Origin of the sequence: Streptomyces sp. NPDC058371, from assembly GCF_042723265.1 — a bacterium.
Taxonomy (GTDB): domain Bacteria; phylum Actinomycetota; class Actinomycetes; order Streptomycetales; family Streptomycetaceae; genus Streptomyces.
Genome location: NZ_JBHXJC010000006.1, coordinates 296,329 through 352,548, shown reverse-complemented (window position 1 = coordinate 352,548; position 56,220 = coordinate 296,329). Strand labels below are relative to the sequence as shown.

The 56,220-nt window shown below is 71.4% G+C and carries 53 protein-coding genes and 1 riboswitch (1 of these 54 only partly in view); of the genes, 35 read left to right on the top strand and 18 right to left on the bottom strand.

What is annotated here, in order from left to right:
• The 4 genes from ACFWM2_RS21155 to ACFWM2_RS21140 form a co-directional block, all read left to right on the top strand.
• Positions 1-1,144 carry the 3' portion of an acyltransferase family protein gene (locus tag ACFWM2_RS21155; RefSeq protein WP_383281894.1) on the top strand. It extends 101 nt beyond the left edge of the window, so only the last 1,144 of its 1,245 coding nucleotides appear in the window; its start codon lies beyond the left edge, outside the window; it ends in the stop codon at positions 1,142-1,144.
• A gap of 131 nt (positions 1,145-1,275) precedes the next feature.
• Complete coding sequence (locus tag ACFWM2_RS21150) at positions 1,276-2,109, top strand: patatin-like phospholipase family protein (RefSeq protein WP_383281891.1); 834 nt, start codon at positions 1,276-1,278, stop codon at positions 2,107-2,109.
• Between the two features lie 45 nt (positions 2,110-2,154).
• Positions 2,155-3,234, top strand: a complete 1,080-nt coding sequence (locus ACFWM2_RS21145) for an acyltransferase family protein (RefSeq protein WP_383282005.1) — start codon at positions 2,155-2,157, stop codon at positions 3,232-3,234.
• Entirely contained in the window at positions 3,231-4,046 is an 816-nt protein-coding gene (locus ACFWM2_RS21140; RefSeq protein ID WP_383281889.1) for an alpha/beta fold hydrolase, read from the top strand. The genes ACFWM2_RS21145 and ACFWM2_RS21140 overlap by 4 nt, the downstream gene beginning before the upstream one ends.
• A 297-nt stretch (positions 4,047-4,343) precedes the next feature.
• On the opposite strand, the gene ACFWM2_RS21135 is transcribed toward ACFWM2_RS21140, so the two are convergent.
• The 8 genes from ACFWM2_RS21135 to ACFWM2_RS21100 are packed head-to-tail and all read right to left on the bottom strand — an operon-like array spanning position 4,344 to position 12,478.
• Positions 4,344-5,609, bottom strand: a complete 1,266-nt coding sequence (locus tag ACFWM2_RS21135) for an MFS transporter (RefSeq protein WP_383281886.1) — start codon at positions 5,607-5,609, stop codon at positions 4,344-4,346.
• On the bottom strand, positions 5,609-6,667 hold the full coding sequence (locus ACFWM2_RS21130) for a zinc-binding dehydrogenase (protein WP_383281883.1): 1,059 nt from the start codon (positions 6,665-6,667) through the stop codon (positions 5,609-5,611). Before ACFWM2_RS21130 ends, ACFWM2_RS21135 begins: the two co-directional genes overlap by 1 nt.
• Positions 6,664-7,464 carry a sugar phosphate isomerase/epimerase family protein gene (locus tag ACFWM2_RS21125; RefSeq protein WP_383281880.1) on the bottom strand — a complete coding sequence of 267 codons (801 nt, stop codon included), beginning with the start codon at positions 7,462-7,464 and terminating at the stop codon, positions 6,664-6,666. The genes ACFWM2_RS21130 and ACFWM2_RS21125 overlap by 4 nt, the downstream gene beginning before the upstream one ends.
• On the bottom strand, positions 7,461-8,558 hold the full coding sequence (locus ACFWM2_RS21120; protein ID WP_383281877.1) for an alcohol dehydrogenase catalytic domain-containing protein: 1,098 nt from the start codon (positions 8,556-8,558) through the stop codon (positions 7,461-7,463). Before ACFWM2_RS21120 ends, ACFWM2_RS21125 begins: the two co-directional genes overlap by 4 nt.
• Complete coding sequence (locus ACFWM2_RS21115; RefSeq protein ID WP_383281874.1) at positions 8,555-9,736, bottom strand: ROK family protein; 1,182 nt, start codon at positions 9,734-9,736, stop codon at positions 8,555-8,557. Before ACFWM2_RS21115 ends, ACFWM2_RS21120 begins: the two co-directional genes overlap by 4 nt.
• A complete protein-coding gene (locus ACFWM2_RS21110) occupies positions 9,733-10,416 on the bottom strand; it encodes an HAD-IA family hydrolase (RefSeq protein ID WP_383281871.1) in 684 nt (227 codons plus the stop codon). The genes ACFWM2_RS21115 and ACFWM2_RS21110 overlap by 4 nt, the downstream gene beginning before the upstream one ends.
• Before the next feature lie 50 nt (positions 10,417-10,466).
• Positions 10,467-11,234 (bottom strand): SDR family NAD(P)-dependent oxidoreductase, encoded by a 768-nt coding sequence (locus ACFWM2_RS21105; RefSeq protein ID WP_383281868.1) that lies wholly within the window; start codon positions 11,232-11,234, stop codon positions 10,467-10,469.
• Positions 11,231-12,478: a sedoheptulose 7-phosphate cyclase gene (locus ACFWM2_RS21100; RefSeq protein ID WP_383281865.1), complete on the bottom strand. Its 1,248-nt coding sequence runs from the start codon at positions 12,476-12,478 to the stop codon at positions 11,231-11,233. The genes ACFWM2_RS21105 and ACFWM2_RS21100 overlap by 4 nt, the downstream gene beginning before the upstream one ends.
• Before the next feature lie 264 nt (positions 12,479-12,742).
• Between ACFWM2_RS21100 and ACFWM2_RS21095 the strand changes: the two genes are divergently transcribed.
• Positions 12,743-13,201 (top strand): hypothetical protein, encoded by a 459-nt coding sequence (locus ACFWM2_RS21095; protein WP_383281862.1) that lies wholly within the window; start codon positions 12,743-12,745, stop codon positions 13,199-13,201.
• Positions 13,201-14,109, top strand: coding sequence for an NADP-dependent oxidoreductase (locus tag ACFWM2_RS21090; protein WP_383281859.1), 909 nt, complete (start codon positions 13,201-13,203; stop codon positions 14,107-14,109). The genes ACFWM2_RS21095 and ACFWM2_RS21090 overlap by 1 nt, the downstream gene beginning before the upstream one ends.
• 11 nt (positions 14,110-14,120) lie before the next feature.
• Here ACFWM2_RS21090 and ACFWM2_RS21085 read toward each other — a convergent pair whose 3' ends face one another.
• The 6 genes from ACFWM2_RS21085 to gcvT all read right to left on the bottom strand — a co-directional run bounded on the left by ACFWM2_RS21085 (position 14,121) and on the right by gcvT (position 20,570).
• Complete coding sequence (locus tag ACFWM2_RS21085; RefSeq protein ID WP_383281856.1) at positions 14,121-15,329, bottom strand: MAB_1171c family putative transporter; 1,209 nt, start codon at positions 15,327-15,329, stop codon at positions 14,121-14,123.
• Positions 15,326-15,757: a hypothetical protein gene (locus tag ACFWM2_RS21080; protein ID WP_383281853.1), complete on the bottom strand. Its 432-nt coding sequence runs from the start codon at positions 15,755-15,757 to the stop codon at positions 15,326-15,328. The genes ACFWM2_RS21085 and ACFWM2_RS21080 overlap by 4 nt, the downstream gene beginning before the upstream one ends.
• Before the next feature lie 317 nt (positions 15,758-16,074).
• Positions 16,075-17,442 carry an L-serine ammonia-lyase gene (locus ACFWM2_RS21075; RefSeq protein ID WP_383281850.1) on the bottom strand — a complete coding sequence of 456 codons (1,368 nt, stop codon included), beginning with the start codon at positions 17,440-17,442 and terminating at the stop codon, positions 16,075-16,077.
• Between the two features lie 172 nt (positions 17,443-17,614).
• The gene (gene glyA / locus ACFWM2_RS21070; RefSeq protein WP_383281847.1) at positions 17,615-18,892 is read right to left on the bottom strand and encodes a serine hydroxymethyltransferase; all 1,278 of its coding nucleotides are present in this window, start codon (positions 18,890-18,892) and stop codon (positions 17,615-17,617) included.
• Between the two features lie 13 nt (positions 18,893-18,905).
• Complete coding sequence (gene gcvH, locus ACFWM2_RS21065; RefSeq protein WP_383281844.1) at positions 18,906-19,283, bottom strand: glycine cleavage system protein GcvH; 378 nt, start codon at positions 19,281-19,283, stop codon at positions 18,906-18,908.
• 168 nt (positions 19,284-19,451) lie between these two features.
• Positions 19,452-20,570, bottom strand: a complete 1,119-nt coding sequence (gene gcvT / locus ACFWM2_RS21060; RefSeq protein ID WP_383281841.1) for a glycine cleavage system aminomethyltransferase GcvT — start codon at positions 20,568-20,570, stop codon at positions 19,452-19,454.
• Positions 20,571-20,717: 147 nt separating this feature from the next.
• Positions 20,718-20,816, bottom strand: a riboswitch (glycine riboswitch).
• A 204-nt stretch (positions 20,817-21,020) separates the two neighbouring features.
• Between gcvT and ACFWM2_RS21055 the strand changes: the two genes are divergently transcribed.
• The 11 genes from ACFWM2_RS21055 to ACFWM2_RS21005 all read left to right on the top strand — a co-directional run bounded on the left by ACFWM2_RS21055 (position 21,021) and on the right by ACFWM2_RS21005 (position 33,482).
• Positions 21,021-21,689 carry an AAA family ATPase gene (locus tag ACFWM2_RS21055; protein ID WP_383281839.1) on the top strand — a complete coding sequence of 223 codons (669 nt, stop codon included), beginning with the start codon at positions 21,021-21,023 and terminating at the stop codon, positions 21,687-21,689.
• 67 nt (positions 21,690-21,756) lie between these two features.
• Complete coding sequence (locus tag ACFWM2_RS21050; protein WP_383281837.1) at positions 21,757-22,524, top strand: enhanced serine sensitivity protein SseB; 768 nt, start codon at positions 21,757-21,759, stop codon at positions 22,522-22,524.
• Between the two features lie 193 nt (positions 22,525-22,717).
• Positions 22,718-23,515 (top strand): enhanced serine sensitivity protein SseB C-terminal domain-containing protein, encoded by a 798-nt coding sequence (locus ACFWM2_RS21045; protein ID WP_383281833.1) that lies wholly within the window; start codon positions 22,718-22,720, stop codon positions 23,513-23,515.
• A 440-nt stretch (positions 23,516-23,955) separates the two neighbouring features.
• Positions 23,956-24,963 carry an ABC transporter permease gene (locus tag ACFWM2_RS21040; protein WP_383281830.1) on the top strand — a complete coding sequence of 336 codons (1,008 nt, stop codon included), beginning with the start codon at positions 23,956-23,958 and terminating at the stop codon, positions 24,961-24,963.
• Between the two features lie 66 nt (positions 24,964-25,029).
• A complete protein-coding gene (locus ACFWM2_RS21035) occupies positions 25,030-26,808 on the top strand; it encodes an ABC transporter substrate-binding protein (protein ID WP_383281827.1) in 1,779 nt (592 codons plus the stop codon).
• 117 nt (positions 26,809-26,925) lie between these two features.
• Entirely contained in the window at positions 26,926-27,924 is a 999-nt protein-coding gene (locus ACFWM2_RS21030; protein ID WP_383281824.1) for an ABC transporter permease, read from the top strand.
• Positions 27,921-29,018 carry an ABC transporter ATP-binding protein gene (locus ACFWM2_RS21025; RefSeq protein ID WP_383281821.1) on the top strand — a complete coding sequence of 366 codons (1,098 nt, stop codon included), beginning with the start codon at positions 27,921-27,923 and terminating at the stop codon, positions 29,016-29,018. Before ACFWM2_RS21030 ends, ACFWM2_RS21025 begins: the two co-directional genes overlap by 4 nt.
• A 23-nt stretch (positions 29,019-29,041) precedes the next feature.
• Positions 29,042-30,322, top strand: coding sequence for an ABC transporter ATP-binding protein (locus ACFWM2_RS21020; RefSeq protein ID WP_383281818.1), 1,281 nt, complete (start codon positions 29,042-29,044; stop codon positions 30,320-30,322).
• A gap of 95 nt (positions 30,323-30,417) precedes the next feature.
• Positions 30,418-31,809, top strand: coding sequence for a M1 family metallopeptidase (locus ACFWM2_RS21015; RefSeq protein WP_383281815.1), 1,392 nt, complete (start codon positions 30,418-30,420; stop codon positions 31,807-31,809).
• A gap of 65 nt (positions 31,810-31,874) precedes the next feature.
• Positions 31,875-32,540: a trimeric intracellular cation channel family protein gene (locus tag ACFWM2_RS21010; RefSeq protein WP_383281812.1), complete on the top strand. Its 666-nt coding sequence runs from the start codon at positions 31,875-31,877 to the stop codon at positions 32,538-32,540.
• 81 nt (positions 32,541-32,621) lie between these two features.
• Positions 32,622-33,482: a thioesterase family protein gene (locus ACFWM2_RS21005; RefSeq protein ID WP_383281809.1), complete on the top strand. Its 861-nt coding sequence runs from the start codon at positions 32,622-32,624 to the stop codon at positions 33,480-33,482.
• Here the strand turns inward: ACFWM2_RS21005 and ACFWM2_RS21000 are convergent.
• The gene (locus ACFWM2_RS21000) at positions 33,475-34,065 is read right to left on the bottom strand and encodes a TIGR03086 family metal-binding protein (RefSeq protein ID WP_383281806.1); all 591 of its coding nucleotides are present in this window, start codon (positions 34,063-34,065) and stop codon (positions 33,475-33,477) included. The genes ACFWM2_RS21005 and ACFWM2_RS21000 overlap by 8 nt on opposite strands.
• A gap of 114 nt (positions 34,066-34,179) precedes the next feature.
• On the opposite strand from ACFWM2_RS21000, the gene ACFWM2_RS20995 reads away from it, so the two are divergent.
• Positions 34,180-35,157 (top strand): helix-turn-helix transcriptional regulator, encoded by a 978-nt coding sequence (locus tag ACFWM2_RS20995; protein WP_383281803.1) that lies wholly within the window; start codon positions 34,180-34,182, stop codon positions 35,155-35,157.
• Between the two features lie 548 nt (positions 35,158-35,705).
• Here ACFWM2_RS20995 and ACFWM2_RS20990 read toward each other — a convergent pair.
• Complete coding sequence (locus ACFWM2_RS20990) at positions 35,706-36,332, bottom strand: TetR family transcriptional regulator (protein WP_383281800.1); 627 nt, start codon at positions 36,330-36,332, stop codon at positions 35,706-35,708.
• Positions 36,333-36,551: 219 nt separating this feature from the next.
• Here ACFWM2_RS20990 and ACFWM2_RS20985 point away from each other — a divergent pair, with 219 nt between their 5' ends.
• The 3 genes from ACFWM2_RS20985 to ACFWM2_RS20975 are packed head-to-tail and all read left to right on the top strand — an operon-like array spanning position 36,552 to position 38,260.
• Complete coding sequence (locus ACFWM2_RS20985; RefSeq protein WP_383281797.1) at positions 36,552-36,719, top strand: hypothetical protein; 168 nt, start codon at positions 36,552-36,554, stop codon at positions 36,717-36,719.
• A 44-nt stretch (positions 36,720-36,763) separates the two neighbouring features.
• Positions 36,764-37,030: a DUF4190 domain-containing protein gene (locus ACFWM2_RS20980; RefSeq protein ID WP_383281794.1), complete on the top strand. Its 267-nt coding sequence runs from the start codon at positions 36,764-36,766 to the stop codon at positions 37,028-37,030.
• Positions 37,031-37,090: 60 nt separating this feature from the next.
• A complete protein-coding gene (locus ACFWM2_RS20975) occupies positions 37,091-38,260 on the top strand; it encodes a cysteine desulfurase family protein (protein WP_383281791.1) in 1,170 nt (389 codons plus the stop codon).
• 192 nt (positions 38,261-38,452) lie between these two features.
• On the opposite strand, the gene ACFWM2_RS20970 is transcribed toward ACFWM2_RS20975, so the two are convergent.
• A complete protein-coding gene (locus ACFWM2_RS20970; protein WP_383281788.1) occupies positions 38,453-39,127 on the bottom strand; it encodes an N-acetylmuramoyl-L-alanine amidase in 675 nt (224 codons plus the stop codon).
• A 60-nt stretch (positions 39,128-39,187) separates the two neighbouring features.
• Here ACFWM2_RS20970 and mnmA point away from each other — a divergent pair, with 60 nt between their 5' ends.
• Entirely contained in the window at positions 39,188-40,315 is a 1,128-nt protein-coding gene (mnmA, locus tag ACFWM2_RS20965) for a tRNA 2-thiouridine(34) synthase MnmA (RefSeq protein ID WP_383281785.1), read from the top strand.
• Positions 40,316-40,354: 39 nt separating this feature from the next.
• On the opposite strand, the gene ACFWM2_RS20960 is transcribed toward mnmA, so the two are convergent.
• Positions 40,355-40,678, bottom strand: coding sequence for a DUF427 domain-containing protein (locus ACFWM2_RS20960; RefSeq protein ID WP_383281782.1), 324 nt, complete (start codon positions 40,676-40,678; stop codon positions 40,355-40,357).
• Between the two features lie 51 nt (positions 40,679-40,729).
• Here ACFWM2_RS20960 and ACFWM2_RS20955 point away from each other — a divergent pair, with 51 nt between their 5' ends.
• The 13 genes from ACFWM2_RS20955 to ACFWM2_RS20895 all read left to right on the top strand — a co-directional run bounded on the left by ACFWM2_RS20955 (position 40,730) and on the right by ACFWM2_RS20895 (position 56,061).
• Positions 40,730-41,269: a TIGR00730 family Rossman fold protein gene (locus ACFWM2_RS20955; protein ID WP_383281779.1), complete on the top strand. Its 540-nt coding sequence runs from the start codon at positions 40,730-40,732 to the stop codon at positions 41,267-41,269.
• 7 nt (positions 41,270-41,276) lie between these two features.
• Positions 41,277-41,975 carry an SDR family oxidoreductase gene (locus ACFWM2_RS20950; RefSeq protein ID WP_383281776.1) on the top strand — a complete coding sequence of 233 codons (699 nt, stop codon included), beginning with the start codon at positions 41,277-41,279 and terminating at the stop codon, positions 41,973-41,975.
• A 31-nt stretch (positions 41,976-42,006) separates the two neighbouring features.
• Positions 42,007-43,014, top strand: a complete 1,008-nt coding sequence (locus tag ACFWM2_RS20945; RefSeq protein ID WP_383281773.1) for a methionine synthase — start codon at positions 42,007-42,009, stop codon at positions 43,012-43,014.
• A 15-nt stretch (positions 43,015-43,029) separates the two neighbouring features.
• Entirely contained in the window at positions 43,030-45,234 is a 2,205-nt protein-coding gene (ligA, locus tag ACFWM2_RS20940; RefSeq protein WP_383281770.1) for an NAD-dependent DNA ligase LigA, read from the top strand.
• A gap of 259 nt (positions 45,235-45,493) precedes the next feature.
• Entirely contained in the window at positions 45,494-47,725 is a 2,232-nt protein-coding gene (locus ACFWM2_RS20935; protein ID WP_383281767.1) for a putative bifunctional diguanylate cyclase/phosphodiesterase, read from the top strand.
• A 298-nt stretch (positions 47,726-48,023) separates the two neighbouring features.
• The gene (gatC, locus tag ACFWM2_RS20930; RefSeq protein ID WP_015036350.1) at positions 48,024-48,320 is read left to right on the top strand and encodes an Asp-tRNA(Asn)/Glu-tRNA(Gln) amidotransferase subunit GatC; all 297 of its coding nucleotides are present in this window, start codon (positions 48,024-48,026) and stop codon (positions 48,318-48,320) included.
• A gap of 5 nt (positions 48,321-48,325) precedes the next feature.
• Entirely contained in the window at positions 48,326-49,831 is a 1,506-nt protein-coding gene (gatA, locus tag ACFWM2_RS20925; RefSeq protein ID WP_383281764.1) for an Asp-tRNA(Asn)/Glu-tRNA(Gln) amidotransferase subunit GatA, read from the top strand.
• Positions 49,828-50,067, top strand: coding sequence for a hypothetical protein (locus tag ACFWM2_RS20920; protein ID WP_383281761.1), 240 nt, complete (start codon positions 49,828-49,830; stop codon positions 50,065-50,067). The genes gatA and ACFWM2_RS20920 overlap by 4 nt, the downstream gene beginning before the upstream one ends.
• 16 nt (positions 50,068-50,083) lie before the next feature.
• Positions 50,084-51,598: an Asp-tRNA(Asn)/Glu-tRNA(Gln) amidotransferase subunit GatB gene (gene gatB / locus ACFWM2_RS20915; protein ID WP_383281758.1), complete on the top strand. Its 1,515-nt coding sequence runs from the start codon at positions 50,084-50,086 to the stop codon at positions 51,596-51,598.
• 279 nt (positions 51,599-51,877) lie between these two features.
• Positions 51,878-54,160, top strand: a complete 2,283-nt coding sequence (locus ACFWM2_RS20910) for an MMPL family transporter (RefSeq protein ID WP_383281755.1) — start codon at positions 51,878-51,880, stop codon at positions 54,158-54,160.
• Positions 54,138-54,704 (top strand): GNAT family N-acetyltransferase, encoded by a 567-nt coding sequence (locus ACFWM2_RS20905; RefSeq protein WP_383281752.1) that lies wholly within the window; start codon positions 54,138-54,140, stop codon positions 54,702-54,704. Before ACFWM2_RS20910 ends, ACFWM2_RS20905 begins: the two co-directional genes overlap by 23 nt.
• Before the next feature lie 366 nt (positions 54,705-55,070).
• Complete coding sequence (locus ACFWM2_RS20900; protein ID WP_383281749.1) at positions 55,071-55,673, top strand: hypothetical protein; 603 nt, start codon at positions 55,071-55,073, stop codon at positions 55,671-55,673.
• 184 nt (positions 55,674-55,857) lie between these two features.
• Positions 55,858-56,061: a hypothetical protein gene (locus ACFWM2_RS20895; protein WP_383281746.1), complete on the top strand. Its 204-nt coding sequence runs from the start codon at positions 55,858-55,860 to the stop codon at positions 56,059-56,061.
• Positions 56,062-56,220 lie beyond the last annotated feature (159 nt).

Below are 56,220 nucleotides of genomic sequence, written 5' to 3'. Positions count from 1 at the left end.
CGTCGGCGTGGGCCTCTTCGCCGACCAGGCACTCCAGTCCCACGTCTACGGCGCTCTGAGCAAGATCGGCTACACCTCGGTGTCGTTCTTCATCGTGCTCAGCGGCTTCGTGCTGACCTGGACCTCCCGCGGCACCTCGCTGGACTGGCGCCGGTTCATGTCCCGACGCGTGGTCAAGGTGATCCCCGTCCATCTGATCGCCTGGGTGATCTGCTTGGCGCTGTTCGCCGCGACGACCTTCCCGCTCGGCACGATCCTGGCCAACCTGTTCCTCGTGCAGGCCTGGGTCCCGGACCACACCGTGTACTTCGCGGTCAACAACCCGGCCTGGACGCTGTCCGTGGAGATCTGCTTCTACCTGGTCTTCCCACTGCTGTACGGGCTCCTGGTCACGCGCTCCACCAGGACTCTGCGCACCCTCACCGTCCTGCTCACCGCGGCGGTCGTGGCCCTGCCGTTCGTGCTGTCGCTCTTCCCGGACGGCGCCACCTTCCGCAGTCCCGGCATGAACTACCACGGCCGGCCCGAGGCCATCTCGGAGTGGAAGTTCTGGCTGGTCTACATCTGCCCGGCCGCACGGATGGCGGAGTCCGTGCTCGGCATGCTGATCGCCCTGCTGCTCAAGCGGGGCGCCTGGCCCCGAATCCCGCGCTGGGCCGCCCTGGTGGTCCTGGCACCGGAGATCTACGTGGCGACCGAGCACGCCCACTTCGTCTTCGCCACGAGCGCGGTCACCATCACCGGCATCGTGCTGCTGATCGGTGCCGTCGGCGCCGGTGACCTGCGCCGCGCGCCGGAGCGGGCCGCGCCCGCCCTGTCCCGGTTCGGCCGCTTCACCTTCGGCGTCTACATGTACCAGTGGCCGCTGCTGTGGATGTGGTACCTGCACCGCTCGGGCGAGGGCTACAGCGGGGTCGAGGCGCTGATCGTGTACGCCGGGGTCGTGGCGCTGACCGTCGTCGCCACGTATCTGTCGTACCAGCTCGTCGAGAAGCCCCTCGACCAGCGCTGGCGGCGCAAGAACGCGAGCCCGCGCCCGGCCCCCGCTCCCGCCACCTTCACCGGCGGCACCCGCACCCCGGCCGCGGCGACCGCCGCGCGCGCCGGCGCCGCGGTGCCGGCCGAGCCCGTGCACCCGCGCTGACGCGGACCGCACCCCTCAGCTGTCCCGGTCGCCCCCGGCCGGGACGACGCCGGCCACCGGTCCTGACAGAGGAACCGGTGGCCGGCCATCCCACCCCGCAACGAAAACCCGCAACACACAGGAGGACATCTATGTCGCAGGATTCGACCGCCGTGGTCCTGGGCGGCGGCGGGCTCGCCGGCATCGGCTGGACCATCGGGGTCCTGGCCGCGCTGGAGGAGGCCGGGGCGCTCCGGCTGGCCTCCGTCGACCACGTGGTCGGCACGTCCGCCGGTGCCGCCGTGGCCGCCGCCGTGCTCCAGTCCGGGGCCGGTGCCGAGTTCGACCGCACGGTCCGCAAGGGGCGCCGCAACGCCGAGCTCGCCCCGGCCGTCGCCCTCGCCGACGTTCTGCCGGACGTGCTCGCCGTTCACGGCACCGACGAGTCCGTCGCCGCCAAGACCGAGAAGCTCGCCGCGCTGTCCCGGGAGCGCTCCGGGACCGACCCGGCCCGGCGCCGCGAGGTGATCGCCGGCCGGCTCCGGAAGGACGCCTGGCCCGACGCCCGGTTCTCGGTCACCGCTGTGCGCGCCGACGGCGAGGCCACCGTCTTCACCGCGGACTCGGGTGTCGGCATCGTCGACGCGATCACCGCCAGCTGCGCCGTACCCGGCCTGTGGCCGGTGGTCACCATCGACGGCGTGGACTACGTCGACGGCGGCACGTACTCCCTCACCAACGCCGAACTCGCCGCCCACGCCGACCGCGTGCTGGTGCTGCGGCCGCAGCCGGAGCTGCCCGCGTATGTGACGGCCGAACGGCAGCAACTCCTGGACCGGGCCGTGGTGCTGGAGCCGTCGGAGCGGGCCCGGGCCGGCTTCGGCGCCGACCCCTTCGACCCCGACGTACGCGGTGTGGCCGCCGTACTCGGGTACGAGGACGGCCTCGCGGCCGTGCCGGCGGTCACGTCGCTGACCGGGAAATGAGACCGGTGACCAGCGTCGACAGCGCGCCCATAGCGGCGCCCCCGCCTGGACTCCCTGACCGGACTGCGCTTCTTCGCCGCGCTGTCGGTCTTCGTGTGCCACTCCTCCTACCTGGCCCTGCCGACCTTCGCCGACCACCACACCAACGTCGTCTTCCACGAGATCGCCAACCAGTTCGGCGGCCTCGGCGTGGCGTTCTTCTTCGTCCTCAGCGGCTTCGTGCTCACCTGGTCCTCCCGCACGGGCGACCGGCTCTCCGCCTTCTACCGCCGCAGGTTCGTCAAGATCCTGCCGCTGTACTACCTGGGCGGCGCGGCGGCCGTGGCCGTGTTCTGGGGCACCGGGACGAAGGTGTCGGACGTGGTCCGCTACGTCACCCTCACCCAGGTGTGGGTGCCGAACCCGAAGCACAACTTCACCGTCCTGCCCCCGGGTTGGTCGCTCGCGGTGGAGGCGGTGTTCTACCTGGTGTTCCCGTTCGTGATCGCCCGGTTCCGCACCGCCCGCCCACGCACCGCCTGGACCGGGCTGGCCGTGTGCGTGGCCGGCGTCTTCCTGATGCCGATCCTCGCCTACACCCTGCCGGCGGGGAACATCAAGCTGGTCAGCGAACCGAGCGTGACCGGCTTCCAGCTGTGGTTCGCCTACGTCTTCCCGCTCGGGCGGCTCTTCGACTTCTTCGCCGGCATGTTCGCCGCGATGCTGGTGACCTCAGGCCGGTTCCCCCGGGTGAGCCTGCCCTGGGTGCTGGCGTCGTTCGTCCCGGCGTACGTCGTGGCCGGCTACAGCCCGGTGCTGTTCGGCTGGCGGGCGCCGCTGATCGTCTCCTGCGTCCTGCTCATCGTGGCGGCCGCCCAGCGGGACGTCGAGGGCCGACCCGGCGCCCTGTCGTCCAAGCCCCTGGTGGCGTTGGGCAATGCGTCCTTCGCCTTCTATCTGTGCCACTACCTGGTGCTCTACGTCCTGAACATCAAGGTGCTGCACGGCCCGTTCGACTCGGGGGCGATGGTCGCCTGCTATCTGGTGACGGCGCTCGCCCTCTCCCTCGCCCTCGCCGGGCTGTTGTACCGGTACGTGGAGATGCCGCTCGTACGACGCTTCGGCTCCGCGAAGGAGAGGCGATGACCGAGGTCCGGACGCCGGTGTCGAGCGCGCTGCTCGACACCGGCCGCACCGAGTACCTGCGCGCCGGCACGGGCGCCGGGCTGGCCCTCGCGCACGGAGCGGGCGGGGACGTCGAGTTGAACTTCGGGCCGCTGATCCGCAGCCTCGCCGGGCACCGCCAACTGGTCGGCACCCGCTACCCGGGCACCGGCGCCTCGGACCCGGCCGGCGACCTGGACGTGGCCGCGCTGGCGGACTCCCTGGTTGCCGCCTTGGTCCGCGAGGGCCATGAGCGGTTCCCGGTGGCGGGCGCGTCCTTCGGCAGTGCCGTCGCGCTCGCCGCCGCGCTGCGCCACCCCGACCGGGTCACCGGCCTGGTGCTCACGGTCGGCTTCAGCGAACCGGACGCACAGCTGCGCACGGTCGCCTCGGTGTGGGCGGCCCTGGACGCGGCGCAGGACAGGGCGGCGCTGGGCGCCTATCTGATCAGTCACCTGACACACCCTCAACTCCTCGCGGAACTGGGGGAGAACGAGCACCGGGCGCAGGCCGCCTTGCTCGGCCACGGCCTGACCGGGGGCGGGCTGCGGCAGATCACCGCCGCCACCCGGGTGCGGCTCACCGAGCGGTTGGGCGAGATCGCCGTACCCACCCTGGTCGTCGTCGCCGGCGCCGACCGGGTGGTACTGCCGGCCACCAGCCGTCTGCTGGGGGAGCGGATCCCGGGGGCGACGGTCATCGAGTACCCCGACGCCGGACACGCCTTCACCGAGGCCGAGGGCACGGTGTGGGCGCAGGACGTCGAGCGGTTCCTCGACGCGCACGGGGTGTGACAGGCACGGGAGTTCAGGGGCGCGGCCCGGTCGGCGGACGGTGAGTCCGACGACCGGGCCGCTGGTCTTCGCCGGGAGCTGGGGGTCTGGTGCGGTGCCCGGTACTGGGGCCGGGGGGTCAGCGGCGTCCCGCCATTGCTTTGGGACGGGCGCCACCCCGAGCGATACGACTGTCCGCAGCTGCGCCGGCCGTGCGGCCGACGGCGCTGCAGCCCCAAGGGGCGCGGGGCTGTATCGACATGCGGCTCCGCCGCGTAGGCGCGACCAGCCACAACGGTCCCGCGGCGGCGTACGGTCTCACTCGCCGCGGCGGGTGGGCGCCGCCGCGGAGGCACGGGCGGGAGCCCCCGGTATCGGACTGCGGAGCAGCACGGCCAGCAGGACCGCCGTGGCGAGCGCTGTGGAGATCGTCGGCAGCCAGGCAGGCGAGCCGCCGAGCAGCGCCGCGCCCAGGGCCGAGCCGCTCGCGATGCCGATCTGGAAGCCGGTGACGTAGATCGAGGACGCCCGGTCGGCCTCGTCGCCCGCCAGGTGCATGATCCCGGTCTGGAACACTGGCCCGGCGGCGGCGAACGCCCCGCCCCACAGCGCTACGGCCACCGCGGCCGTCGTAGCGCCGACGGCCACCGGAAGCGGCGCGAAACCGGGCAGCAGCAGGGCAACGCCCGCCACGAACACCGCCATCGTCACGGCCGCTGTCCGCCGCGGGGCGGTGTCGTTGTGGCGGCCGACCAGGAAGGTGCCCGCGGCCCCGGCCAGTCCGAAGACCGTCAGCAGTGCGACCACTGCCCCGGAGGAGCCGGTGATGCCGGTGACCAGGACAGCGAAGTAGGTGTAGCTGAGGAAGTGGGCGGTGACGAGTACGAGCGCCACCCCGCACAGCGTCAGCACCGCCCGCCGGTCCATGCCCCCGCCCCCCGCGCCCCCTTCCTCCCGGGGCCCTGCGGCCTCCTGCGGTCCGCCGTCCGGCCGCCGGCGCAGGGCCCACACCAGGGCCGCCGCCACGGCCGCGGTGGCGAGCGCGAGCAGCAGTGCCGTGGCGCGCCAGCCGATCAACTGTCCGATCAGCGTGGTCCCCGGGCTGCCGACGATCGATGCAAGCGAGGCACCGCCGAACACCGCCGCGGTCGCCGTGCCCACCCGCTCACGCGGCACCAGACCGGCCGCCGCCGGAGCGATCAGTGACCACAGCACCCCGTGCGTGAGAGCCGCGGCCACCCGGCTGACCACCATCATCGGGTAGGTGTGCGCGAGCGCGGCCGTGATCTCCGCCGCGATCAGGACCAGCAGGGAGCCGAGCAGGGCCGTGCCACGCGAGACCCGCGCGGCGAGCGCGACGGTCGGCACGGTGACCACGGCCGCGACGACGGCGTACCCGCTGACCAGCAGCCCGATCCGGCTCTCCGGGACGTCGAGGCTGTGCGCCATGTCCGTGAGGAGGCCCACGGGGAAGACCTCGAAGGTGACGTAGACGAAGGTCGCGGCGGCCAGTGCGGCCAGCCGGGCCGCTGTCCGCGCGTCGATTCGGGCCGGCCGGTCCGCCGGGAGAGTCGTGCCGTTCATCAGCGGACCGACACCTCCGCCGCTTCCGGCACCCGGCTCTCCCGCTCCGCGCCGACGCGCACCATCACCTTGGGCCGCCGTCGGTCGCGGGCGGCGAGGTGGGCGAACGCGGCGTCCAGGGAGCCCAGCGGGAAGACCCGGTCGACGAGCGCGTCCAGGTCGACCGCGCCGGACTCCACGAATTCCACGAGCCGGTCCCAGTGACCGACTCCGGACAGCACCCCGTGCAGCGTGACGTCCTTGATCACCAGCGCGGCCGCGTCGAAGCCGTCGACGGTGTGATGGGGCGTGCCGAGCTGGGCGATCCGGCCGCCCGGCGCGACCAGCCCGACGGCCGTCCGTACCGCGGACTCGCTGCCGGAGGCCTCCACGACCGCGTCGTACGCCTCCTGGTCCCGCTCGCCCGGTTCCGCCTGCGCGCGCAGACCGAGGCCCGCAGCCAACTCCCGGGCCGCGGGGTGCGGATCGAGGACCACGGTGTCGGCGCCGAGCGCCCGGGTGACCTGGGCGGCGGCGAGCCCCAGGGTGCCCGCGCCGAGCACGGCGACCCGGTCGCGCGGGCCCACCGCGAGCCGGTCCACCGCGTGCACGGCCGCCGCGGTCGGCTCCAGCAGCGTGGCCGCGGTGTCGGACAGGGCGTCCGGGATCCGGGTCAGGGTGGAGGCGGGCGCGGTCAGCAACTCGGTGCCGGCACCCGGTCGGGGGCCCAGCACCCCGATCTCGCTGCGCTCCGGGCAGTACCGGATCCGGCCGGCCCGGCACGCCGAACACCGGCCGCAGTTCCGGAAGTTGTGCCCCGAGACCCGGCGTCCCACCCAGCCGGGGTCGACCTCGGGCCCGGTCCCGCACACCGTGCCGACCCACTCGTGGCCGAGGACGAAGGGGTAACTCTTCAGGCCGTCCCGCAGATAGTTGCTGGAGCCGTCGTAGAAGCCGAGGTCGGTGCCGCAGAGCCCGAGCAGGCCGACCCGGACGAGAACCTCACCGGGGCCGGGCACGGGCGGGTCGACCTCGGCGAGCGACACCGTGCGCGGCGCGGTCAGCATGATGGCTTTCACAGCATGTCCTCCTGATAAGCGGTCTCTTGACCGGTGCGGGCCGCTGCGCGGCAGTCGGCGATGTCGGCGCGCAGGCGGCCGGGGTCCTGCCGGTAGTCGTTCTCGACGAGCACCGCGCGGGCGCCGGAGTGCCGCAGAAGCTCCGGCAGTTCGGCGCGCACCCCGCCCCACCCAGCCTTGCCGACGGGGTCCTTGACGTGCAGGTCCGGCAGCAGCAGCCCGGCCTGCGCCACGGCGCGGGCGAAGGCCGCCGGCCGCGCACCGGCGTCCAGCAGATTGCCGGTGTCCAGGACCAGCCGCAGGGCCGGATGGCCGACCGCGCGGGCGAGGGCGAGGCTGTCGTCAGGGCCGAGCGGTGACTCGTAGGCGAGGGTCAGCCCCGCCGCCCCGGCACGTTCGCACAGGGTGCGCAGCGCGTCGGCGGTCCCGGCGCGCAGCCCCGGGGTGACGGGCAGGCTGCGCCGGAAGCCCGGGACGTGCAGGACCCGGACGCCGAGGCGGCGGGCGCAGTCCAGGGCCCGGTGCAGCACGACGAGGGCGGCGGGGTTGGCCGTACCGCGGGCGAGGGCCAGGCCGAGGTCGTTGACGTGGTTCACCGCGAGCACCGGGACCGGCACCAGCCGGGCGATCGCCGCGGCGGCGGCCAGCTCGTCCGGGTCGCTGAGGAGCGGGCCCCGGTGGGCCCCGCCGAAGTCCAGGTGGAGCGCGTCCGCCCCGGCCGCGAGCGCGGCCCGGGCGGCGGCGGCCCGATCGGTCCCGATCCGCCACTGCGGCGCGGCTACGACCAGTGTGTTCATCGGCGTTCCCCCGCCGCCGTCCGTATCGCGGCCTTCAGCACCCGGCGTCCGCCGGCGACCCGGCGCCGCGTGGTCAGCACGGTGTTGACGAGCTCGGCCGCCTCCGTCAGGTCCACCTCGTGGGTCAGCAGGTCCGCTCCGACAGCTTCGCCCGGGGCGGTGAGCAGCGCGACGGCCTCGCGAATGTGGTCGCCGGACACGCCCCGGTGCCCGTGCAGGTGCAGTGGGCCGGGGGGCCGGGTGAACGTCTTGGCGCGCGGCGGCCAGGGCGCGCCCCCGCAGTGCTCGGCGCGCACCGCCGCCACGTCGACGGGCCCGGCCGTCAACTCCACCGGGCCGGACGGCAGTCCCGCGTGCACGTCCACGACCAGCGTGCCCGGCACCTGGCGCTCGACGGCCCGCAGCGCGTCCCGGGTGCCGGTGCGCGGGGTGGCGATCAGCGCGGCGACCGGTCCGGGCAGACCCGCCAGCAGGTCCGGCAGCGCGGCGTCGTCCGGACGGACCGCGCCGTCACCGTGACCCACCAACAGGACGCGCAGCCCGGGCAGTTCGCGCGGCCACACCTGGGCGGCGAGCCGTCCGACGATCCCGTCCCCCCACACGACCAGCGAGACCGGGCGCACCAGTTGGAGCGCGGTGCGCAGCCCGTACAGGACGGAGGCGAGCGGTTCGGCCAGTGCGGCCGGCCGGGGGTGTACGGCGGTCTCCGGGACCGGCACGACCAGCCCGGCGCGCACCGCCGAGGCCGGGATCCGGGTGCGTTCCGCCCACAGGCCGGGCAGGTTGTGCCCGAGCAGGAAGGACGGGTCGTCCGGGTGGGTGGGGTTCACCGTGACGGCCGTGTCAGGGGCGATGCCGGTGTCGCCCGGCTCGACGACGTACGCCACCCCCTCGTGCCCGAGCACCGGGGTCGGGTCGTCGCGCAGGCCGCGCAGGATCTGCCAGTCCGTGCCGCAGATGCCGGCCACGACCGGGGCGAGCAGCGCGTCTCCCGGCTCCAGCGCGGGGGTGGGTACCTCGGCGACGTCGACCAGGGTGCGGCCGAGGCGGTCGGGGGCGCGGCGCACCAGCGCGCGGTGCGTGGCCGCGCTCACGGCGCGACCTTCGGCGGCCACTGGTCGAAGCGTTCCGCTCCGCGCAGCGGGTCCACCTCGCCCGGACCGCACAGCACCAGCCGGTCGTCGAGCCGGGCCGTGCTGTAGCCGCGGGCGGCGTACGAGGTGGGGGTGGCCAGCCGTTGGCGCAGCTCGGTGGCGTAGTGCCCGCCGAGCCCCTCGACCACGCCGCCGCCGAGGCCGAGCAGATCGAGGTGCGGATCCAGACACCACAAGGTGCGGATCAGCTCGGCGACCGGCTCGACGCACAGGCCGAGCAGCCGCCGGGCCGCCGGCTCGCCGGCGTCGAGCGCGTCCGGCAGCCACCGCGTCACGTTCGCCGCGTCCGACAGGCCCAGCCGTTCGGCGACCCGGACGAATCCGGGGCCGGCGCCGAGCGAGGCGAGATGGCCGGTGCTCCCGCACTCGCACTCCAGCCCGGCCAGCTCCGGGGGACAGGCCACGGTCAGATGCCCCACTTCGCCCTGGAGCCCCCACTCGTCCACGGGGATCACCGACCGCTCCAGGTCGGCGATCCGCAGCCCGATCCCGCTGCTGACGGTCAGATAGCCGACGCGCCGGGTGCCCGGGCGGGCGTGGCCGGCGGCGAAGTCGGCGAGGGCGGCGGTGACGTCGTTGACCAGGGTCCAGGTGACGTCGGGCCGGCGTGCGCGCAGGGCGGCCATCAGGTCGTACGGCTCGGTCGCCGAGCCCCACAGCGGGGCCGAGCCGTGGACGACGCCGGTGACGTGGTCGATGGCCGCGCCGAAGGAGACCGCGGCGCGGGCGCCGGGCGGGGCGGCGCCGCCCAGCAGCTCGACCATGTCCCGGCGCAGCTCCTCGACCGCCCGCCCCGGCTGCCGCAGCCGGCTCGGCGCCGGCACCCGCTCGAAACCGGCCCCCGCACCCCCGACCCGCAACCGCACCCAGGTGCCCCCGACATCGGCGGCGAGGGTCGCGGTGGCTGCCGGGGAAGGGAAGTCGGGGGGTGTGGGCCGAGCTGCCTGTGCGGTCGCCGGGGGACCGACGGACGGGGCCACGTGATCCCCGGCAGCCGTCGCCCCGCTCGGCTCCTCGGCCGCTCTGTCGCCTGCCCGGGAGTTCGGCGCCGGGCTCGTCGTCGTGCGCCCGGCCGCGTCGGCACCCGGCCCCGCCTCCACGGTGGCCCGAGCGGTCATCGCCGTACCAGCCGGCTGTCGCCCACCGGCTCCGGGACGGTGAGCGTCACGCCGGGGTGGGACGGGCCGGCGGGGGTGACCCGGAAACCGTGGAAGTCGGGGTACCGCTCCGCTTCGTGGTCGTGGGCGGTGCAGGTGCCGATGACCACCGTGCGCGCGCCGGAGGCCAGCCCGGCGCGGATGCCGGCGGGGGAGTCCTCGAAGACGATCGTGTCCCGCGGCGCCCGGCCGAGCAGGCGCGCGGCCCGCAGATAGCCCTCGGGGTCGGGCTTGCCGCGGCTGATGTCGTCCGCGCTGACCAGCATCTCGGGCATCGGCAGTCCGGCCGCGCCGAGCCGTACCTCGGCCAGGGTGCGGCTCGCGGACGTGACCACCGCCCAGGAGCCGGGCGGCAGGGCGGCGAGGAGTCCGGCAGCGCCGGGGATCGCTGTGATGCCCGTGGTCTCCGACTCCTCGTGCGCGACCAGTCGCCGCGTCTCGGACGCCGCCAGCGGCGCGTCGGTGACGAAGTGGTGCACGGTCTCCCGGGTGGGGCGGCCGTGGGCGAAGGCGAGGACCTCGGCGAGGTCCAGCCCGTGCCGCTCGCAGAAGCCCGCCCAGGTGGACTCGACCAGGGCGGTGGAGTCCACCAGCGTTCCGTCCATGTCGAACAGCAGCGTGTGCGCCTGAAGCAGTGGCAAGGGTCCTCCTTGAGTAAGGGGGCTGGGGGAAGGGAGCCGACGGCAGGAGGTCAGGTAGGGGACTCGGCCAGGGGGCGCGACTGGGACACGGGGGCCCCGGCGTGCACGGACGTCCAGCTCCGGTCCTCGTGCACGACCAGCGCCTCGCCGGCGTACGGCACCCCGCGTGTGCGGTCGAGTTCGGCCGCGAGCGGCGCGAAGTGGGCCGGCGTCATGTAGGCGCCGTAGTCGAAGTCCGCCGGGCGACGGGCGCGGATGCCGGGGGTGTCGACCATCCCGGCGGGCAGCGCCTGCACGAACGTCACCTCGGCCGGGTCGGTCTCCTGGGTGACGGAACGGATCAGCGAGTCGGCGGCGGCCTTGGTGGCTGCGTAACCGGACCTGTTCGGGCCGGCGTTGTAGACCACCTCGGAGGAGATGTGCAGGAACAGTCCGGGGCGGGCGGCGCGCAGGGCGGGCAGTGTGGCCTTCAGGGTCCAGGCCAGTCCGTGCACGTTGACCGCGAACTGGTCGAGCCAGTCGCTCTCGTGGACCTCGGTGAATGGCTCGCGTCGGGAGGTGAAGGAGACCGCCGAGTAGCAGACCAGGCCGACCCGGGGCGGGGTGCCCGAGCGCAGGGAGTCCTGGGCCTGTTGGCCGTCGCGCAGGTCGAGGCGGTGCCAGGCGAGCAGGTCGGCGCCGGGCCCGGTGGGCCGGGACCGGCTGAAGACGTGGGTGTCGATGCCCCGGGCGGCCCAGGCGTCGGCGACGCCCCGGCCGATGCCGGTGGACCCGCCGATTACGACGGCGGTGGCGGGCTCGCGCAGCGGGGCACTCACGCGCTCACCCGCACGGACACTGCCGCGGTACGTCCGGCTTCCTGGGCTTTCCGTCGCAACAGGTCGGTGGCGGCGCGGAGTTCGGCCGGGGTGACGTCGTCCACGAAGCGGTGCCGGCCGATCCCGACGGGCAGTGGCAGCCGCTGGTGGCCGTCGCGGTGGCGCACGGTGTCGAGGAGGGCGGCCTCCAGCAGGGCCGGGTCGTCCAGGACGTCGTTCCACAGCGGCAGTCCGAGTGAGGCGGCCGCACGGTAGATCCGGTCGGCCTCCGCGGCGCCGACGTCACCGCGCAGGGTGGCGAGCGCGGTGGTGAGGGCCATGTCGATCATGACGGCCTCGCCGTGCAGCAGTTCGGGCAGCGCGTGCATCTCGACGGTCGGGCTGAAGGTGTGGCCGTAGTCGACGCAGCGCTCCAGGTGGGACTCCCAGAGGTTGGGCTGGAGTTCCTCGAGCATGAGGTGGATGGCCTCGGCGATGATCGCGTCCGCGGCGGCGGCCAGCTCGCCGGTGGAGCCCTGGAGACGGTCCGCGCGGACGGCGGCGCCCCAGGACTCCAGCAGCCCGAACAGCTCCTCGGAGCGGATGAGGGCCATCTTCATGATCTCGGCGAGGCCGTTGCTGATGTGCCGCGGCTCGAGGGTGCGCAGGAAGGTGCGGTCCAGGAAGGTGGCCGTCGCCGGGGCGTAGGTGCCCAGGCGGTTCTTGCCGCGGCCGTAGTTGACGCCGGTCTTGACGCCGACCCCGGCGTCGACCAGGCCGATCAGGGTGGTGGGGATGCGGATGTACGGCGTTCCGCGCCGGTACAGGCTGGCGGCGAAGCCGACGATGTCGGTGAGCACCCCGCCGCCGACGGCGAGGACGGGCTCGCGGCGGCGATCGATGCCGAACTCGTTCATGGCGTCGACCACGCGGAGGACGGAGTCCCACTCCTTCACGGGTTCGTCCGCGCGCAGGGGCACCATCGTGGCCCGGATGCCGTGGTACGCGAAGTAGTCGCGTATCCGTGAGCCGTGGAGGGTGTCGACGTTCTCGTCGACGACGACGAGCCGGCGGTCACCGGAGCGCAGGAGCGCGTCCGGGCAGGCGTCGAGCAGGGCCGTGTTGTCGAGGGCGAACAGGTGGTCCGAGCTGACGACGTGGTAGCGCACTTGGCGGACGGCCTCCACCGTCCACGCCGGCCCGCTCGCCGGGCTGTTGTCGACGTTGTGCCGCAGGCCTTGGGTGAAAGACGTACCGCTGCGCATGTCTCCTCCGAGTTCGGAAGGGGTGTGGGCGGTCCTGTGCCCCAGGACGGAGGGCGGCACGAGCGGCCGCCCCACAGGACGATCATCTCAGAAACAATCGTTGATGCCAATATATTAGCAGCCTTGCACAATGTGATGGCGTTCGTGTTAATCTTGAAGCGTCTCGGCGACTTCATAGGCGAAATCGCTCGCGTATCCCGTGCTGCTGTCACCGGAGTCGTGCCGAGTCACCGACCCGAGTCGCCGGAGCCCAGGGAGTCGGAGATGGCCACGCTGGCGGAACGCCTCAACGCCTGGTTCGCGGACGCCGCCACCACGGATGCCGTGGGCCGTCGCCGTGAGCCCTCCACGGCCGAGGTCGCCCAGGCGATCTCGGAGGACTCGTCGCACGACGTGACCATCTCCAGGAGCTATCTGGCCGCGCTGCGCAACGGCTCGCAGACCAACCCCACGATCAGCGTGCTCGCGGCGATCGTGCAGTACTTCCGCGCCCGCCCGATGACCCTCCCGGTCTCGGTGGGTGCGCTCATCAACGAGGAGACGGCGGACGCGGCCGACGACCCGGCCTGGGCGTCCTCGCTCGCCGACCGGCAGGTGCGCTCGATCGCGATGCGGGCCGGTCAGCTCACCCCGGAGATGCGCGAGCAGCTGCTGTCGATCATGGACGCGCTGGACGCCCCGAGGCCCTCGGCGTCGAGCACAGAAGGACAGGACGTCGATTGATGAAGGCCGTGGGCATCACCCGCACCGGAGGCCCGGAGGTACTCGGCCTCCTGGACCTGCCCGAACCGGACCAGGACGGACTCGTCATCCAGGTGGCGGCCGCGGCCGTCAACCCCGTTGATCTGGCGACCCGTTCGGGCCTCATCCCCACCGCGCTCCCGGCGGTCCTCGGCTGGGACCTGGCCGGCACGGTCGCCCATGCACCCGAGGGCTCCGGCTTCACCGTCGGCGACCGGGTCATGGCCACGACCGCCCAACTGGGCACCGGCGTGGGCAGCATGTCGGAGTACGTCCGCTTCGACCCCGCGTATGTCGTCCGCGTCCCGGACGCCCTCAGCCTCACCGACGCGGCCGCTCTGCCGCTGGCCGGCGTCACCGCTGTACAGGCATTGCGCCGCACGCCCGACCGGACCGGCCGGCGGGTGCTGCTCGTCGGCGCCCAGGGCAGCCTCGGCGGACAGCTCGCGCTCAGGTTGCTGGACGAGCCGGCGACCCGAACCGACCTCCTCGTCCGCCCCGATGACGGCGACACCTGGCGGGAGCTGCGCGCGGGTCGCCCCGGCGAGGGCGCGGTGCTGACCGACCCGGCGGTGGCCGAGGCGAAGGCGTACGACGTCGTCGTGGACGCCGGTGGTGCCCCGGACCTGATCGAGGCGGTGTGCCCGGGCGGCATGTTCCTCACCCTCACCCCGTTCAGCGCCCCCGACCCCGCCCGGCGCCCGGACGTGGAGTTCACGCTCCATGGAGTGCAGTTGAACCGCGACGACCTGGCCGAGGTGGCCGACCGTGCCGCCCGCGACGCCGGTCTGCGCCAGCGGACGACGATCCTCCCTTTTGCGGACGCACATGAGGCGCACCGCCGACTGGAGGCCGGCGGCTTCCGCGGCAAGTTCGTGCTGGTCCCCTAGCCTGCCGCCCGCTACCGGTGCGTCGCTCGACGCGCCGGTTCACCCGGTGCATCCGACTCCGGTCCCGCGTGCAGCGTCCGCAGCTCGCGGGAGATCTCGATGAGGCCGACCAGGTCGCTCTCGTAGTCGTCGGAGGCCTCGCGGGAGCCCGGGATGAACAGTGCGGTCGTCGTCGGCGCCGCACCGCCCAGGGGCTGTTCGCCGTAGAGGTGCAGGGCGCGGTCGATGATCCGGGCCGCCGCGCGCGGCTGCCTGGGCAGCGCGGCCGCACCGTCCGGCAACTCGTCGGCGGCGAGCCGGAGATACGGGCCGAGCCGGGTCAGCCCGTCCCGGCACTCGACGTACCGCCGGTATGTCGCCGAGGCGTAGTCGGCGACCAGCAGTGGCCGCCGCCCGGAGAAGGGCCGCTGATCGAGAATCAGCTCGGGATAGAAGGCCACCAGCCGCCGCCACAGCTCTTCCAGCCCGTGGTACTGCGCCCGGTGGTCCAGCCGGTCCCGCACCAGCTGGAGCACCCCCACGAAGAAGGGCAGACTCAGCCCGGCGCACACCAGGATGGTGTCGGCGATACCGAAGGCGAAGTCGTCCTCGTACGTCACCGGCACCCCGGGCGCGCGCAGTTGGGGCACGTTGACCCACAGCATCCGGTAGACACAGCTCAGGGCCAGCCCGATCAGGCCGACGGAGATGACCGTCAGGGACCATCTGCGCAGCGGATGCCCCGCGCGCGCGAGCCGCCAGGCGAGCAGGGCGCAGGCGGCGTACCCGAAGAAGAGGAAGACGTTGCCGAGGTCGTAGAACACCCGGACGCGCCAGTCGACCAGAAAGAAGCTGGTCAGGGAGTGGTTGCGCAACCGGGACGGGAGCAGGACGGTCATCGTGACCATGCCTGCCAGGCACACGGCGCACAGCAGCACCTCCCACGAGCGCACGGCCGTACGGCGGTTGACCGGCCGCTCCCGCAGGAACGAGACCATGAGGCAGAGCCCGATCAGAACCATCGCGTTGTAGCTGCACTTGGCGACTCCGGCGGTGGTGTGCCCGTCCACGAAGGAGATCAGGGCGGGCTGCGCCAGCAGATTGCCCAGTCCCATCAGCAACAGCGACAGGCACAGGTGCAGCCGCATGGGATCGCGGAAGCGCCGGCGCACCAGCGCGGGCAGTGTCCAGACGGTGCCCGCCAGCAGCGTGACGACGGCGACGCAGTCGAACGCCCTCACGTCAGCGCGTCGGTCAGGCCGAGGCTGTTGTACACCGACGGCCGCCACGGCTCGTCGATGCCGTAGCGCTGGGCCCGGCGGCCGAGCAGGATCGCCTGGCGCATGATCGTGGAGGCGATGACCTCGGCGTCCCGCTCGTCCCGGTCCGAGTAGCAGGTGCGCAGCTTCGTCTCGGCGGGCCGCACGCCCGCGAGGTCGTACGCGACGATGTGCCCGACCTCGTGCAGGATGATGTGCGCCTGGTGGGCCCTGGTGGTGCGGGACTGGTAGACGATGGCGTCCTCGTGCGGGCGCGAGATCAGCATCCCGAACGGCCCGTCGACCGGCAACTCCCAGGCCATCAGCCGGATCGGGGTGCCGCGGAACTCGCCGAGCCGCTCGCACAGTGCCGCCGGGTCGAGCGGCATGGGCAGCTCCAGCCGGCGCATCAGCTGACGGCTGTGAGCCCGCAGCCGGGCGTCCCGGAGCCGTTCCCGGCGCGAGTCCGGGAACCGGCGTAAGGCTTTCCGCACATGCCTGGTGAGCACGTCATTCCCCCCGTTGGTGCCTGTAGGCCGCACTCAATTTACTTCAGCAAGTGGTCTGCTTGAAGATCTTCGTGGTGAACGTCACGGAGCTGTAACGTAACGTGACGCTTGGCGGAAAGGGTTCGCCACAGCGGCCGTGCCGGTCCGCACCGGGCCGGTCCGAAGGCGGGGGAGAGCCGGGCCCGATCGTGCCCGCGCCGTCGTGAACGCCGTTGCCCTCAGCACTCGATGATGTTCACCGCGAGCCCGCCCCGGGCCGTCTCCTTGTACTTGACGGACATGTCCGCGCCCGTCTCCTTCATGGTCTTGATGACCTTGTCGAGGGAGACCTTGTGGGAGCCGTCGCCGCGCATGGCCATCCTGGCGGCCGTCACGGCCTTGACCGCGGCCATGCCGTTGCGCTCGATGCACGGGATCTGGACGAGGCCGCCGACCGGGTCGCAGGTCAGCCCCAGGTTGTGCTCCATGCCGATCTCGGCGGCGTTCTCGACCTGTTCGGGGCTGCCGCCCAGCACCTCGGCCAGCGCGCCGGCCGCCATCGAGCAGGCCGAGCCGACCTCGCCCTGGCAGCCGACCTCGGCGCCGGAGATGGACGCGTTCTCCTTGAAGAGCATGCCGATGGCCCCGGCGGCGAGCAGGAAGCGTACGACTCCCTCCTCGTCGGCGCCCGGCACGAAGTTGATGTAGTAGTGCAGGACGGCGGGGATGATGCCGGCCGCGCCGTTCGTCGGGGCCGTGACGACCCGGCCGCCCGCCGCGTTCTCCTCGTTCACCGCCATCGCGTAGAGGGTGATCCACTCCATGGCGTGGGCCAGCGGGTCGCCCTCGGCGCGCAGCTGGCGGGCCGACATGGCGGCGCGGCGGCGGACCTTGAGTCCGCCCGGCAGGATGCCCTCGCGGGACATGCCGCGTGACACGCAGGCCTGCATGACCCGCCAGATGTCGAGCAGACCCCCGCGGATCTCCTCCTCCGTGCGCCAGGCCCGCTCGTTCTCCAGCATCAGCGCGGAGATCGACAGGCCGGTCTCACGGGTCAGGCGCAGCAGCTCGTCGCCCGTGCGGAAGGGGTACTTGAGGACGGTGTCGTCCAGCTTGATGCGGTCCTCGCCCACCGCGTCCTCGTCGACCACGAAGCCGCCGCCGACGGAGTAGTACGTCTTCGAGAGCAGCTCGGTGCCGTCGGCGTCGTACGCCCACAGGGTCATGCCGTTCGCGTGGTACGGCAGTGCCTTGCGGCGGTGCAGGATCAGGTCGTCGTCGTAGGAGAAGCCGATCTCGTGCTCGTCGAGGAGGCGCAGCCGGCCGCCGGTGCGGATCGCCTCCACCCGGTCGTCCGCCGTCTCCACGTTCACGGTGCGGGGGGAGGTGCCCTCCAGGCCGAGCAGGACGGCCTTGGGGGTGCCGTGGCCGTGTCCGGTCGCGCCCAGGGAGCCGTACAGCTCGGCGCGTATCGAGGCGGTGGGCGCGAGCAGCTCCTCGTTGCGCAGGCGGCGGGCGAACATGCGGGCCGCGCGCATCGGGCCGACCGTATGGGAGCTGGACGGGCCGATGCCGATCGAGAACAGGTCGAAGACCGAGATGGCCACGGGGGAACTCCTCAGGGTTTCGGCGGACGCCGTTGTCTGCCGGGTCGTGCGGGGGCGGTGCCGGGTCGTGCATACGGCGGGGCACCGCGCTCGTTTTCCAGTGTGCGCGGTGCCCCGGATGTTCGTACGCAAGCGACGTACGAAAAGAACGTACTGACTAAAGCGTACGAAACTACTTCAGGCCGGGGTACAGCGGGTGCTTGTCGGCCAGAGCGGACACCCGGGCCTTCAGCGAGTCCGCGTCGGCCCCCTCGAAGGGAGAGGGCGCCTTCAGCGTCTCGGCGATGATGTCCGCGACCTCGGTGAAGTCCTCGGCCTGGAAGCCGCGGGTGGCGAGGGCAGGCGTGCCGATGCGCAGGCCGGAGGTGATCATCGGCGGGCGCGGGTCGTTCGGGATGGCGTTGCGGTTGACCGTGATGCCGACCTCGTGGAGACGGTCCTCGGCCTGCTGCCCGTCCAGCTCGGAGTTGCGCAGGTCGACGAGGACCAGGTGCACGTCCGTGCCGCCGGAGAGGACGTCCACGCCCACGGCCTTGACGTCGTCCTGGACCAGCCGCTCGGCCAGGATCCGCGCGCCGTCCAGCGTGCGCTGCTGGCGCTCCTTGAAGTCGTCGGTGGCGGCGACCTTGAAGGAGACGGCCTTGGCGGCGATCACATGCTCCAGCGGACCGCCCTGCTGACCCGGGAAGACCGCGGAGTTGATCTTCTTCGCCAGCTCGGCCGTGGACAGGATCACGCCACCGCGCGGGCCGCCCAGCGTCTTGTGCGTGGTCGTGGTCACGACGTGGGCGTGCGGCACCGGGTTCGGGTGCAGGCCCGCGGCCACCAGACCGGCGAAGTGCGCCATGTCGACCATGAGGTAGGCGCCGACCTCGTCCGCGATCCGGCGGAACGCGGCGAAGTCCAGCTGCCGCGGGTACGCCGACCAGCCGGCCACGATCAGCTTCGGCTTGGACTCCTTGGCGAGCTTCTCGACCTCGGCCATGTCGACCTGGCCGGTGGCGTCGTCGACGTGGTACGCGACGACGTTGTAGAGCTTGCCGGAGAAGTTGATCTTCATGCCGTGGGTCAGGTGCCCGCCGTGCGCGAGGTTCAGACCCATGATCGTGTCGCCCGGCTTCAGCAGCGCGAACATCGCGGCCGCGTTGGCCTGGGCGCCAGAGTGGGGCTGCACGTTCGCGTGCTCGGCACCGAAGAGCGCCTTCACACGGTCGATGGCGATCTGCTCGACCACGTCGACGTGCTCGCAGCCGCCGTAGTAGCGGCGGCCGGGGTAGCCCTCGGCGTACTTGTTGGTGAGGACCGAGCCCTGGGCCTCCATGACCGCGACGGGAGCGAAGTTCTCCGAGGCGATCATCTCGAGGGTGGACTGCTGACGGTCGAGCTCGGCGTCGACGGCGGCGGCGACATCCGGGTCGAGCTCGTGGAGGGACTGGTTCAGAAGCGACATCGGTCGGGAGTCCTTAGCTGCCGGAGAATTCGGTGTACTCGTCCGCGGAGAGCAGGTCGGCCGGCTCCTCGGTGACGCGCACCTTGAACAGCCAGCCACCCTCGAAGGGGGCGGAGTTCACCAGCGACGGGTCGTCCACGACGTCCTGGTTGGCCTCCACGATCTCGCCGGTGACCGGCGCGTACAGGTCGCTCACGGACTTGGTCGACTCCAGCTCGCCGCAGGTCTCGCCCGCGGTCACCGTGTCACCGACCTCGGGAAGCTGGACGTACACCACGTCGCCGAGCGCGTTGGCCGCGTGCTCCGTGATGCCGACCGTCGAGACGCCGTCCTCGGCGACCGACAGCCACTCGTGCTCCTTGCTGTAGCGCAGCTTCTGGGGGTTGCTCATGGCCTGAATTCTCCTGTACGCGGGGGAGTGCTGGTGAACGAGTGGTCCTGCGATACGAGACCGGGCGCGGCGATGTACGTCACGTCGACGCGCGCGCCGGAATCGCGAAACCGGATTCCGGGGAGTCGGACGAACCGGCGGACGTCCTGCAACGCCCGTACGGAACGACTACTTCTGGCGCTTGTAGAACGGCAGCGCCACGACCTCGTACGGCTCGTGGCTGCCCCGGATGTCCACACCGACCCCGGTGCTGCCCGGCGCGGCGTGCGCGGCGTCGACGTAGGCCATGGCGATCGGCTTGCCCAGCGTCGGGGACGGCGCGCCCGAGGTGACCTCGCCGACGACCTTGCCGTCGGCGACGACCTGGTAGCCGGCGCGGGGCACCCGGCGGCCCTCGGCGACGAGCCCGACGAGCACCCGCGGGGGGTTCTCCCGGGCGCGGTCGGCGGCCTCGGAGAGCGCCTCGCGCCCCACGAAGTCGCCCTCCTTCTCGAACTTCACGACCCGTCCGAGCCCGGCGTCGAAGGGCGTGAGCGCGGTGGTCAGCTCGTGCCCGTACAGCGGCATGCCCGCCTCCAGGCGCAGCGTGTCACGGCAGGACAGACCGCACGGCACGAGGCCCACCGGGGCGCCCGCCTCGGTCAGCGCCTGCCACACCTTCTCGGCGTCGGCCGGGGCGACGAACAGCTCGAAGCCGTCCTCGCCGGTGTAGCCGGTGCGCGCGATGAGTGCCGGGACGCCCGCGACCGTGCCGGGCAGACCCGCGTAGTACTTCAGGCCGTCGAGGTCCGCGTCGGTCAGCGACTTGAGGATGCCGGGGGACTCGGGGCCCTGGACGGCGATGAGGGCGTAGGCGTCGCGGTCGTCGCGGACCTCGGCGTCGAAGCCGGCGGCGCGCTCGGTCAGCGCGTCCAGCACCACCTGGGCGTTGGAGGCGTTCGCCACGACCATGTACGCGTGCTCCTGGAGCCGGTACACGATCAGGTCGTCGAGGATGCCGCCGTCCGCCCGGCAGATCATGGTGTAGCGGGCGCGGCCGACGCCGACCGAGGCGATGTTGCCCACCAGGGCGAAGTTCAGTAGTTCGGCGGCCTGCGCTCCGGTGACCGTGATCTCGCCCATGTGGGAGAGGTCGAAGAGTCCGGCCCTGGTGCGGACGGCGAGGTGCTCGTCGCGCTCGGAGCCGTAGCGCAGGGGCATGTCCCAGCCGGCGAAGTCGGTCATCGTCGCGCCCAGCGAGCGATGCAGGGCATCGAGCGCGGTGTGACGGGGGGTGTTACTGCTCATCGGTGGGGCTCCCAAGGCATGACGGCGAGGTCGTTCCTCCCCATCTGTCATCGGAACCTGAGAGGTTCATCACGACCCCGCGAATCGGTGGTCATGACTTGCACCTTGGGTGGAGCCACTGGTCAGCGGCCCGCTTTTCAGATGTGCCTCGCCCGCGCGGTAACGGGGCCTGAGAGATTCAAGGGAGGGACTTGCTCCTTCGGCGCCCGGGGACTTCTGTCCCCAGGACTCTCCCGCGCGGATTCAAGCGGCCGGTATGCAGTTGGCGGGCACATCATTGCACGCATCCGTCCGGCATGGCAGGGGCACCCGAACAGCTGCCCGGGGAGACCGCGGAGAGCTGTGACCGGCCTGTGGCACGACAAGGACGGAAACGGGAGGCGCACCGCATTACCTTCTCTTTACACTCAACGGGGATGGGACTCCGGACCCAAGGGGAGGACGATCACGGTGAACAGGACCACGGCGTACGCGACGATCTCCGGCATCGCGCTGCCCAAGCAGCCCGCCGCCCCCGCCCGGGAGGCCTGCGGACCGCGGCCGGTGGCCGTCGTCCGTGATCTGCGCGAGCGCGCCGGACGCAGCCCGCACGGCCTCACCTTCGGCGCCGCCGACCTCGTCGTGGTCACCGGCCTGCCCGGCAGCGGCAAGTCGACCCTGATGCGCCGGGCGGTGAGCGGCAGGCGCGTCGACTCCCAGGACACCCGCGACCACTGGGACACCCGCCTCGCCCGCTTCCTGCCGTACGCGCTCTACCGCCCGCTCGTCCGGGCCGCGCACTTCGCGGGGCTGCGCCGCGCCCTGCGCTCGGGAGCCGGCGTCGTCGTGCACGACTGCGGTACGCAGGCCTGGGTGCGCCGCTGGCTCGCCCGCGAGGCCCGGCGCCGGGGCGGCACGCTGCACCTGCTGCTCCTCGACGTCACGGCGGACACCGCCCTGGACGGCCAGCGCGAGCGCGGCCGCGGCGTCTCGCGCTACGCGTTCCTGCGCCACCGCACGGCGGCGGCCCGGCTGCTGCGGTCCGTCGAGAAGGGCGACCTGCCGGAGGGCTGCGGCTCGGCGGTGCTGATCGACCGGGACGCGGCGGACGTGCTGCGCCGGATCGATTTCGGCGGCTGACTCCGTGAGCGCGCGCACCCGTTAGGGTTTCCAGCCGGAACAGCGGTTCACAGCAGGCGGTAGACAGATGGACTTCCCGGCACAGGCGCATCCCCATCCGCACGGCGGATGGCCCGGCAACGAACTGGAGGAGGTGCTCTCCGCCTCTCTCGGAGTCCCCTCGGCCGGCGCCCGCATCGTCGAGGTGCTCGGCCGCAGCTTCCTGTGGATCCCGCTGCCGAACGGCGGCGGCCCGCACAGCGGCCCCCTCGACCTGCCCACGCTGGAGCTCGACGGCCAGGTGTACGTCCCCGTCTTCAGCTCGGAGGAGCAGTTCCGCCAGGTCGTCGGCGGGCACATGGCGTACAGCATCGCGCCCGCCGTCGAGTTCGCGCGCGGACTGCCGCCGCAGGTCGGCCTCGCGGTCAACCCGGACGGTCTGGTCGGCGTCCCGCTGCCGCCGGCCGCCGTGGCCGAGTTGTGCCGCACCGGGCGGACCCCGCTGGACGGGCCCGCGAGCGGCGGCCGGGTGCGGCTCTTCGAGCCGGACTGGCAGGAGGAACCGGTCGACTTCCTGTCCGCGGCCTCGGCCGAGTTCGCGGACACCGGCGTCGTACGGACCGCCCGGCGCTGCCTGGCCAGCATCGAGGGCGACGACCCGGTGATGTTCGTCGGCGTCGAGCTCTCCGACTGGGAGGGCCCCGCCCGTACGCTGCCCCTGGACGCGCTGGGCCGGGCGCTCGGCCGCGTCCCGATGGACCGGCCGGTGAACCTGCTGCTCCTCGATGTCGCCCAGGACCCGGTGGGCGACTGGATGCGCGCCCAGGTGCGGCCCTTCTACCAGCGGGAGTACTGAGCGCGCGGCCCCGGACGGGCGGCGCCACGCGGACCCGGGAAGCCGTGCGTCAAGTCGCTGTCAGGAACGCCGCATAAGCTGGTTTCATGGCTCGGTCGAGGTGTTGACGCGGCTCCGCACGGGATGCCGTACGCAGCGGCTCGGGGGTTATGGGTGAGTTCATGGTGATGTGTTCGCGAAGGGGCGGTTGAAGGTGAGCGCGTCGGGCACGGCCGCGGCCGGGCAGGTCGAGCACATGCTGCGCCAGGTGACGCCCGGGCGTTACGACGCCTACGAGGCGCTCCTGCGCGCGCTCGCGACACCGTCGAACGGCCAGATCTGGATGCTCCTGTGGCACGGCCAGGCCGGCTCCCCGGACGCCCAGTACGGGAACATGGAGGTGGACGGCTTCGGCTACGCCCCCTGTGTCACGTCAGCCCAGGAGCTCTCGGCCAGCGGCTGGAACCGCTCGTACGAGGTCGTCGACGGGCTGGACGTCGCCCGCACCCTCTACCCCGACCAGTTCGGTCTCTGGCTGAACCCGCACGCGCCCGGTGGCGGAGTCGGCATCCCCTGGCTGGATCTGCGCCGGATCGCCGCCGGCCTGGAGCGCCAGCCCGCCGGCCCGCTGCGGCTGTCCGAGCCGGGCATCGAGATCCCGCAGTTCTACGCCCTCCTCACGCAGAACGCGCACCGCACGCCCGCGGTGCGCTCGCTGCGCCGAGCGTGGGTCCAACCCGCGCTCGGGGCGCCGTATCTGGCCATCGGCCTCGACGTCTACGACACCTCGCCGCCCGCGGTCGACTCGGTGCGGGCGATGATGCAGCAGTCGATCGGGGCGGTTCCGGACGGACTGCCGGTGTCGACCGTCGCGATGTCCGACGAGTCCGACCCGGTGGCGATGTGGCTGCGTGCCCAGGCCCGGCCCTTCTACGACCGTGAGGCCCACGCGGCCCCGGCCCAGGCGCCGGTCGCCGGCGGGTACGGCTACCCCCAGCCGCGGGCGTACTGACCGAACTCCCCCGCGCCGCCCTCGCCCTGCCGCGCACGGGGGCGGGGCCGTCCCGGCGCCGGCGAGGGGGCTCGGCGGGGTCGTTCCGTCGCCTCGGCGGGCAGCGCGCACGGCCTGCGGGACCGCGCTGACCAGTGCGCTCGAACGCGTAAGGGTCTGATGCCCGCTTTGGGGCTGACCCGGCCGGATAACGGGCCTCGCGCCCCTTTCTGCCCCAACTGCCCCGTGTCCGACCCCCGTTACCCGCCGTCCGGATAACGGAACCCCCCAGCCCGCATCACGTTTAGGCATCCATTCACCGTCAAGTCTGGCAACAGATCGCCGAGGCGTTGAAGACTCCCGCTCCAGGGGCGTTCGCCCCTTTGTACGACGGACTGATCATGCCGCTACAGCGGCACGTGTGGGCCGGCTACCGCCGGTTGAGAGGGGTCCCTGCCACGATGACGGCACCATTGCACGAGCCGACCGCTGAAGCGGCCCCGAGCGCGGCCGAGGAAGCGGCGCTGGTCAGCGCCGACGCGAAGGCGGTTCAAGGACGCTCGCTGGGCCGGATCGCCTGGGAGCGCCTCAAGCGGGACAAGCTCGCCCTGACGGGTGGCGTCGTCGTGCTCGTGCTGATCCTGATCGCGATTCTCGCGCCGCTGATCACCAACCTGGTCGGCCAGGATCCCGAGTCGCACCACGAGACTCTGATCGATCCGCTGTTCTCCACGCCCACCGGATCCTTGGGCGGCATCAGCGGTGACCACCTCTTCGGTGTCGAACCGGTCAGCGGCCGCGACATCTTCGCCCGAATCGTCTACGGCGCCCGCGTCTCGCTCCTGGTCGGCTTCCTGTCCGCCCTGGTCGCCGTGGTCTTCGGTACCGTGCTGGGCATCCTGGCCGGCTTCTTCGGCGGCTGGGTGGACGCGGCCATCAGCCGCGTCATGGACGGCCTGCTGGCTTTCCCGCAGCTGCTGTTCATCATCGCGCTGGTCTCGGTCATGCCGAACGAGATGCTGGGCCTGACGGGTACGGGCGTCCGCCTGTTCGTCATGATCCTGGTGATCGGCTTCTTCGGCTGGCCCTATGTCGGCCGTGTGGTGCGGGGACAGACGCTCTCGTTGCGTGAGCGCGAGTACGTGGAGGCCGCACGCAGCCTCGGGGCCGGGCGCTTCTACATCCTGTTCAAGGAGCTGCTGCCCAACCTCGTCGCTCCGATCATCGTGTACACGACGATGATGATCCCCACCAACATCCTCACCGAGGCGGCGCTCAGCTTCCTGGGTGTCGGTGTGAAGCCGCCGACGGCTTCGTGGGGACAGATGCTCTCCTCCGCGATCGACTACTACGACTCGGACCCCATGTACATGGTGATCCCGGGTGTAGCGATCTTCATCACCGTGCTCTCCTTCAACCTCTTCGGCGACGGCGTCCGTGACGCTCTCGACCCGAAGGGTTCTCGCTGAACTGCCGTACCCCCTAGGGCCCGCGACCTATCCGCGGGCCGCTACATACACGGAGGATCCGAGATCGTGACTACCCAACGCACCACAAGCCGGCGCAAGCAGGCCGTGGCCGCAGCCGCCGTGGTCGGCGCCCTGCTGACCACGGCTGCGTGCGGCGGCGGCGGCGACACCAAGGACGGCAAGAGCGGCGCGGCCGGCTTCAACGCCGGTAACAACAAGGTCGCGAACGCCTCGTCCAAGAAGGGCGGCGAGCTGAAGTTCGCCGGAGCCCAGGACGCCGACTCGTGGGACACCACGCGTGGCTACTACGGCTTCGCCTGGAACTTCATGCGCTACTACAGCCGTCAGCTCGTCACCAACAAGGCCGAGCCCGGCGCCAAGGGCGCCGAGGTCACCCCGGACCTCGCCACCAGCACGGCGAAGATCTCGGACAACGGCCTGACGTACACGTACACGCTGCGTGACGGGGCGACCTGGGAGGACGGCAAGCCGATCACCTCCAAGGACGTCAAGTACGGCATCGAGCGGGTGTGGGCGCAGGACGTGCTGTCCGGCGGTCCCGTCTACCTGAAGGACGTCCTGGACCCGAAGGGCACCTACAAGGGCCCCTACAAGGACAAGTCCGCGGACAAGCTCGGCCTGAAGGCGATCGAGACGCCCGACGACAAGACCGTCGTCTTCAAGCTGCCGAAGGCCAACTCGGACTTCGAGGAGATGCTCGCGCTGACCTCGGCCTCGCCGGTCCGCGCGGACAAGGACACCAAGTCCAAGTACGGTCTGCACCCGTTCTCCTCCGGCCCGTACAAGTTCCAGTCGTACACGCCGAACAAGAAGCTGGTGCTGGTCCGCAACAACGAGTGGAAGGCGTCCTCGGACCCGATCCGCAAGGCGCTGCCGGACAAGATCTCGGTCACCTTCTTCACCAACGCCAATGACATGGACCAGCGCCTGATCAACGGCGACTACGACCTGGACATCGGCCAGACCGGTCTCTCCCCGCAGGGCCGCACCACCGCCCTGAAGCAGCACAAGGCGAACCTGGACAACCCGGTCTCGGGCTACATCCGGTACGCGACCTTCCCGCAGAGCGTGAAGCCGTTCGACAACGAGCACTGCCGCAAGGCCGTGATCTACGGTGCCGACCACGTCTCGCTGCAGACCGCGCGCGGTGGCCCGATCGCCGGTGGTGACATCGGCACCAACATGCTGCCGCCGTCCATCCCGGGCTCCGAGGGCCAGAAGTACGACCCGTACGAGTCGGCCACGGCCAACAAGAACGGCAACGTCGCCAAGGCCAAGGAAGAGCTCAAGGCCTGCGGCAAGCCGAACGGCTTCAAGACCACCGTCGCGGTGCGCAACAACAAGCCCGTCGAGGTGGCGACCGCCGAGTCCCTGCAGGCGTCGCTGAAGAAGATCGGCATCACGGTCGACATCGAGCAGTTCGACGGTGCGCAGACCACCGGCATCATCGGTAGCCCCTCCAACGTCAAGAAGAAGGGCTACGGCATCATCATCATGGGCTGGGGCCCGGACTTCCCGACCGTCCAGGGCTTCGGTTTGCCCCTGTGGGACAGCAAGTACATCCTCGACAGCGGCAACAACAACTTCGCGCTGATCAAGGACAAGGCGATCGACGGCCTCTTCGACGACTACGTCAAGGAGCTCGACGACGCCAAGAAGACCCAGCTGGCCACGGAGATCAACCACAAGGTCATGGAGGGCGGCTACTACCTGCCCTTCGTCTTCGAGAAGTTCATCAACTGGCGCTCGAACCGGCTGGCCAACGTCTACACGACCGACGGCTACAGCGGTGAGTTCGACTTCGTCAACCTCGGCGTGAAGTAATCCCGACCGGCGCACCCGCCATAAGGCACGAAAGGCAGGTGAAGGCCGGCGCGGCGTGACCCGTGGGCCACCGGAAGACCTCCGGTGGCCCGCGGCCCCGCCGCCGGGCCGAGAGCAGTGCTCGCTTACCTCATCAGGCGGCTCTTCGCCGCCGCAGTGATGCTGGTGGTCATCATTCTGGTGGTCTTCGGCATCTTCTTCCTCGTCCCGCGGTGGGCGGGCGTAGACCCGGCCACGATGTTCGTGGGCAAGCAGGCCGACCCCGCAGCCATCGAGGCGGTTCGGCAGAAGCTGGGCCTGGGCGACCCGATCTTCCTCCAGGTCTGGGAGTTCTTCAAAGGCCTCTTCGCAGGGCGCACTTACGCGGCCGGCGGCGACGTCACCCACTGCGCTGCTCCCTGCTTCGGCTACTCCTTCCGTAACGAGCAGGCCATTTGGCCGGTGATCACCGACCGCTTCCCAGTGACCCTGGCTCTCGCGCTCGGTGCCGCCATCCTGTGGCTGATCTTCGGTGTCGCGGCGGGCGTGCTCTCCGCGCTCAAGCGCGGCTCCCTCTGGGACCGCGGCGCGATGTTCGTCGCGCTCGCGGGTGTCTCGCTTCCCATCTACTTCACCGGTCTGCTGTCGCTGGCGATCTTCAGTTACGGGTTGGGCTGGCTCGACGCCCAGTACGTCCCGATCGAGGAGAGCGTCACCGGCTGGCTGGGCGGCATGCTCCTGCCCTGGATCACGCTCGCCTTCCTCTACGCGGCGATGTACGCCCGGATCACCCGCGCCACCATGCTGGAGGTCATGGGTGAGGACTACATCCGCACCGCACGGGCCAAGGGCCTGCGTGAGCCGGTCGTCATCGGCAAGCACGCCATGCGCTCGACCATGACGCCGATCCTCACCATGCTCGGCATGGACCTCGGCGCCCTGATCGGCGGCGCGATCCTCACCGAGACCACGTTCAGCCTTCCCGGCCTCGGCCAGGCCGTACTCAAGGCGATCAGCGACAAGGACCTGCCCGTCATCCTGGGCGTCACGCTGATCACCTCGCTCGCGGTCATCTTCGCCAACCTCATCGTGGACATCCTGTACGCCGTGATCGACCCCCGAGTGAGGCTGGCATGACCGAACTCAGCAAGAGCGGAGCAGCGGTCGGCGAGCCCGTCACGAACTCGCCGGCGCCGTCCGCCTTCCTCGAAGTACGCGACCTGAAGGTGCACTTCCCGACCGACGACGGCCTGGTCAAGTCCGTCGACGGGCTCAGCTTCACGCTGGAGAAGGGCAAGACCCTCGGCATCGTGGGCGAGTCGGGCTCCGGCAAGTCGGTGACCTCGCTCGGCATCATGGGCCTGCACACCGCGGGGCAGTACGGCAAGCGCAAGGCGCAGATCTCCGGTGAGATCTGGCTGAACGGCACCGAGCTGCTGTCGGCGGACCCGGACTACGTACGCAAGCTGCGCGGCCGCGAGATGGCGATGATCTTCCAGGATCCGCTGTCGGCCCTGCACCCGTACTACACGATCGGTCAGCAGATCGTGGAGGCGTACCGGATCCACCACAACGTCGACAAGAAGACCGCGAAGCGCCGCGCCGTCGAGATGCTGGACCGGGTGGGCATCCCGCAGCCGGACAAGCGGGTCGACAACTACCCGCACGAGTTCTCCGGCGGTATGCGCCAGCGCGCGATGATCGCGATGTCGCTGGTGAACAACCCCGAGCTGCTCATCGCGGACGAGCCGACGACCGCCCTCGACGTCACCGTCCAGGCGCAGATCCTCGACCTCATCCGGGATCTGCAGACGGAGTTCGGATCCGCGGTCATCATCATCACGCACGACCTGGGCGTCGTCGCCGAGCTCTCGGACGACATCCTGGTGATGTACGGCGGCCGTTGCATCGAGCGCGGTCCGGCCGAGAAGGTGTTCTACGAACCCCGGCACCCCTACACCTGGGGTCTGCTCGGCTCGATGCCGCGTCTCGACCGTGACCAGACCGAGCGCCTCATCCCGGTCAAGGGGTCCCCGCCCTCGCTGATCAACATCCCGTCCGGCTGCGCCTTCAACCCGCGCTGCCCGTACGCGGACGTCCCCAAGGACAACGTCACCCGCACGGTCCGCCCCGAGCTGTCCGAGGTCGGCAGCAAGCACTGGGCCGCCTGCCACATGACGCAGGAGCAGCGGGAGCGGATCTGGATCGAAGAGATTGCGCCGAAGCTGTGAGTGAGAACGCAGAGGACAAACCAGTGAGCATCCCTGCACAGAGCGGCGGCGCGACCCTCTCCAAGGACGCGGCGCCCGGCGAGGTCCTGCTCAAGGTCACCGGACTGCAGAAGCACTTCCCCATCCGCAAGGGCCTGCTGCAGCGCCGGGTCGGTGCCGTCCGCGCCGTCGACGGCATCGACTTCGAGGTCCGCTCCGGCGAGACCCTGGGCGTCGTGGGCGAGTCGGGCTGCGGCAAGTCGACGATGGGCCGGCTGATCACCCGGCTGCTCGAACCGACCGCGGGCAAGGTCGAGTTCGAGGGCAAGGACATCACGCACCTCGGTGTCGGCGCCATGCGCCCGATGCGGCGTGACGTCCAGATGATCTTCCAGGACCCGTACTCGTCGCTGAACCCGCGCCACACCATCGGCACGATCGTCGGCGCTCCCTTCAAGCTCCAGGGCGTCTCGCCCCAGGGCGGCATCAAGAAGGAAGTCCAGCGGTTGCTGTCGGTCGTGGGTCTCAACCCCGAGCACTACAACCGCTATCCGCACGAGTTCTCCGGCGGTCAGCGCCAGCGCATCGGCATCGCCCGCGCGCTCGCGCTCAACCCGAAGATGGTCGTGGCGGACGAGCCGGTCTCGGCGCTCGACGTGTCGATCCAGGCGCAGGTCGTCAACCTCCTCGACGACCTCCAGCAGGAACTCGGCCTGACGTACGTGATCATCGCGCACGACCTCTCGGTGGTGCGGCACGTCTCGGACCGGATCGCGGTGATGTACCTCGGCAAGATCGTCGAGCTCGCCGACCGCGAGTCGCTCTACAAGGCGCCGATGCACCCGTACACCAAGGCCCTGATGTCGGCCGTGCCGATCCCGGACCCGGCCCGGCGCAACATCAAGAGCGAGCGCATCCTGCTCAAGGGCGACGTGCCCTCGCCGATCTCGCCGCCGAGCGGCTGCCGCTTCCACACCCGGTGCTGGAAGGCCACGGAGATCTGCAAGACCACCGAGCCGCCGCTCCTGGAGCTGAAGCCCGGTCAGCAGGTCGCCTGCCACCACCCGGAGAACTTCGAGGACCAGGCTCCGCAGGACACGGTGCTGCTGTCGGTCGCGAGGGAGGCGGTGGAGCTGGTGCCCGAGGCGGTGCTGGCGGAGACCACCACGGTGGCCGTCAAGGAGGCGACCGGCGTGACCGGCCCGGCGGCCGGGACCACCGAGGAGCCCGAGGCGCCCGCGGGCGGCAGCACGGCTGCCGCAGGGGAGAAGTCGACGGAAGCGGACGTCGAAGAATCCTCCGGTCAGGAGTCAACCGACAAGTAGGCCATGACGATTCAGTAAAGTCATGAACATGCCCGAACGGGAGAGTGCAGAGTCTCGCGTGTCCGTCTGACCGGATCACGTTCGAAGGGACGCTCATGGCATTCTCCCGTTCAGCACGTCTGGGGGCCCTCGCAACCGCGGCGGCCTCCTTTTTCGTCATTGCCGCGTCCTCCGCCCCCGCCCCGGGGGCCGACGGCATCGGAGACTCCTACTTCCCCCAGCTCGGCAACGGCGGCTTCGACGTCCGCCACTACGACCTGGACGTGGCGTACGCCCCGGACACCGACCGACTCGACGGCCGTACGACCATCACGGCCCGCGCCACCAAGAACCTCTCCTCCTTCGACCTGGACCTCCAGAAGCTGGAGATCACGCGGGTCGAAGTGAACGGCAGACGTGCCGAGTTCACGCGCAACGGCGACGAGGTGCGGGTCACCCCGCGCGCCTCCCTGGCGAAGGGACGGACCTTCAAGGTGACCGTCACCTACGGTGGCGTCCCCGAGCCTCTCGGCGGCCCGATCATCTTCGGCTCCGACTACGGCTGGATGAAGACCGCCGACGGTGTTTTCGTCGCCTGCGAGCCGAACGCCGCCTCCACCTGGTTCCCGTCCAGCGACCACCCCTCCGACAAGGCCACGTACGACATCCGCATCAAGGCACCCAAGGGACTGACCGGCGTCTCCAACGGCCGTCTGATATCGACGTACGACAAGGGCTCCAAGACGGTGACGCACTGGCGTGAGAGCAGGCCGATGGCGTCCTACCTCGCGACCGCGACGATCGGCAGGTTCGATGTGAAGACGGGGCGGACCCCGGCCGGCACGCCCATCTACGTCGCCATCGACCCGGTCCTCGCGAACAGCAACAGCGTTGACGTGTACGGCGTGACGGCCGAGGCCACCGACTACTGGTCGCAGATCTTCGGTCCCTACCCATTCGAGGAGACCGGCGCGATCGTCGACGACATGCCGCAGGCCGGGTTCTCGCTGGAGGTCCAGTCGAAGCCCGCGTACTCCGCCGTGCGCTCCGAGGGGACCATCGTGCACGAGCTGGCCCACCAGTGGTTCGGCGACTCCGTCTCGGTGGACCACTGGAAGGACATCTGGCTCAACGAGGGGTTCGCGACCTACGCCCAGTGGCTGTGGTCCGAGCACAAGGGCGTCCGCTCGGCGCACGACTCGTTCCTGGCCGGGTACACCTCGCGTCCCGCGGGCGCGGCCTTCTGGCAGACGGTGGTCGCCGACCCGCAGCGCGACACCATGTTCGCCTCGGCCGTCTACAACCGTGGAGCGATGACGCTCCAGATGCTGCGCGAGCGCATCGGCGACACCGCGTTCTTCAAGCTGCTGCCCGCCTGGACGAAGGCGCACCGCTACGGCAACGCGAACTCCGCCGACTTCATCGCGCTCGCCGAGAAGATCTCGGGGCAGCAGCTCGACGATCTGTTCCAGACCTGGCTCTACACCACGGGCAAGCCCACCGTGTAGCCCGTACTGCCGTCGCGGGGTCCTGCTCTGCAAGGTTCGCGCCTGTCGACGGGTAAGAATGTCGGGTGCTCCAGAACCTGTTCAGCCCGTCCGTCCAGCACACGCTCGACCTGATCGGCATCTTCGTCTTCGCGATCTCCGGCGCGCTGCTGGCCGTCCGCAAGAACTTCGACGTCTTCGGCATCGCTGTGCTCGCCGAGGTCACCGCGCTGGGCGGCGGGCTGTTCCGGGACCTGATCATCGGTGCCGTACCGCCGGCCGCCTTCACGGACCTGGGGTACTTCATCACTCCGCTGCTGGCCGCGCTGCTCGTCTTCTTCCTCCACCCGCAGGTGGAGCGGATCCAGTTGGGCGTGAACGTCTTCGACGCGGCCGGGCTCGGCCTCTTCTGTGTCGCCGGCACCACGAAGGCGTACAGCTACGGGCTCGGCCTCACCCCGTCGGCGGCCCTCGGCCTCGCGACGGCGGTCGGCGGCGGTGTGCTGCGCGACGTCTTGGCCAACGAGGTGCCCTCGCTGCTGCGCTGGGACCGCGATCTGTACGCGGTGCCCGCCATCGTCGGCGCCACGATGGTCGTCCTGTGCATCCGCTACGACATGCTCACGCCGTTCACCAGCGGCCTTGCCGTGGTCACGGCCTTCGCGCTGCGGCTGCTCGCGATGCGCTTCCACTGGCGGGCACCGCGCGCCTGGAACCGGCGCTCCACGGTGAGCGAGGAGGAGACTGCCTAGGGTGTGTCCGCCCCAGTGGGTGTCGTACGGCCGCACCGGTAAAAGCTACCGCTTAGTAATCAATTGTTGTACCGTTCTGGCATGCCAGAAGCAGCTTCCGTACAGGCCGCGCGGGCCACCATCGGCGACAGCGAGTTCGACCGCGACACGGCGGTCACTCCCCGCGAACCCGGCGTCTACGGCATCGACCTCTCCGCCGGGTGGACGATCAGCAACGCCGTCAACGGCGGCTATCTGCTGGCCGTCCTGGGCCGCGCCCTCGCCGACGCCCTGCCGCACTCCGACCCGTTCACGATCTCCGCGCACTATCTGACCGCGTCCCGGCCGGGACCCGCGGTCGTCCGCACGGACGTCGTACGGACCGGCCGCACCCTGTCGACCGGCCAGGCCTCGCTCTTCCAGTACGACGACGAGGGCCGCGAGGTCGAGCGGATCCGGGTGCTCGCCTCGTACGGGGACCTCGACGCGTTGCCCGACGACGTCCGTACGACGGCGAAGCCGCCCGTGATCCCGCCCATGGACCAGTGCTTCGGTCCTCAGGACGCACCGGCCCCCGACCCCGGCAGCTCCGCCATCGCCGAGCGGCTGATGCTCAAGCTCGACCCGGCGACGCTGGGCTGGGCCCTCGGATCACCGTCCGGCAGGGGCGAGATGCGGTCCTGGTTCGGCCTCGCCGACGGCCGTGACGCGGACGCCCTCTCGCTGCTCCTCGCGGTCGACGCGCTGCCGCCGACCGCCTTCGAGCTGGGCCTGTCCGGATGGGTGCCGACGGTCGAGCTGACCGTGCACGTCCGCTGCCGGCCGGCCCCGGGCCCCCTGCGGGTCTCCATCACCACCCGCAACCTCGCCGGCGGCTTCCTGGAGGAGGACGCCGAGGTGTGGGACAGCGCGGACCGGCTGGTCGCGCAGTCCCGTCAGCTCGCGCGGGCGCGGCTCAGCTGACCCGCAGCGGCAACCGGCCCAGATGGGCCGCCAACCGCCCATAGGCGTCGGCCCCTTCGGGGGCCGGAGCCGCCGAGGCGAAGGGCAGGTCGTCCCCGCGCTGCTCGTCGGGCAGCAGCCGGCGGGCGATCGTGAGCGCGAACTCGGCCAGTTCCGGGTCGAGTTCGAGCGGCCGGCCGAGCGCCTCCGAGAGATCCCAGGTGTGCGTGACGGCCTCCATGACGTACCCCGACAGGGCGCCCCGGCCCGGCGTCTCGCCCCACGGCACCCGCACCGGCGCGTCCAGCCGCGCGTCGTCCGCCCACGCGCGCAGGACCTCCGCCCTGACCTCGTCGTAGGCGGCCGGCCAGCCGTCGTCGGGGACGCCGTCGACGTACGGCCGCACGGCGAGCCCGTCGCCGCCCGCGCCGACCACGGCCGCCCGGCGGGTGCCGCCGGCGATGTGCGAGAGCAGTGTGCGGACGTCGTACTCGGAACACGGTGTGGGGTCGGTCAGCTGCTCCGGACGGACGGTCCTGACCAGCGCGGCGATCTGTTCGGTGGCGCGGTCGTACACGGGACGGGGGTCGGGCGCGGCGTTCATGTCGCATCTTCCTTCGGTCGGTCCTGCTGGAGTGCTGCGCTCAGATTCGCCGCATAACCTGACAGTTCCCGTCAACATTTGCGGACCTCTTCGGAAGAGCGGAATCCTGGGCCCGTGAAGTCCGACCGACTGCTCTCGATCCTCCTGCTGCTGCAGACCCGCGGCCGTGTCCCCGCGCACGAACTGGCCACCCGGCTGGAGGTGTCGGTGCGCACCATCTACCGCGACGTCGAGGCCCTGTCGGCCTCCGGCGTCCCGGTGTACGCGGAGCGCGGGCGGCACGGCGGCATCGAGCTGCTCGCCGGGTTCCGTACGGACGTCACGGGGCTGACCGCCGACGAGTCCCGCGCCCTGTTCATCCTGGCGGCCCAGGGCGCGCACGCCGCACTCGGCCTGGACGCGGCGCTCGGCTCGGCGCTGCGCAAGGTGATGGCCGCGCTGCCGGCCCCGCACCGGCCGGCCGCCGAAGCCACCAGCCGCCGGGTCCTGGTCGACTCGACGCGGTGGAAGGGCGGACCGCAGCGGGCGGCCGATCTGGACGTGCTGCAGGACGCGGTCTTCGCCGACCGCCGGCTGCGGCTGCGGTACCGGCACAGCGGTGCCGCCGCGCCGAGCACGTACACCGTCGATCCCTACGGGCTCGTGTGCAAGGCGGGCGTCTGGTACCTCGTCGCCGACCGGAGCGGCACGCCCCGGCTCTTCCGGGCCGACCGGGTGCGGTCGGCCACACCGCTGGCGGACCCGGTGCGGCGCCGCCCGGGCGTGGAACTCGCCGACGCCTGGGAGGTCCTGCGGCGTCAGGTGGAGGACAGGCCGGGCGGGATCGAGGTGACCGTGCGGGTGCGGCGGGACTTCCTGGACATGTTCACGCGGCTCACCGCGTCCGCGCTGACCGCACTCCCGGAGGACGACGGCGAGGGGGAGTGGGTGACCGCCCGCCTCGAGTACGGCGCCGTCCCCCATGCCCGTTCCCTGCTTGTCTTCGCGGACCGGATCGAGGTGGTCACACCGCCCGAGGTGCGCGAGGAACTGGCCGGGGCCGCGGCTTCGGTCACGGAGCTGTACCAGTCGGACGGCCGAGCGGGAGCGTGAACGCACAGGTCAGCTGGGTGAGTTGAGGTCGACTTTGCCGTAACCACAGGCTGAGCACAGCGCGGGCCCAAGCAGGGCCTATGGGCGGTTGATTGCATGCGCTTCTCAGATTCCGTTCATCTTCGGGAGTTGCTCCTCATGAAGCGCGTCCATCTCGTCCCCGCCGTCGCTCTGCTCGCTCTGTCGCCCTTGCTGGTGGCCTGTGGGTCGGGATCCTCGTCTTCCTCCTCCACCAGCGGAAGCTCCGGCCAGCAGAGCTGTCAGCCGCGGTCCGGCATGCCGAGCGGGCGGCCCAGCGGCGCGCCCTCGGGGCGGCCGTCGGGCGCGCCGTCCGCACGGCCCTCGGGTGCGCCGTCGGGGAGGCCCTCGGGCTTCCCCACGGGCAAGCGCCCCTCCGGTGCTCCCTCCGGCATGCCGGGCGGCGGCTGCGGCGGCTTCGGCGGCCGCGGGCAGGGGCAGCCGACGAAGGGCTGACCCGGGGGAGTCCCTTCCGCCCGGGCGGTCAGCCCAGCCAGTGGCGGTGATCGGCCCGGTCGTCGGCGGGGCGGTCAGCCCAGCCAGTGGCGGCGGCCGATGCTGATCAGCCGCATCTGACGGCTCGCCACCCGGGCCACCCGGTCCCGCTCGTCGTCCGAGGCCTCCAGGGCCTCCAGGAAGAGCGAGGCCGTCATCAGCATCTGGTCGACGTACAGGGCGGCGAGCATCAGCAGATCGTCGTCGCTCCACCCCGCCGACTCGGGGTGCTTGGCCAGCTCGGCCTTCACCTCCTCGGCGAAACGGGCCAGTTGGTCCCGGATCGCCTCCCGCACGGGCTGAACGCCGCCGTGCCGCTCACGGGCGATGAACCGGACGTGCGCGGGACAGGTGTCCACGTGGCGGGCGATCAGATCGACGGCGCGCGCTATGCGTTCGTCGCTGTCGCCGGCCGCGGACACCGTGTCCGCGATCATCGGGTGCAGGCTGCCCAGCGCCTCCTCGACGAGCGCCACCCCGAGATCCGCCGTGGAGCGGAAGTGCCGGTAGAAGGCCGTCGGGGCGACCCCGACCTCGCGGGTGACCTCGCGCAGACCCAGGCTGCTCAGGCTCTGCTCCCCCAGCAGGCCCAACGCCGCGTCCAGGAGCGCCTGCCGGGTCTTCTGCTTCTGGGCCTGCCGGATGCCGAGGGTGTGACTCATGCCATGCAGTTAACAACTGTTCTCTGGAATTTAAAAGCCGTCGGGCGCGCTAGACTCTGAAGTCAGTGAACAAGTGTTACTACAACCGTTCACTGAACCGTCAAGTCCCTGAAACATGCGGGATGTTGGGTGCAGTACCGAATCAGGATTGATCGGTGTATGACCGGGCATTCGGGATGTTCGAGACATGAACGACCAAGACTTCACGAGAGGAACGTCATGCTGATCCTCGTCGCCGCCCTGCTGCTGATGGGTGTCGTCCTGGGCTCCGTGGCCCACGCGCCGCTGCCCCTCACCCTCCTCGCCGCCGTCGTGATCGGCGTCTGGCTGGTCGTCTTCGCGGTCCGCGAGCGGCACTCCCGCCGGCGCCACACCTCCGCCGGCTGACCGCCGATCACCTCCGCCCACCACCAGTTGGAGCTGACCACCTCATGGAACTCACCGCCACCCCGGCCCGCAGGGCCGGCACCCGGGACGCCGACGGCATGGCCGTCGCCTCCTTCATCCTCGGCCTCCTCGGCCTGCTGGTCCTGAACGTCTTCCTGGGCCCCGTCGCCATCGCCCTCGCGTCCGTCGCCCTCTGGCGCGGTACCGCCCGCAAGGGTCGCGCCTTCCTCGGCCTGGGCCTCGGTGTCGCCGACCTGATCGTCCTGGTCGCCTTCATGCAGTTCGACAACACGGTGTCCTGGAGCTTCTAGGGGCGCACACCCCCGGGGGGCCGAGTCGATCGATCGCAGGCCCGTAGAATCGGGCCCACCATGGCTTACCTCGACCACGCCGCGACCACCCCGATGCTCCCCGAGGCGGTAGAGGCCCTGACCGCCCAGCTCGGGATCACGGGCAACGCCTCCTCCCTGCACGCCGCCGGCCGCCGAGCCCGGCGGACGGTCGAGGAATCCCGCGAGACCCTGGCGGACGCCCTCGGCGCACGCCCCAGTGAGGTGGTCTTCACCTCCGGCGGCACCGAGGCCGACAACCTCGCCGTGAAGGGCCTGTACTGGGCCCGCCGCGACGCCGATCCCGCCCGCACCCGCGTCCTCACCAGCCCGGTCGAGCACCACGCCGTCCTCGACGCCGTCCACTGGCTCGGCGAACACGAGGGCGCCACGATCGAGTACCTCCCGGTCGACGCATACGGCCGCGTCCACCCCGAGGCGCTGCGCGAGGCCATCGCCCGCGACCCCGGCGACATCGCCCTCGCCACGGTCATGTGGGCCAACAACGAGATCGGCACGGTCATGCCGGTCCGTGAACTGGCCGACGTCGCCGCCGAGTTCGGCATCCCCCTGCACGCCGACGCCGTGCAGGCCTTCGGACAGGTGCCCGTCGACTTCGGTGCCTCCGGACTCGCGGCCATGACCGTCTCGGGCCACAAGATCGGCGGCCCGTACGGCATCGGCGCACTGCTCCTCGGCCGCGAGTACAGCCCCGTACCCGTCCTGCACGGCGGTGGTCAGGAGCGCCACGTGCGCTCCGGCACCCTCGATGTGCCCGCCATCGCCTCGTTCGCCGTCGCCGGTCGGCTGGCCGCCGAGCAGCGCGAGTGGTTCGCGCGGGAGATCGGGGCGCTGCGGGACGACCTGGTGGAGGTCGTCCGCAAGACCGTCCCGGACGCGATCCTCGGCGGCGACCCCGCCGGTGCGGGCCGTCTCCCCGCCAACGCGCACTTCACCTTCCCCGGCTGCGAGGGCGACTCGCTCCTGCTGCTGCTCGACGCCCAGGGCATCGAGTGCTCCACCGGGTCCGCGTGCACCGCCGGTGTCGCCCAGCCCAGCCACGTCCTGCTCGCCACGGGAACGGATCCCGATCTGGCCCGCGGCACCCTCCGCTTCTCCCTCGGCCACACCTCCACGGCGGCGGACGTCGAGGCGGTCTCTCGCGCCATCGGACCGGCGGTGGAACGCGCCCGCACGGCGGGTCTGACGTAGCTGTCGGAGGGAGGCCGGCGCTCAGGCGGCGGCCGGCGGGAAGGCGGGCGCTGACGCGGCGGCCGGTGGGGGGACCGGTGCGCGGTCGGCGGCAGCGACGGGTGCGCGGCCGCCGGGGGAGCGAGCGGGCGGCCGCCGTGAGGGCAAGCGCGCGGCCGGGAGGGCGGGTGCGCTGCCGGGAGGGCGGGTGCGTCAGGTCTTCGCGGTACGGGCCTCACGCACCAGTCGTATGTACCGGTCCCAGTCCCAGTGCGGTCCCGGGTCCGTGTGATCCGTGCCGGGGACCTCCACGTGCCCGATGATGTGTTTCCGGTCGACGGGGATGCCGTACCGCCCGCAGATGCCCGCCGTCAGCCGCGCCGACGCCGCGTACATCGCGTCCGTGAAGGACGAGGCTTGGTCGACGAAGCCCTCGTGCTCTATGCCGACGCTCCGTTCGTTGTACTCCCTGTTGCCCGCGTGGAAGGCCACGTCCAGCTCGCGGATCATCTGTGTGACGTGCCCGTCCTTGCGCACGACGTAGTGCGCGGCCGCGCCGTGGTCCGGGTCCTGGAAGACCTTCACCGCGCTCTTGAAACTGCCCTGGGTGACATGGACGACCACCATGTCTATGCCGTAGTCGTCCGGGCGGTCCGCCCGCCGCCAGTTCGCCGGCGACGCCGCCACCCACTGGGCGCCCCGGAAGTCGACCGCACCCGCTGTGCGCGGCTTCTCCACGCCGGGCAGCCGCCACCACAGGTGCCCCAACTCGTCGCGGGCCAGCGCGAGCGTGCCCACCGCGGCCACCGCCCCGCCGATGAGCAGCGTGCGCCGCCCGATGCGCCGGTCCGCGTCCCGGCCCCCGGCCCCGCCCTTTTTCGCCCCCATGCGATCTTCAACGGATACTCGCGGGTCCCGGTTCCCGCGGCCCCGTACCCTGGAGGGGCTATGACTGAGATCCCGCAGCGCCCCCGCCCCCTCCGCGTCCTCGCCGCCATGTCCGGCGGCGTGGACTCCGCCGTGGCCGCCGCCCGCGCGGCGGAAGCAGGCCATGACGTGACGGGCGTGCACCTCGCGCTCTCCGCCAACCCGCAGTCCTTCCGTACGGGCGCACGCGGGTGTTGCACGATCGAGGACTCGCGTGACGCCCGCCGGGCCGCGGACGTCATCGGCATCCCGTTCTACGTGTGGGACCTCGCCGAGCGCTTCCGCGAGGACGTGGTCGAGGACTTCATCGCCGAGTACGAGGCCGGGCGCACCCCCAACCCCTGCCTGCGCTGCAACGAGAAGATCAAGTTCGCGGCGCTGCTCGACAAGGCGCTCGCCCTCGGCTTCGACGCCGTCTGCACGGGCCACTACGCCCAGGTGATCGTCACCGAGGACGGCACCCGCGAGCTGCACCGCGCCTCCGACATGGCCAAGGACCAGTCGTACGTCCTCGGAGTGCTCGACGACCGCCAGCTCGCGCACGCGCTGTTCCCGCTCGGCGACACGGTCACGACGAAGGACGAGATCCGCGCGGAGGCCGAGCGCCGGGGCCTCGCGGTCGCCAAGAAGCCGGACTCGCACGACATCTGCTTCATCGCCGACGGCGACACCCAGGGCTTCCTCGCGGGCCGCCTCGGCAAGTCCGAGGGCGACATCGTCGACGAGTCCGGGGCGAAGCTGGGCACGCACGAGGGCGCGTTCGGCTTCACGATCGGCCAGCGCAAGGGGCTGCGCATCGGCACCCCGGCCGCCGACGGCAAGCCGCGCTACGTCCTGGACATCTCACCGGTGAACAACACCGTGACGGTCGGCCCTGTGGACGCGCTCGACGTGACCGCGCTGACGGCCCTCAAGCCCCGCTGGTGCGGCGCCGCGCCGACCGCTCCGGGCACCTACACCGCCCAGCTCCGGGCTCACGGCGGCGAGACCGAAGTGACCGCCGCGCTGGTCGACGGCTCCCTGGAGGTCACCTTCGCCGAGCCGGTGCGCGGAGTCGCCCCCGGCCAGGCGATCGTGCTCTACGACGGCACACGTGTGGTCGGCTCGGCGACCATCGCGACGACCACGCGCGCGACCGTCGACGCGTAGCCGGAGCCGGGCCCCGGGCGGGTCTGACCCCGGCCGGGGTCAGACGACCTCCACCTCGTAGAAGCAGAGGTGGTCCTTGATCTCGGCGACGTCGGGCTTGGGGTCGGGATAGCCCCAGACGAGGTCGGCCGCGTCCGGGAGCGACCAGTAGGACGCCGTGCCCTTGAACGGGCAGTACGAGTGGGTCCCGGAGGCCGTCAGCAGGTCGAGACGGACGTCCTCCGGCGGCAGGTAGTAGCGCACGGGGAGGCCCGTCTCGCGCAGCAGCAGCGGGCGCTCGCTCTCCGCGACGACCTGCCCGCCGTGCACCACGCGTACGTGGTCCGTGCCCTGTTCGATGGTGATCGTGTGTCCTTCAGCCATACCTGGACAGCACCGGCCGGACCGGAGTTCTTCCCTCGTACGGTAGGGCGCATGAAAATCTGTGTGTTCCTCTCCGCCGCCGACCTCGACGACCGCTACACACGTCCCGCGCGCGAGTTCGCGGAACTGCTCGGCAAGGGCGGTCACACCCTGGTCTGGGGCGGCTCCGACGTCGGGCTGATGAAGGTGGTCGCCGACGGTGTGCAGGCGGCGGGCGGGCGGCTGCTCGGGGTGACCGTCGACTTCCTCGCGGCCGTGGCGCGGGCCGACGCCGACGAGATGGTCATCGCGCGTGACCTGGCCGAACGAAAAGCGCTGCTCCTGGAGAAGGCCGACGCGGTAGTGATCATGGTCGGTGGCACCGGCACGCTCGACGAGGCGACCGAGATCCTGGAACTGAAGAAGCACGGCAAGACCGACAAGCCGGTGGTGCTGCTCAACACCGCGGGCTTCTACGACGGCCTCAAGGAACAGTTCCGGCGCATGGAGGACGAGGGGTTCCTGCCCAGGCCCCTCACCGACCTGGTGTTCTTCGCCGAAGAGGCCGTCGGCGCGCTGGCCTACCTGGAGGAGAGCCAGGGCACGCGGTGATGCGAGCATGGCGGACATGGCTACCCATGTGATCACCGGTGCGGGTTCCGGCATCGGCGCCGCCGTCGCGCGCCGCCTCCACGCGCGCGGGGACGACCTCGTGCTGCACGCGCGCGACGCGGGCCGTGCGAAGGAACTCGCGGACGAGTACCCGGGGGCCCGCACCCTGGTCGGCGACCTGGCGGACCCGGACCGGCTCTCCTGGGCGTTCTCGCACCAGACGCTGCCCGACCGGATCGACTCGCTCCTGCACATCGCGGGCGTCGTCGACCTGGGCCCGGTCGCGGAGCTGACCCCCAAGTCCTGGCGCCACCAGCTCAACGTCAACCTGATCGCCCCCGCGGAGCTGACCCGCCACTTCCTGCCCCAACTCCGCGTCGCCCAGGGCCACGTGGTGTTCGTCAACTCCGGATCGGGGCTGCGAGCGCACGCCGACTGGTCCGCGTACGCCGCCTCCAAGCACGGACTGAAGGCCCTGGCGGACTCGCTGCGCCACGAGGAGCACGCGAACGGCGTCCGGGTCACCTCGGTCTACCCGGGCCGCACCGCGAGCCCCATGCAGGCCAAGGTGCACCAGCAGGAGGGCAAGCAGTACGACGCCTCCCGGTGGATCGACCCCGAATCCGTCGCGACGACGATCCTCATGGCCCTGGACCTGCCGCGGGACGCCGAGGTCCCCGACGTGACAGTACGACCGGGCCGCTGACCTCGGCAGAGGGATTCCGTAGGCTGCGGGTGTGAGCGAAAACAGCGTGTTCAGGTTCGGGCCGGCGACCGGGGTCGGATCCATGCCCGGCGGGGATGCGCGGGAGGCCGCCAAGACCGTCGTCGGGTCCTTCGAGGACTTTCCGTATCTGCCCGAGCTGCCCGCGCGGGGGCCCGGGGCCGACATGATCGGGCGGACGGCCGGGATGCTCGTCGAGCTGTACGCGCGCGTGGAGCCCAGCGGCTGGCGGATCGGGGACCGGCCCGGCCGGGACACCAAGCGGGCGCGGTCGTGGCTCGGCGAAGACCTGGACGCCTTCGAGGAGTTCACCCAGGGGTACGAGGGGCCGCTGAAGGTGCAGGCGGTCGGCCCGTGGACGCTGGCCGCCGCGCTGGAGCTGCGCAACGGCGAGGTGGCTCTCTCCGACCCCGGCGCCTGCCGGGACCTCGCCGGATCGCTCGCCGAGGGGCTGCGGATCCATCTCGAGGAGGTGGCGAGGCGGGTGCCGGGGGCCCAGGTCGTCCTCCAGCTCGACGAGCCGTCCCTGATGGCCGTACTGCGCGGGCACGTGAAGAGCGCCAGCGGATACCGGACCCACCGCGCCGTCGACCGGCAGCACATCGAGGCCACGCTGCGGGACGTGATCGGGGTGCACGGCGACGGGCCCGTCGTCGTCCACTCGTGCGCGTCCGACGTGCCGTTCGCCCTGCTGCGCAGGGCCGGTGCCGCGGCGATCTCCTTCGACTTCTCGCTCCTCACCGAGCGTGACGACGACGCGATCGGAGAGGCCGTGGAGTCGGGCACCCGCCTCTTCACCGGTGTGGTGCCGGGCACGGACGGCCCATTGTCGGACCCTGCCGGTAGCGTCATGGGTGTCAGGACGCTGTGGCGCAGGCTGGGGCTGAATCCGGGGCTTCTCACGGAGGCGGTCACGGTCACTCCGTCGTGCGGGCTCGCGGGAGCTTCCCCCGACTACGCACGCACGGCGCTCGCCCACTGCGCCCGGGCGGCGAGATCCCTCGCGGACAACCCTGAGTAACGGGAGGACGACACGGTGGCCGGCGACCAGGACGCACAGACTGCCTCGGCTTCGCACACCCTGCCTGCCGAGGCACGCGAGAAGCACGCGCACCTCGCTGAGCAGATCGAGGAGCACCGCTTCCGGTACTACGTGAAGGACGCTCCGGTCGTCAGCGACGCGGAGTTCGACAAGCTGCTGCGCTCCCTCGAAGCCCTCGAGGACGAGTATCCCGAGCTGCGCACACCCGACTCCCCGACCCAGAAGGTCTCCGGGGCGTACGCGACGGAGTTCACGGCCGTCCAGCACCGCGAGCGGATGCTCTCCCTCGACAACGCCTTCGACGAGGAGGAGCTCGCCGCCTGGGCCGACCGCGTCGCCAAGGACGTCGGCACGCCCGGCTACCACTTCCTGTGCGAGCTGAAGATCGACGGCCTCGCGGTCAACCTCACGTACGAACACGGCCGCCTCACGCGCGCGGCGACCCGCGGCGACGGCCGCACGGGCGAGGACATCACGCCCAACGTCCGTACGATCGCGGAGATCCCCCACCGCCTCAGCGGCGACCGCGTCCCGGCCCTCGTGGAGATCCGCGGCGAGGTCTTCTTCCCGATGGAGAAGTTCGAGGAGCTCAACGCCCGCCTGGTGGAGGGCGGCGACAAGCCCTTCGCCAACCCCCGCAACGCGGCGGCGGGTTCGCTGCGCCAGAAGGACCCCCGCGTCACGGCGTCCCGCCCGCTGCACATGGTCGTCCACGGCATCGGCGCCCGCGAGGGCTTCGGCATCGATCGCCTCTCCCAGGCGTACGACCTGCTGCACGAGTGGGGCCTGCCGACCACGCGCTACGCCAAGGTGGTCGACGACCTCGACGGCGTACGGGAGTTCATCGCGTACTACGGCGAGAACCGTCACTCCGTGGAGCACGAGATCGACGGCGTGGTCGTCAAGCTCGACGAGATCCCGCTCCAGGGACGCCTAGGCTCCACCTCCCGCGCCCCCCGCTGGGCGATCGCCTGGAAGTACGCGCCGGAGGAGGTCAACACCAAGCTGATCAACATCCGCGTCGGCGTGGGCCGCACGGGCCGCGTCACGCCGTACGCGCAGGTCGAGCCGGTCACGGTGGCCGGCTCCGAGGTCGAGTTCGCGACGCTGCACAACCAGGACGTGGTGCGGGCCAAGGGCGTCCTCATCGGGGACACGGTCGTGCTGCGCAAGGCCGGTGACGTCATCCCGGAGATCCTCGGTCCGGTCGTCGACCTGCGCGACGGCAGCGAGCGGGAGTTCGAGATGCCCGCCGAGTGCCCCGAGTGCGGTACGGCGCTGCGGCCCATGAAGGAGGGCGACGTCGACCTGCGCTGCCCGAACGCCCGCACGTGCCCCGCCCAGTTGCGGGAGCGGCTGTTCTACCTGGCCGGCCGCAAGGCGCTGGACATCGAGCAGTTCGGGTACGTGGCCGCGGCGGCCCTCACCAAGCCGCTGGAGCCCGCCGAGCCCCCGCTGCTGGACGAGGGAGACCTCTTCGACCTCACGATCGAGCAACTGCTGCCCATCAGGGCGTACGTCCTCGACCAGGACAGCGGACTGCCCAAGCGTGACCCGAAGACCGGCGAGGAGAAGATCGCCACGGTCTTCGCCAACCAGCAGGGCGAGCCGAAGAAGAACGCGACCGCCATGCTGGACAACATCGCGGCGGCCAAGGAGCGCCCGCTCGCGCGTGTCCTCACCGGCCTGTCGATCCGTCATGTCGGACCGGTCGCGGCCGAGGCGCTGGCTCGCGAGTTCCGCTCCATCGACCGCATCGAGCAGGCCACGGAGGAGGAGCTCGCCGGCACCGACGGCGTGGGCGGGATCATCGCCGCCTCCCTCAAGCAGTGGTTCGCCGAGGACTGGCACCGCGAGATCCTCCGCAAGTGGCGGGCCGCCGGGGTGCGCCTGGAGGAGGAGGGCTCGGGCGAGGACGAGGGGCCGCGGCCGCTGGAAGGGCTCACCGTCGTCGTCACCGGCACGCTCGAACACCACACACGGGACGGCGCGAAGGAGGCCCTGCAGAGCCGAGGCGCGAAGGTGACCGGATCGGTCTCGAAGAAGACCTCTTTCGTCGTGGTGGGTGACAACCCCGGATCCAAATACGACAAGGCGATGCAACTCAAGGTTCCGGTTCTGAACGAGGACGGTTTCGCCGTCCTGCTCGAACAAGGGCCGGAAGCAGCTGCGGAAGTTGCACTTCCGACCCCCGAGTAGCGGTTGAAGACCACCCGTTCGGCGCATATCAGATGCATACGGGTGGCTGGGTTGCATTCGGGCAACCGTCGACGACCGCTGCCCGTGGAAGCCTTCTGCGGCCTACTGTTGAGGAGTGCGCCTGCCGTGCCCAGCTGCGGTTGGGGCATCCCCCGTTCTTCACGGGTGTGGGGAAGGGTTTTCAGACGCGTGCCGTTGACGGTTCTGCCGGGCAGCGGATCGCGTGGCGTGGGCACCGCCGGCTGTGAGAGGGACGGGAATGGAACCGACCGAGAGCGCCGCCCCGGATTCGCGGCTGCGCATGCGCCGGATGTCCGGCGCATGGCTGGCCGGCCGCCGGACAGCGCGGTCGTCGGTGCGCGTGAGCGCGGGCGACCGCGGCACCGCCCACCTCACCGCCGGGACCGCGCCGGCCGCAGGACATTCAGGAACGCAGGGCCACGAGACTGATCGGAACATGTCCTGGCCGGCCCTGCCCGCGGCGGTCGTCGCGGCGGCCGGCTTTCTCCTCGGCGCCGGTTTCTACCGGGCGTTCAGCGGACACCACGCGCTCTTTCCGTCCGGTGCAGTGGGCTGGTCCCTGGCCGTGCTGACCGGCGTCATCGTCGGTCACCTGGTCGCGCTCGGCCGCTCCCGCTGGTGGGGCGGCACGGGATCCGGCGCCGCCCTCACCCTCGCGGTCCTGCTGCTGTTCGGCTGGGTGCCGGCCGGCATGGTCAGCCTCACCGTGGTCGTGCTGGTCGGCGCGGCCCGCCGCCACCGCTGGCGACAGGGCGTCCTGCACGGCGCGGTCGACATCCTCGGCATCGGGGCCGGCGCGCTGGTCCTCGCCGCGTTCGGCCGGGTCCCGTCCGTCGAGTCCCCCTGGGACCCGGGGACCTGGACGCTGTACGCGGCACCCGAAGTGCTGCTGGTCGCGGCCGGGTATCTCGCGGTCACCCGCGCCCTCCTCTGGTATCTGTACGCCCCGCGCACCGGCGGGCTGCCCACCGTCGCCCGAACGGCCCTGGTCAGACAGGGTCTCGTCGCCGTCGCGCTGCTCGGCATCGCACCGCTGATCTGTGTGGTGGCCGTCGCGCTGCCGGTGCTGCTGCCGCTGTTCTCCGTCCCGCTCATCGCGCTGGACTCCACGCTGTGGATAGCCCGCGCCCGGGCGGAGGAGCAGCTGCGCGACCCGCTGACCGGGCTGCCCAACCGGCAGTGGCTGCTCGAACGGACCTGGACGGCGCTGGACGACGCCGAGCGGATCGGGGCGCGTGCCGCCCTGCTCCTGATCGACCTCGACCGCTTCCGGTCCGTCAATGACACGCTGGGGCATCTCGCCGGGGACCGGCTGCTGTTGCAGATAGCCGACCGGCTCAGGCTCGCACTGCCGCGCGGGGCGGAGGCCGCACGGCTCGGCGGGGACGAGTTCGCGGTGTTACTGCCCGTCGCGGACTCCACCACGTCCGCCACGCGGATCGCCCGCGGACTCGTCGCCGCGCTGGGCTCGCCGCTCGACCTCGACGGGCTCACCCTCGTCCTGGAGGCCAGCGCCGGGCTCGCCGTCTTCCCCGACCACGCGCTCGACGCGGAGGGGCTGCTGCGGCGCGCGGACGTCGCCATGTACCAGGCGAAGCGGGACCGTACGGGGGTGGAGGTGTACGAGTCCAAGCGGGACTCGAACACCCCGGACCGCCTGGGTCTGCTCGGCGACCTGCGCCGGGCCCTCGACGCCGGTGACGTCGAACTGCACTACCAGCCCAAGGTCCGCTTCGACGGACAGGTGGCCGGCCTCGAGGCCCTGGTCCGCTGGGTGCATCCCGAGCGCGGGAAGGTGCCGCCGGACGAGTTCATCGCGATCGCCGAGTCGTCCGGGCTGATGCCCCATCTCACCGAGTACGTGCTGGAGACGGCGCTGGCCCAGGTCGCTCGCTGGCGGGCGCAGGCGCTGTTCGTACCGGTCGCGGTGAACGTCTCGCCGCGCGACGTCCACACGCCCGGATTCGCCGGGGCGGTCGCCGCGCGTCTCGCCCGGCACGGGGTTCCCGCGGGGGCGCTGCAGCTGGAGATCACGGAGCATGTGCTCCTGGAGGACCCGCAGCGGGCCGCGGACACCCTGGCCGCGCTGACCGGGCACGGGGTGAAGATGTCCCTCGACGACTTCGGCACGGGGTACTCGTCGCTCGTGCATCTGCGGCGACTGCCCGTCAGTGAGCTGAAGATCGACCGGTCCTTCGTCGCGCGGCTCGCCGTGGACAACGAGGACGCGGAGATCGTGCGGTGCACCGTCGACCTCGCGCACTCGCTCGGGCTGCTCGTCGTCGCGGAGGGCGTCGAGGACGACGAGACGTGGGAGCGCCTGCGGGATCTGGGCTGTGACGCCGTACAGGGGTGGCTGGTGGCCGCGGCGATGCCGGCGGACGAGGCGACGGCGTGGCTTCGGGCCCGAGGGGCGCGGGGGTGGCAGCGGCCCGCCGCGGCGTTGCCTGCGGTTGCCACCGACGAGTGAGCCGGCGGCTCCGGCCGGGGGTTGCGCAGCCGCACCGCAAGTGACCGTTCGTTGGTGACGCTCCCTGCCCGGAGGGGATCCCGCCGTCGGCGGGTGGCGGTTTGGGGGGATTTGTTTCCCCGCCCGCATCGCCCGGGACCGTTCATTGGTGGGGTGCCCTCTCCTGTGGGGATTTCGCGCCGTCGGCGGGTGTCAGGAGTCCGCTGAGCGGGGCGGAGGGAAACCCGTGCGCGGGCATCCGTACCGGCGCCATAGGATTGGGCCCAAACCACACACACTCACCCCAGAGGATCGCTGCATGCCTGGCATCACGCGCGAGGAGGTCGCCCACCTCGCACGGCTGGCGCGTCTGGAGCTGAAGGGCGAAGAGCTCGACCACTTCGCCGGTCAGCTCGACGACATCATCGGCGCGGTCGCCCGCGTCAGCGAGGTCGCCGACCAAGACGTACCGCCGACCTCTCACCCGCTGCCGCTGACGAACGTCATGCGCGCGGACGAGGTCCGTCCGTCGCTCACCCCCGAGCAGGCGCTCTCCGGCGCCCCGGCCCAGGAGCAGCAGCGTTTCAAGGTGCCGCAGATCCTGGGGGAGGACTAACCACCATGACGGACACCAACGTCAACATCATCAAGCTGACCGCGGCCGAGATCGCCGAGAAGATCGCGGCGGGCGAGCTCACCGCCGTCGAGGTCACCGAGGCCCACCTGGCCCGTATCGAGGCCGTCGACGAGAAGGTGCACGCCTTCCTGCACGTCGACCGGGAGGGCGCGCTAGCCCAGGCCCGTGCCGTCGACGGCAAGCGTGAGCGCGGTGAGAAGCTCGGCCCGCTGGCCGGCGTCCCGCTCGCGCTCAAGGACATCTTCACCACCGAGGGGATCCCGACCACCGTCGGTTCCAAGATCCTCGAGGGCTGGATCCCGCCGTACGACGCGACCGTCACCAAGCGGCTGAAGGCCGCCGACGTCGTCATCCTCGGCAAGACCAACATGGACGAGTTCGCCATGGGGTCGAGCACCGAGAACAGCGCGTACGGGCCGACCGGCAACCCCTGGGACCTCACCCGCATCCCCGGCGGCTCCGGCGGCGGCTCCTCCGCGGCGCTCGCCTCCTTCCAGTCCCCGCTCGCCATCGGCACGGACACCGGCGGCTCCATCCGCCAGCCCGCCGCCGTGACCGGCACGGTCGGCGTCAAGCCGACGTACGGCGGCGTCTCGCGGTACGGCATGGTGGCGTTCTCCAGCTCCCTCGACCAGGGCGGGCCCTGCGCCCGTACGGTCCTGGACGCGGCGCTCCTGCACGAGGTCATCGCCGGGCACGACCCGCTCGACTCCACGTCCATCGACGCGCCGGTCCCGCCGGTCGTCGAGGCCGCCCGCAACGGCAGCGTGGCGGGCATGCGCGTCGGCGTCGTCAAGCAGTTCGCGGGCGAGGGCTACCAGGCCGGTGTCGTCCAGCGCTTCAACGAGTCCGTCACCCTCCTCAAGGAGCTGGGTGCCGAGATCGTCGAGCTGGACTGCCCGTCCTTCGACCTGGCCCTGTCGGCGTACTACCTGATCGCGCCGTCCGAGTGCTCCTCGAACCTCGCGCGCTTCGACGGCCTGCGCTACGGCGCGCGCGTGGGCGACGACGGCACCCGCTCCGCCGAGGACGTCACCGCCCTCACCCGTGAGGCGGGCTTCGGCGACGAGGTCAAGCGCCGCATCATGCTCGGCACGTACGCCCTCTCCAGCGGCTACTACGACGCCTACTACGGCAGCGCGCAGAAGGTCCGTACGCTCATTACGCGCGACTTCGAGAAGGCGTTCGAGCAGGTGGACGTCATCGTGTCGCCCACCACGCCGACCACCGCCTTCCCGATCGGCGAGCGCGCCGACGACCCGATGGCGATGTACCTCGCGGACCTGTGCACCATCCCGACCAACCTGGCGGGCAACGCGGCCATGTCGCTGCCCTGCGGTCTCGCGCCGGAGGACAACCTCCCGGTCGGCCTGCAGATCATCGCCCCGGCGATGCAGGACGACAGGCTGTACAAGGTGGGCGCCGCCGTCGAGGCCGCCTTCGTGGAAAAGTGGGGTCACCCGCTGATCGAGGAGGCTCCGTCGCTGTGAGCGCACTGACCAAGGCCAAGGGCTTCAAGAGGTCCAAGTCCGGCACGTACCTGTCCATCGCGACCACCGCGTTCGGTGCCCTGAGCGTCGCCAAGCAGGCCAAGAAGGCCCGCCTCGAGAGCGACACCCTGCGGCTGATCGACGCGGCCGTGTCCGCCGCCGCCATCGTCACCGGCCTCGCCATCCTCTACCGGGAGCTCAAGCGCCTGGGCGACGACGACGTCCTGCTGGGCTGAGAGGGAAGTTTTCACCGTGACCACCACGACCGACCTGGTGTCGTACGAGGACGCGCTGGCGTCGTACGACCCCGTCATGGGCCTCGAAGTCCATGTCGAACTCGGCACCAGGACCAAGATGTTCTGTGGCTGTTCGACCGAGCTGGGCGCCGAGCCCAACTCGCAGACCTGCCCGACCTGCCTCGGCATGCCGGGCGCGCTGCCGGCCGTCAACGCGATCGGCGTCGAGTCCGCCATCAAGATCGGTCTCGCGCTGCACTGCGAGATCGCCGAGTGGTGCCGCTTCGCCCGGAAGAACTACTTCTACCCGGACATGCCGAAGAACTTCCAGACCTCGCAGTACGACGAGCCGATCGCCTTCAACGGCTATCTGGACGTCCAGCTGGAGGACGGCGAGGTCTTCCGCGTGGAGATCGAGCGCGCCCACATGGAGGAGGACACCGGCAAGTCGCTGCACGTCGGCGGTGCCACCGGCCGTATCCACGGCGCCTCGCACTCCCTGCTGGACTACAACCGCGCCGGCATCCCGCTCATCGAGATCGTCACCAAGCCGATCGAGGGTGCGGGCGAGCGCGCTCCCGAGGTCGCCAAGGCGTACGTCGCCGAGCTGCGCGAGCTCATCAAGGCGCTCGGCGTCTCCGAGGCCCGCATGGAGCAGGGCCAGATGCGCTGCGACGTGAACCTGTCGCTGCGCCCGCACGGCCGGGAGAAGTTCGGCACGCGCTCCGAGACGAAGAACGTCAACTCCCTGCGTTCCGTGGAGCGCGCGGCCCGCTACGAGATCCAGCGCCACGCCGCGGTGCTGAACTCCGGCGGCACGATCATCCAGGAGACCCGCCACTTCCACGAGGACACCGGGTCGACGACCTCGGGCCGCGTGAAGGAGGAGGCCGAGGACTACCGGTACTTCCCGGAGCCCGACCTGGTCCCCGTCGCCCCGTCCCGCGAGTGGGTCGAGGAGCTGCGTGCCGGTCTGCCCGAGCAGCCGCTGGCCCGCCGCAACCGGCTGCGCGAGGAGTGGGGTGTCAACGCCCACGACATGCAGTCGATCCTCAACGCCGGCGCCATCGACCCGATCGTCGCCACGATCGAGGCCGGTGCCGACGCCACCTCCGCCCGCAAGTGGTGGATGGGTGAACTGGCTCGCAGCGCCAACGAGTCGGGCAAGGCCCTGGAGGACCTCCCGATCACCCCGGCGCAGGTCGCCAGGGTGGCGCAGCTCGTCAGCTCCGGCGATCTGAACGACAAGCTCGCCCGCCAGGTCATCGAGGGCGTGCTCGCCGGCGAGGGAACCCCGGACGAGGTCGTCGAGAAGCGCGGTCTGAAGGTCGTCTCGGACGAGGGCGCGCTGACCGCCGCCGTCGACGAGGCCATCGCCGGCAACCCGGGCGTCGCCGACAAGATCCGCGGCGGCAAGGTCCAGGCCGCCGGCGCCCTGGTCGGCGCGGTCATGAAGGCCACCCGGGGCCAGGCCGACGCGGCCCGCGTCAAGGAACTCATCCTGGAGAAGCTGGGCGTCAGCGAGGGCTGAGTCTCCCGTTTTCTGTCCTCCCGAGGGGGATGCATCGACACCGATGCATCCCCCTCGGGCTGTCCCCGCCCGCCCGGCGGTGCGACAGAGTCCCCGGGAATGTCGTGTGATGTCGTTCGCACTCTTGTGAGTAAGCCCATGAATGCGACAAAGGATCATTTCCTGCTGCAAGAGTGTCCGGGCATTGCTCATGCGTTCTTTGCGGGCTGTTCAGTTTCATAAGCGTTCATTCGCTGCTGTTCCCGGTCAAAGATCCCCACATCCCCAGGGAGCACGTCCGTGGCAGCCCTTGCCCGCTGGTGTGTCCGGCACCGACTCGTCGCCGTTCTGCTGTGGCTCCTGGCCCTCGGTGGCACGAGCGCCGCCGCGGCCGTCGCGGGCTCCGCCTACTCCAACGACTACGAGGCTCCCGGCACCGAGTCGGGCCGCGCCACCCAGCTCCTGCGGGACGGCTTCCCGGGACTCGGCGGCGACAACGACACCGTCGTCTGGCACACCACCCCGGGCACCGTGCGCGGCGCCGACGTCGAGCAGACGATGACCCGCACCCTGGACGAGATCGCCGGGCTGCCCGGTGTCGCCACCGTCATCAGCCCGTACGAGGGCCGGGGCGGCGGTCGGATCAGCGGCGACGGCCGTACCGCGTACGCCACGGTCACCTTCGACGAGCGGGCCGAGAACATCGGCAAGGGTGAGGCACAGGCCGTCGTGGACACGGCCCGGGCGGCCGGGACGGACGGCCTCCAGGTGGAGCTCGGCGGCACCGCCATCGCGGCCACCGAGTCGTCCGGCGGGCACCTCGCCGAGGTCGTCGGAGTGGTCGTCGCGGCCGTGGTCCTCTTCCTCGCCTTCGGCTCGCTCGCCGCCTCGACGCTGCCCATCGCCACCGCGCTCGTCAGCGTCGGGACGGCGTTCGCCTCGATCGTGCTCCTCGGGCATGTCATGACCGTCGCCGACTTCGCGCCCATGCTCGGCATGCTGATCGGCCTCGGCGTCGGCATCGACTACGCCCTGTTCATCGTGACCCGGCACCGCAGGGGCCTGAAACGCGGGCTGCCGGTGGCGGCGGCGGCCGAGCACGCTGTCGCCACCACCGGACGCGCGGTGGTCTTCGCGGGAGCGACCGTCTGCATCGCGCTGCTCGGCATGCTCATCCTGCGGCTCGGCTTCCTCAACGGAGTCGCGATCGCCGCCTCGCTGACCGTCGTCCTCACCGTCGCGGCCTCGGTGACCCTGCTGCCGGCGCTGCTCTCCTTCATCGGCCCGCGCGCGCTGAGCCGGCGCGAGCGGCGGCGGCTGGAGGAGCGCGGACCCCAGCCGGAGGTCCCGACCGGGCTCGCCGCCCGCTGGTCGGCCTTCGTGGAACGCCACCCGAAACTGCTCGGCGCGGTCGCCGTGGTCGTCATGGCCCTGCTCGCCCTGCCCACGTTCTCCCTGCACCTGGGCACCTCCGACCAGGGCAACGACCCGACGACGTCCACCACACGCCAGGCGTACGACCTGATGGGGGAGGGCTTCGGCCCGGGCGTGAACGGTCCGCTGACGCTGGTCACCCCGGTCGGCGGCGGCGCGGACCGGCTCGCGCTCGACAACCTCGACGCCACACTCCGGGCCACCGAGGGCATCGCGTCGGTGACACCGGTGACGTACAACACGGGTGGGGACACCGCGTATCTCGCGGTCGTCCCGCAGTCCGCGCCGCAGTCCCAGCGGACCAGCGAACTCGTCGACCGGATGCGCACCGAGGTGCTGCCCCGGGCCGAGGCGAACACCTCGCTCGACCTGCGCGTGGGCGGGGTGACGGCGAGTTACGACGACTTCGCGGACGTGATCGTCGGCAAGCTGCCGCTGTTCGTCGGTGTCGTCATCGGCCTCGGCTGCGTGCTGCTCCTGCTGGCCTTCCGGTCCCTCGGCATCCCGCTGAAGGCCGCGGTGATGAACATCGCCGCCGTGGCCGCCGCGTTCGGCGTGGTCGTCGCGATCTTCCAGTGGGGCTGGGGCAGCGAGCTGCTGGGCCTGGGCAGAGCCGGACCGATCGAGCCCTTCCTGCCGGTGATCATGGTGTCGGTCCTCTTCGGCCTCTCCATGGACTACCAGGTCTTCCTGGTCAGCCGGATGTACGAGGAGTGGCTGGAGACCGGCGACAACCGGCGTGCCGTACGCGTCGGACTGGCCGAGACCAGCCGGGTGATCAACTCCGCCGCCGTCATCATGATCTCGGTCTTCCTCGCCTTCGTGCTCAGCGGTGACCGCGTGATCGCGATGTTCGGCATCGCCCTCGCCGCGGCCGTCGCCCTCGACGCCTTCGTCCTGCGCACGCTCCTCGTACCCGCCCTGATGCACCTGCTGGGCGGTGCCAACTGGTGGCTGCCGCGGCTGCTCGACGAGCGGCTGCCGCGCATCAGCATCGAACCGCCCGAGTGCCGCGCCGCCGGAGCCGCATTGCTGCCCGGCCGTGGGGGAGCCTCCCGTGCGACGATTCCGGGGCAGCGCTCGGACGACGCGCTGGTGGGCGTACTGGAGAAGGAGCAACAGCAGGATGTACGCGATATCCCTGGGTGACGACGGCGCGGAACTGCGGCCCCTGGAGCCCTGGCACGCCGAGGAGTTCTTCGCCCACCTCGAACGCGGTCGCGAGTTCATCTCGCAGTACGTCGCCTTCGGGGTCGGTGTCGACGATGTCGCCTCCGCGCGGGCGGTCCTCCAGTCGTACGCGGACAAGCGCGCCGCCGACACCGGCAGCCTGCACGGGCTGTGGATGGAGGGAAAGCTCGTCGGCGGCCTGCTCTTCCGGGTGTTCGACGCCAAGGACGGGAACTGCGAGGCCGGCTGCTGGCTGGAGCCCGCGGCCGCCGGGCGCGGACTGGTCACGCGCGGGATGCGGTACCTCATCGACTGGGCGGTGGAGGAACGCGGGATGCACCGCGTGGAGTGGATCGCCTCCTCGGCGAACGAACCGAGCATCAAGGTCGCGCGGCGGCTCGGGATGACACGTGAGGGTGTGCAGCGGGAGAGCTACCCGTACCGGGGCGTCCGCCACGACATGGAGGTCTGGACCGTCCTGGCCCCCGAGTGGCGCGAAGCCCGGGCCCGCGGCGCCCGCTGACCGTGACCGGGGCGAAGGGGTGCGGCGCCCGGTGACGCGCTGGACGAAAGGCCGTGGCGGCCGGCGGGCGGTTGGACGAAGGGCGGCGGCGTCCGGTGACGCGCTGCACGAAGGGCCGTGAGGGCCGCCGGCCGGCTGGGCGAAGGGCGGCGGCGCCTGCTGACCGGGTGGACGAAGGGCCGTGGCGGCCGGCGGGCGGCTGGTCCAAGGGCACGCGCGCGTGGGGCCAGGGACGGGCGTACGGGAGGCCGTGTGTGCGGGTTCCGGGACATCCGATCGACGGGCACGCGCGCGTGTGCCGATCGTTATGTACGCGCACAGCCAACATTAAGAAACCTCTCAGACTCCGTCCGTACGGTGCCAGGCATGGGAACCAAGACAGATGACGTAGCCGGGGTCGAGACCGGCGCCGAGGCAAAGAGCGACGAGGAGACCGTGGACGTCACCAAGACCACGGACGTCACCAAGGCCGACGAGCCGGCCAAGGCCGACGTCGAGGCCGACGACCAGGCCGTGGCCGAGGACGAGGAGGGCGACGACCTCCCCGAGGCCGAGCTCGAGGCCGAGCGGGACGCCTCCGGCGTGGGCCAGGGTGCCGCCGCCGTCGTCTCCGCCGGACTCGGCATCGTCTCGCTCACCGGCAGCTGGGTCTCCACCGTCGCCGCCGCGCGCGAGACGCTCACCGGTCAGCTGCAGACCTCGTCGTCCGCGAGCGTCGCCACGCAGGTCCGGGAAGTGTACGGAGACGCCTGGAGCGTCACCGCGCTGGTCGGCGGCCTCTTCGCCCTGGTCGCGCTGATCGTCGGTGTCGTGGTGCTGGCCCGGCCCGCCTTCGGCGCCCCGGGCAAGCCGCAGGCGCCCTGGATCAAGTCGGTCGCCTGGGCGGGCGTCGCGCTCGGCGTCGTCGGCCTGCTGCTCGCGATCGCCAAGTACACCGACCTCCTGCTCGGGCTGCCCTCCACCAGCTGACTCACCGCACATCCCCCACCGTCTGAGGGGCCTTAGAGCCGCCGTAAGCCACTTACGGCCGTTCTAAGGCCCCTGTCGCGTTCAAGATGCGGAACTCTCCCGATGTGGCGCACCCCCCTTGGAGACGAAAGTTGAGGCATCGCAACAAGCGAGAGCCGAAACCGAATCTCACGAGGGACACCACATGTTCGAGTACGAACTCCACCAGACCCGTTCCGCCGAACTGATCCGCAGGGCCGAGAACCACCGCCTGGCGCAGGAGGCCCTGCGCAGCCGTCGCGCCGCCCGCCGTGCCGTACGCGAGTCCGGGCAGCACGAACAGAACGACACGGAGGGGCGGGCCCATACCCACCGGCCCCGCCGGCACCGGTTCGCCCGCGTCGCATGAGCACGGGGGCGGGTGAGGGCGGCCGCACGGGGGTCGGCCGCTCTCACCGAGGGGACGTCGTCCCCGGGGGGCCGGGAGGGGGGGGGGGGGGGGGCGGGTTTCTTTTTGTTTTCCCCGCCCCTCTTTTTCCTTTTTTTTCTTTTTTGGGGGGGGGCAGGG

Excerpts from the sequence above, each read along its gene's own strand:
- ACFWM2_RS21150 (WP_383281891.1), top strand. The coding sequence starts at position 1,276 with ATGTCGCAGGATTCGACCGCCGTGGTCCTGGGCGGCGGCGGGCTCGCC.
- ACFWM2_RS21140 (WP_383281889.1), top strand. The coding sequence starts at position 3,231 with ATGACCGAGGTCCGGACGCCGGTGTCGAGCGCGCTGCTCGACACCGGC.
- ACFWM2_RS21135 (WP_383281886.1), bottom strand. The coding sequence starts at position 5,609 with ATGAACGGCACGACTCTCCCGGCGGACCGGCCGGCCCGAATCGACGCG.
- ACFWM2_RS21125 (WP_383281880.1), bottom strand. The coding sequence starts at position 7,464 with ATGAACACACTGGTCGTAGCCGCGCCGCAGTGGCGGATCGGGACCGAT.
- ACFWM2_RS21115 (WP_383281874.1), bottom strand. The coding sequence starts at position 9,736 with ATGACCGCTCGGGCCACCGTGGAGGCGGGGCCGGGTGCCGACGCGGCC.
- ACFWM2_RS21100 (WP_383281865.1), bottom strand. The coding sequence starts at position 12,478 with ATGCGCAGCGGTACGTCTTTCACCCAAGGCCTGCGGCACAACGTCGAC.
- ACFWM2_RS21095 (WP_383281862.1), top strand. The coding sequence starts at position 12,743 with ATGGCCACGCTGGCGGAACGCCTCAACGCCTGGTTCGCGGACGCCGCC.
- ACFWM2_RS21090 (WP_383281859.1), top strand. The coding sequence starts at position 13,201 with ATGAAGGCCGTGGGCATCACCCGCACCGGAGGCCCGGAGGTACTCGGC.
- ACFWM2_RS21080 (WP_383281853.1), bottom strand. The coding sequence starts at position 15,757 with ATGCGCCGGCTGGAGCTGCCCATGCCGCTCGACCCGGCGGCACTGTGC.
- glyA (WP_383281847.1), bottom strand. The coding sequence starts at position 18,892 with ATGTCGCTTCTGAACCAGTCCCTCCACGAGCTCGACCCGGATGTCGCC.
- gcvH (WP_383281844.1), bottom strand. The coding sequence starts at position 19,283 with ATGAGCAACCCCCAGAAGCTGCGCTACAGCAAGGAGCACGAGTGGCTG.
- gcvT (WP_383281841.1), bottom strand. The coding sequence starts at position 20,570 with ATGAGCAGTAACACCCCCCGTCACACCGCGCTCGATGCCCTGCATCGC.
- ACFWM2_RS21050 (WP_383281837.1), top strand. The coding sequence starts at position 21,757 with ATGGACTTCCCGGCACAGGCGCATCCCCATCCGCACGGCGGATGGCCC.
- ACFWM2_RS21040 (WP_383281830.1), top strand. The coding sequence starts at position 23,956 with ATGACGGCACCATTGCACGAGCCGACCGCTGAAGCGGCCCCGAGCGCG.
- ACFWM2_RS21025 (WP_383281821.1), top strand. The coding sequence starts at position 27,921 with ATGACCGAACTCAGCAAGAGCGGAGCAGCGGTCGGCGAGCCCGTCACG.
- ACFWM2_RS21015 (WP_383281815.1), top strand. The coding sequence starts at position 30,418 with ATGGCATTCTCCCGTTCAGCACGTCTGGGGGCCCTCGCAACCGCGGCG.
- ACFWM2_RS21005 (WP_383281809.1), top strand. The coding sequence starts at position 32,622 with ATGCCAGAAGCAGCTTCCGTACAGGCCGCGCGGGCCACCATCGGCGAC.
- ACFWM2_RS21000 (WP_383281806.1), bottom strand. The coding sequence starts at position 34,065 with ATGAACGCCGCGCCCGACCCCCGTCCCGTGTACGACCGCGCCACCGAA.
- ACFWM2_RS20990 (WP_383281800.1), bottom strand. The coding sequence starts at position 36,332 with ATGAGTCACACCCTCGGCATCCGGCAGGCCCAGAAGCAGAAGACCCGG.
- ACFWM2_RS20985 (WP_383281797.1), top strand. The coding sequence starts at position 36,552 with ATGCTGATCCTCGTCGCCGCCCTGCTGCTGATGGGTGTCGTCCTGGGC.
- ACFWM2_RS20980 (WP_383281794.1), top strand. The coding sequence starts at position 36,764 with ATGGAACTCACCGCCACCCCGGCCCGCAGGGCCGGCACCCGGGACGCC.
- ACFWM2_RS20975 (WP_383281791.1), top strand. The coding sequence starts at position 37,091 with ATGGCTTACCTCGACCACGCCGCGACCACCCCGATGCTCCCCGAGGCG.
- ACFWM2_RS20970 (WP_383281788.1), bottom strand. The coding sequence starts at position 39,127 with ATGGGGGCGAAAAAGGGCGGGGCCGGGGGCCGGGACGCGGACCGGCGC.
- mnmA (WP_383281785.1), top strand. The coding sequence starts at position 39,188 with ATGACTGAGATCCCGCAGCGCCCCCGCCCCCTCCGCGTCCTCGCCGCC.
- ACFWM2_RS20960 (WP_383281782.1), bottom strand. The coding sequence starts at position 40,678 with ATGGCTGAAGGACACACGATCACCATCGAACAGGGCACGGACCACGTA.
- ACFWM2_RS20955 (WP_383281779.1), top strand. The coding sequence starts at position 40,730 with ATGAAAATCTGTGTGTTCCTCTCCGCCGCCGACCTCGACGACCGCTAC.
- ACFWM2_RS20950 (WP_383281776.1), top strand. The coding sequence starts at position 41,277 with ATGGCGGACATGGCTACCCATGTGATCACCGGTGCGGGTTCCGGCATC.
- ACFWM2_RS20935 (WP_383281767.1), top strand. The coding sequence starts at position 45,494 with ATGGAACCGACCGAGAGCGCCGCCCCGGATTCGCGGCTGCGCATGCGC.
- gatC (WP_015036350.1), top strand. The coding sequence starts at position 48,024 with ATGCCTGGCATCACGCGCGAGGAGGTCGCCCACCTCGCACGGCTGGCG.
- gatA (WP_383281764.1), top strand. The coding sequence starts at position 48,326 with ATGACGGACACCAACGTCAACATCATCAAGCTGACCGCGGCCGAGATC.
- ACFWM2_RS20905 (WP_383281752.1), top strand. The coding sequence starts at position 54,138 with ATGTACGCGATATCCCTGGGTGACGACGGCGCGGAACTGCGGCCCCTG.
- ACFWM2_RS20900 (WP_383281749.1), top strand. The coding sequence starts at position 55,071 with ATGGGAACCAAGACAGATGACGTAGCCGGGGTCGAGACCGGCGCCGAG.
- ACFWM2_RS20895 (WP_383281746.1), top strand. The coding sequence starts at position 55,858 with ATGTTCGAGTACGAACTCCACCAGACCCGTTCCGCCGAACTGATCCGC.